At 58.2% G+C, this 55,297-nt stretch carries 59 protein-coding genes, 1 tRNA gene and 1 pseudogene (1 of these 61 only partly in view); 21 read left to right on the top strand and 40 right to left on the bottom strand.

Going from position 1 to position 55,297, the window contains the following annotated elements:
* The 4 genes from L53_RS10570 to L53_RS10555 all read right to left on the bottom strand — a co-directional run.
* A protein-coding gene (locus L53_RS10570) for an HWE histidine kinase domain-containing protein (protein WP_051607823.1) crosses the window boundary here: on the bottom strand, nucleotides 1-1,439 show its 5' portion. 1,120 nt of this gene lie to the left of the window's left edge; 1,439 of the gene's 2,559 nt are visible here — the first part of the coding sequence; it begins with the start codon at nucleotides 1,437-1,439; the stop codon falls past the left edge of the window.
* Nucleotides 1,414-1,992 carry a biliverdin-producing heme oxygenase gene (locus tag L53_RS10565; RefSeq protein WP_034814960.1) on the bottom strand — a complete coding sequence of 193 codons (579 nt, stop codon included), beginning with the start codon at nucleotides 1,990-1,992 and terminating at the stop codon, nucleotides 1,414-1,416. The genes L53_RS10570 and L53_RS10565 overlap by 26 nt, the downstream gene beginning before the upstream one ends.
* A gap of 33 nt (nucleotides 1,993-2,025) precedes the next feature.
* Entirely contained in the window at nucleotides 2,026-2,847 is an 822-nt protein-coding gene (locus L53_RS10560; RefSeq protein WP_034814957.1) for a TIGR00282 family metallophosphoesterase, read from the bottom strand.
* Nucleotides 2,848-2,936: 89 nt separating this feature from the next.
* Nucleotides 2,937-4,568: a hypothetical protein gene (locus tag L53_RS10555; protein ID WP_034814954.1), complete on the bottom strand. Its 1,632-nt coding sequence runs from the start codon at nucleotides 4,566-4,568 to the stop codon at nucleotides 2,937-2,939.
* 68 nt (nucleotides 4,569-4,636) lie between these two features.
* On the opposite strand from L53_RS10555, the gene L53_RS10550 reads away from it, so the two are divergent.
* Complete coding sequence (locus L53_RS10550; protein WP_034814951.1) at nucleotides 4,637-5,356, top strand: M48 family metallopeptidase; 720 nt, start codon at nucleotides 4,637-4,639, stop codon at nucleotides 5,354-5,356.
* A gap of 6 nt (nucleotides 5,357-5,362) precedes the next feature.
* On the opposite strand, the gene L53_RS10545 is transcribed toward L53_RS10550, so the two are convergent.
* The 6 genes from L53_RS10545 to L53_RS10520 all read right to left on the bottom strand — a co-directional run bounded on the left by L53_RS10545 (nucleotide 5,363) and on the right by L53_RS10520 (nucleotide 12,587).
* A complete protein-coding gene (locus tag L53_RS10545) occupies nucleotides 5,363-7,279 on the bottom strand; it encodes a sodium:proton antiporter (RefSeq protein ID WP_051607822.1) in 1,917 nt (638 codons plus the stop codon).
* A gap of 47 nt (nucleotides 7,280-7,326) precedes the next feature.
* The gene (locus L53_RS10540) at nucleotides 7,327-7,851 is read right to left on the bottom strand and encodes a hypothetical protein (RefSeq protein WP_034814949.1); all 525 of its coding nucleotides are present in this window, start codon (nucleotides 7,849-7,851) and stop codon (nucleotides 7,327-7,329) included.
* 38 nt (nucleotides 7,852-7,889) lie between these two features.
* Nucleotides 7,890-8,900, bottom strand: coding sequence for an endonuclease/exonuclease/phosphatase family protein (locus tag L53_RS10535; protein ID WP_034814946.1), 1,011 nt, complete (start codon nucleotides 8,898-8,900; stop codon nucleotides 7,890-7,892).
* A 53-nt stretch (nucleotides 8,901-8,953) separates the two neighbouring features.
* Nucleotides 8,954-9,829, bottom strand: coding sequence for a flagellar motor stator protein MotA (motA, locus tag L53_RS10530; protein WP_034814944.1), 876 nt, complete (start codon nucleotides 9,827-9,829; stop codon nucleotides 8,954-8,956).
* A 92-nt stretch (nucleotides 9,830-9,921) separates the two neighbouring features.
* Complete coding sequence (locus L53_RS10525) at nucleotides 9,922-11,757, bottom strand: dipeptide ABC transporter ATP-binding protein (protein ID WP_034814933.1); 1,836 nt, start codon at nucleotides 11,755-11,757, stop codon at nucleotides 9,922-9,924.
* Between the two features lie 149 nt (nucleotides 11,758-11,906).
* Nucleotides 11,907-12,587 (bottom strand): OmpW family protein, encoded by a 681-nt coding sequence (locus L53_RS10520; protein ID WP_034815255.1) that lies wholly within the window; start codon nucleotides 12,585-12,587, stop codon nucleotides 11,907-11,909.
* Nucleotides 12,588-12,898: 311 nt separating this feature from the next.
* On the opposite strand from L53_RS10520, the gene L53_RS10515 reads away from it, so the two are divergent.
* Nucleotides 12,899-14,029: an iron-containing alcohol dehydrogenase gene (locus L53_RS10515; RefSeq protein WP_034814931.1), complete on the top strand. Its 1,131-nt coding sequence runs from the start codon at nucleotides 12,899-12,901 to the stop codon at nucleotides 14,027-14,029.
* A 47-nt stretch (nucleotides 14,030-14,076) separates the two neighbouring features.
* On the opposite strand, the gene L53_RS10510 is transcribed toward L53_RS10515, so the two are convergent.
* Complete coding sequence (locus L53_RS10510; RefSeq protein WP_034814929.1) at nucleotides 14,077-15,504, bottom strand: carotenoid oxygenase family protein; 1,428 nt, start codon at nucleotides 15,502-15,504, stop codon at nucleotides 14,077-14,079.
* Here L53_RS10510 and L53_RS17015 point away from each other — a divergent pair.
* Both L53_RS17015 and L53_RS10500 read left to right on the top strand, forming a co-directional pair.
* Nucleotides 15,479-16,156, top strand: coding sequence for a TetR/AcrR family transcriptional regulator (locus tag L53_RS17015; RefSeq protein WP_198019792.1), 678 nt, complete (start codon nucleotides 15,479-15,481; stop codon nucleotides 16,154-16,156). The two genes, L53_RS10510 and L53_RS17015, sit on opposite strands and share 26 nt — an antisense overlap.
* A 33-nt stretch (nucleotides 16,157-16,189) precedes the next feature.
* Nucleotides 16,190-16,606: a hypothetical protein gene (locus L53_RS10500; RefSeq protein WP_034814926.1), complete on the top strand. Its 417-nt coding sequence runs from the start codon at nucleotides 16,190-16,192 to the stop codon at nucleotides 16,604-16,606.
* Nucleotides 16,607-16,612: 6 nt separating this feature from the next.
* Here L53_RS10500 and L53_RS10495 read toward each other — a convergent pair whose 3' ends face one another.
* Complete coding sequence (locus L53_RS10495; RefSeq protein WP_034814923.1) at nucleotides 16,613-16,954, bottom strand: hypothetical protein; 342 nt, start codon at nucleotides 16,952-16,954, stop codon at nucleotides 16,613-16,615.
* Between the two features lie 230 nt (nucleotides 16,955-17,184).
* On the opposite strand from L53_RS10495, the gene L53_RS10490 reads away from it, so the two are divergent.
* Nucleotides 17,185-18,486 carry a polyhydroxyalkanoate depolymerase gene (locus L53_RS10490; protein ID WP_034814920.1) on the top strand — a complete coding sequence of 434 codons (1,302 nt, stop codon included), beginning with the start codon at nucleotides 17,185-17,187 and terminating at the stop codon, nucleotides 18,484-18,486.
* Nucleotides 18,487-18,506: 20 nt separating this feature from the next.
* On the opposite strand, the gene L53_RS10485 is transcribed toward L53_RS10490, so the two are convergent.
* From L53_RS10485 to L53_RS10475, 3 genes are read right to left on the bottom strand one after another with little or no spacing between them, the layout of a single operon-like run.
* A complete protein-coding gene (locus tag L53_RS10485) occupies nucleotides 18,507-19,151 on the bottom strand; it encodes a hypothetical protein (RefSeq protein WP_034814917.1) in 645 nt (214 codons plus the stop codon).
* 40 nt (nucleotides 19,152-19,191) lie between these two features.
* Nucleotides 19,192-20,001 (bottom strand): HupE/UreJ family protein, encoded by an 810-nt coding sequence (locus tag L53_RS10480; protein WP_084333326.1) that lies wholly within the window; start codon nucleotides 19,999-20,001, stop codon nucleotides 19,192-19,194.
* A complete protein-coding gene (locus L53_RS10475; protein WP_051607819.1) occupies nucleotides 20,001-20,798 on the bottom strand; it encodes a ZIP family metal transporter in 798 nt (265 codons plus the stop codon). The genes L53_RS10480 and L53_RS10475 overlap by 1 nt, the downstream gene beginning before the upstream one ends.
* Before the next feature lie 154 nt (nucleotides 20,799-20,952).
* On the opposite strand from L53_RS10475, the gene L53_RS10470 reads away from it, so the two are divergent.
* From L53_RS10470 to L53_RS10455, 4 genes are read left to right on the top strand one after another with little or no spacing between them, the layout of a single operon-like run.
* Entirely contained in the window at nucleotides 20,953-21,588 is a 636-nt protein-coding gene (locus tag L53_RS10470) for a DUF2796 domain-containing protein (protein ID WP_156947884.1), read from the top strand.
* Nucleotide 21,589: 1 nt separating this feature from the next.
* Nucleotides 21,590-22,285, top strand: coding sequence for an ABC transporter ATP-binding protein (locus tag L53_RS10465; protein WP_034814901.1), 696 nt, complete (start codon nucleotides 21,590-21,592; stop codon nucleotides 22,283-22,285).
* Nucleotides 22,282-23,550 (top strand): ABC transporter permease, encoded by a 1,269-nt coding sequence (locus L53_RS10460; RefSeq protein WP_034814899.1) that lies wholly within the window; start codon nucleotides 22,282-22,284, stop codon nucleotides 23,548-23,550. The genes L53_RS10465 and L53_RS10460 overlap by 4 nt, the downstream gene beginning before the upstream one ends.
* Nucleotides 23,551-23,599: 49 nt before the next feature.
* Complete coding sequence (locus L53_RS10455) at nucleotides 23,600-24,295, top strand: DUF3299 domain-containing protein (RefSeq protein ID WP_034814897.1); 696 nt, start codon at nucleotides 23,600-23,602, stop codon at nucleotides 24,293-24,295.
* 13 nt (nucleotides 24,296-24,308) lie between these two features.
* Here the strand turns inward: L53_RS10455 and L53_RS10450 are convergent.
* Nucleotides 24,309-24,395: transfer RNA gene (locus tag L53_RS10450), tRNA-Leu, on the bottom strand.
* 89 nt (nucleotides 24,396-24,484) lie between these two features.
* On the opposite strand from L53_RS10450, the gene L53_RS10445 reads away from it, so the two are divergent.
* Both L53_RS10445 and L53_RS16815 read left to right on the top strand, forming a co-directional pair.
* The gene (locus L53_RS10445; protein WP_051607817.1) at nucleotides 24,485-25,090 is read left to right on the top strand and encodes an exopolysaccharide biosynthesis protein; all 606 of its coding nucleotides are present in this window, start codon (nucleotides 24,485-24,487) and stop codon (nucleotides 25,088-25,090) included.
* A gap of 65 nt (nucleotides 25,091-25,155) precedes the next feature.
* Nucleotides 25,156-25,623 (top strand): annotated as a pseudogene (locus L53_RS16815) (disulfide bond formation protein B); the annotation flags it as partial.
* Between the two features lie 45 nt (nucleotides 25,624-25,668).
* Here the strand turns inward: L53_RS16815 and L53_RS10440 are convergent.
* From L53_RS10440 to ykgO, 9 genes are all read right to left on the bottom strand, one after another.
* Nucleotides 25,669-26,595, bottom strand: coding sequence for a DMT family transporter (locus tag L53_RS10440; RefSeq protein ID WP_034814895.1), 927 nt, complete (start codon nucleotides 26,593-26,595; stop codon nucleotides 25,669-25,671).
* A gap of 301 nt (nucleotides 26,596-26,896) precedes the next feature.
* On the bottom strand, nucleotides 26,897-27,769 hold the full coding sequence (locus tag L53_RS10430) for an SDR family NAD(P)-dependent oxidoreductase (RefSeq protein WP_034814892.1): 873 nt from the start codon (nucleotides 27,767-27,769) through the stop codon (nucleotides 26,897-26,899).
* Between the two features lie 78 nt (nucleotides 27,770-27,847).
* Nucleotides 27,848-28,708, bottom strand: coding sequence for an SDR family oxidoreductase (locus tag L53_RS10425; protein WP_034814891.1), 861 nt, complete (start codon nucleotides 28,706-28,708; stop codon nucleotides 27,848-27,850).
* Nucleotides 28,709-28,769: 61 nt separating this feature from the next.
* A complete protein-coding gene (locus L53_RS17145) occupies nucleotides 28,770-29,288 on the bottom strand; it encodes a hypothetical protein (RefSeq protein ID WP_034814890.1) in 519 nt (172 codons plus the stop codon).
* Between the two features lie 42 nt (nucleotides 29,289-29,330).
* Complete coding sequence (locus L53_RS10415; protein ID WP_034814889.1) at nucleotides 29,331-29,594, bottom strand: DUF2312 domain-containing protein; 264 nt, start codon at nucleotides 29,592-29,594, stop codon at nucleotides 29,331-29,333.
* A gap of 54 nt (nucleotides 29,595-29,648) precedes the next feature.
* Nucleotides 29,649-30,578, bottom strand: coding sequence for an alpha/beta fold hydrolase (locus L53_RS10410; protein WP_084333324.1), 930 nt, complete (start codon nucleotides 30,576-30,578; stop codon nucleotides 29,649-29,651).
* A gap of 5 nt (nucleotides 30,579-30,583) precedes the next feature.
* Nucleotides 30,584-31,114 (bottom strand): tetratricopeptide repeat protein, encoded by a 531-nt coding sequence (locus tag L53_RS10405; protein ID WP_034815243.1) that lies wholly within the window; start codon nucleotides 31,112-31,114, stop codon nucleotides 30,584-30,586.
* 48 nt (nucleotides 31,115-31,162) lie between these two features.
* Nucleotides 31,163-31,771 carry an HAD family phosphatase gene (locus L53_RS10400; protein WP_034814887.1) on the bottom strand — a complete coding sequence of 203 codons (609 nt, stop codon included), beginning with the start codon at nucleotides 31,769-31,771 and terminating at the stop codon, nucleotides 31,163-31,165.
* Between the two features lie 31 nt (nucleotides 31,772-31,802).
* A complete protein-coding gene (gene ykgO / locus L53_RS10395; protein WP_011648318.1) occupies nucleotides 31,803-31,928 on the bottom strand; it encodes a type B 50S ribosomal protein L36 in 126 nt (41 codons plus the stop codon).
* A 111-nt stretch (nucleotides 31,929-32,039) separates the two neighbouring features.
* Between ykgO and L53_RS10390 the strand changes: the two genes are divergently transcribed.
* Nucleotides 32,040-33,389, top strand: coding sequence for a lytic murein transglycosylase (locus L53_RS10390; protein ID WP_233347743.1), 1,350 nt, complete (start codon nucleotides 32,040-32,042; stop codon nucleotides 33,387-33,389).
* Here L53_RS10390 and L53_RS10385 read toward each other — a convergent pair whose 3' ends face one another.
* Nucleotides 33,390-34,670, bottom strand: coding sequence for an MFS transporter (locus L53_RS10385; protein ID WP_034814886.1), 1,281 nt, complete (start codon nucleotides 34,668-34,670; stop codon nucleotides 33,390-33,392). It abuts the gene before it with no gap.
* A gap of 204 nt (nucleotides 34,671-34,874) precedes the next feature.
* Here L53_RS10385 and L53_RS16420 point away from each other — a divergent pair, with 204 nt between their 5' ends.
* The 4 genes from L53_RS16420 to L53_RS16415 are packed head-to-tail and all read left to right on the top strand — an operon-like array spanning nucleotide 34,875 to nucleotide 39,659.
* Complete coding sequence (locus tag L53_RS16420; protein ID WP_051607816.1) at nucleotides 34,875-37,169, top strand: S8 family peptidase; 2,295 nt, start codon at nucleotides 34,875-34,877, stop codon at nucleotides 37,167-37,169.
* Nucleotides 37,169-37,735 carry a hypothetical protein gene (locus tag L53_RS10375; protein ID WP_034814885.1) on the top strand — a complete coding sequence of 189 codons (567 nt, stop codon included), beginning with the start codon at nucleotides 37,169-37,171 and terminating at the stop codon, nucleotides 37,733-37,735. Before L53_RS16420 ends, L53_RS10375 begins: the two co-directional genes overlap by 1 nt.
* Complete coding sequence (locus tag L53_RS10370; RefSeq protein WP_051607814.1) at nucleotides 37,732-38,376, top strand: hypothetical protein; 645 nt, start codon at nucleotides 37,732-37,734, stop codon at nucleotides 38,374-38,376. The genes L53_RS10375 and L53_RS10370 overlap by 4 nt, the downstream gene beginning before the upstream one ends.
* Nucleotides 38,376-39,659: a M23 family metallopeptidase gene (locus L53_RS16415; protein ID WP_051607810.1), complete on the top strand. Its 1,284-nt coding sequence runs from the start codon at nucleotides 38,376-38,378 to the stop codon at nucleotides 39,657-39,659. Before L53_RS10370 ends, L53_RS16415 begins: the two co-directional genes overlap by 1 nt.
* Nucleotides 39,660-39,666: 7 nt before the next feature.
* Here L53_RS16415 and msrB read toward each other — a convergent pair whose 3' ends face one another.
* Genes msrB through L53_RS10350 form a run of 3 tightly spaced genes read right to left on the bottom strand, consistent with a single transcriptional unit; the run spans nucleotide 39,667 to nucleotide 41,433 of the window.
* A complete protein-coding gene (gene msrB / locus L53_RS10360) occupies nucleotides 39,667-40,200 on the bottom strand; it encodes a peptide-methionine (R)-S-oxide reductase MsrB (protein WP_034815231.1) in 534 nt (177 codons plus the stop codon).
* A gap of 59 nt (nucleotides 40,201-40,259) precedes the next feature.
* Entirely contained in the window at nucleotides 40,260-40,439 is a 180-nt protein-coding gene (locus L53_RS17360; RefSeq protein WP_255342021.1) for a DUF2164 domain-containing protein, read from the bottom strand.
* A gap of 46 nt (nucleotides 40,440-40,485) precedes the next feature.
* Nucleotides 40,486-41,433 (bottom strand): prephenate/arogenate dehydrogenase family protein, encoded by a 948-nt coding sequence (locus L53_RS10350; RefSeq protein ID WP_034814884.1) that lies wholly within the window; start codon nucleotides 41,431-41,433, stop codon nucleotides 40,486-40,488.
* Between the two features lie 177 nt (nucleotides 41,434-41,610).
* On the opposite strand from L53_RS10350, the gene L53_RS10345 reads away from it, so the two are divergent.
* Nucleotides 41,611-41,988, top strand: coding sequence for a DUF983 domain-containing protein (locus L53_RS10345; protein WP_034814882.1), 378 nt, complete (start codon nucleotides 41,611-41,613; stop codon nucleotides 41,986-41,988).
* Here L53_RS10345 and L53_RS10340 read toward each other — a convergent pair.
* The gene (locus tag L53_RS10340) at nucleotides 41,985-42,329 is read right to left on the bottom strand and encodes a P-II family nitrogen regulator (RefSeq protein WP_034814880.1); all 345 of its coding nucleotides are present in this window, start codon (nucleotides 42,327-42,329) and stop codon (nucleotides 41,985-41,987) included. The genes L53_RS10345 and L53_RS10340 overlap by 4 nt on opposite strands.
* Nucleotides 42,330-42,397: 68 nt before the next feature.
* Complete coding sequence (locus tag L53_RS10335) at nucleotides 42,398-43,141, bottom strand: class I SAM-dependent methyltransferase (protein WP_034814878.1); 744 nt, start codon at nucleotides 43,139-43,141, stop codon at nucleotides 42,398-42,400.
* A 38-nt stretch (nucleotides 43,142-43,179) separates the two neighbouring features.
* Here L53_RS10335 and gloB point away from each other — a divergent pair, with 38 nt between their 5' ends.
* Both gloB and L53_RS10325 read left to right on the top strand, forming a co-directional pair.
* Complete coding sequence (gene gloB / locus L53_RS10330) at nucleotides 43,180-43,953, top strand: hydroxyacylglutathione hydrolase (protein WP_034814876.1); 774 nt, start codon at nucleotides 43,180-43,182, stop codon at nucleotides 43,951-43,953.
* Nucleotides 43,953-44,399, top strand: a complete 447-nt coding sequence (locus tag L53_RS10325; RefSeq protein WP_034814874.1) for a cupin domain-containing protein — start codon at nucleotides 43,953-43,955, stop codon at nucleotides 44,397-44,399. Before gloB ends, L53_RS10325 begins: the two co-directional genes overlap by 1 nt.
* Here the strand turns inward: L53_RS10325 and L53_RS10320 are convergent.
* From L53_RS10320 to cysS, 6 genes are all read right to left on the bottom strand, one after another.
* Nucleotides 44,396-45,205: a glycosyltransferase family 2 protein gene (locus tag L53_RS10320; protein WP_051607808.1), complete on the bottom strand. Its 810-nt coding sequence runs from the start codon at nucleotides 45,203-45,205 to the stop codon at nucleotides 44,396-44,398. The two genes, L53_RS10325 and L53_RS10320, sit on opposite strands and share 4 nt — an antisense overlap.
* Entirely contained in the window at nucleotides 45,202-46,449 is a 1,248-nt protein-coding gene (locus tag L53_RS10315; protein WP_198019791.1) for an O-antigen ligase, read from the bottom strand. Before L53_RS10315 ends, L53_RS10320 begins: the two co-directional genes overlap by 4 nt.
* A 49-nt stretch (nucleotides 46,450-46,498) precedes the next feature.
* A complete protein-coding gene (gene thrS, locus L53_RS10310) occupies nucleotides 46,499-48,472 on the bottom strand; it encodes a threonine--tRNA ligase (protein WP_034814870.1) in 1,974 nt (657 codons plus the stop codon).
* A 279-nt stretch (nucleotides 48,473-48,751) separates the two neighbouring features.
* Nucleotides 48,752-49,099 (bottom strand): membrane protein insertion efficiency factor YidD, encoded by a 348-nt coding sequence (gene yidD / locus L53_RS10305; RefSeq protein WP_051607807.1) that lies wholly within the window; start codon nucleotides 49,097-49,099, stop codon nucleotides 48,752-48,754.
* A 1-nt stretch (nucleotide 49,100) separates the two neighbouring features.
* Nucleotides 49,101-49,559, bottom strand: a complete 459-nt coding sequence (locus L53_RS10300; RefSeq protein WP_034815223.1) for an iron-sulfur cluster assembly scaffold protein — start codon at nucleotides 49,557-49,559, stop codon at nucleotides 49,101-49,103.
* Between the two features lie 214 nt (nucleotides 49,560-49,773).
* The gene (gene cysS, locus L53_RS10295) at nucleotides 49,774-51,159 is read right to left on the bottom strand and encodes a cysteine--tRNA ligase (RefSeq protein ID WP_034814868.1); all 1,386 of its coding nucleotides are present in this window, start codon (nucleotides 51,157-51,159) and stop codon (nucleotides 49,774-49,776) included.
* 371 nt (nucleotides 51,160-51,530) lie between these two features.
* On the opposite strand from cysS, the gene folE reads away from it, so the two are divergent.
* Nucleotides 51,531-52,148: a GTP cyclohydrolase I FolE gene (gene folE, locus L53_RS10290; protein ID WP_034815219.1), complete on the top strand. Its 618-nt coding sequence runs from the start codon at nucleotides 51,531-51,533 to the stop codon at nucleotides 52,146-52,148.
* 136 nt (nucleotides 52,149-52,284) lie between these two features.
* Nucleotides 52,285-52,605, top strand: coding sequence for a hypothetical protein (locus L53_RS10285; protein ID WP_034814866.1), 321 nt, complete (start codon nucleotides 52,285-52,287; stop codon nucleotides 52,603-52,605).
* Nucleotides 52,606-52,673: 68 nt separating this feature from the next.
* On the opposite strand, the gene L53_RS10280 is transcribed toward L53_RS10285, so the two are convergent.
* From L53_RS10280 to L53_RS16410, 3 genes are read right to left on the bottom strand one after another with little or no spacing between them, the layout of a single operon-like run.
* Complete coding sequence (locus L53_RS10280) at nucleotides 52,674-53,444, bottom strand: alpha/beta hydrolase (protein WP_034814864.1); 771 nt, start codon at nucleotides 53,442-53,444, stop codon at nucleotides 52,674-52,676.
* A 29-nt stretch (nucleotides 53,445-53,473) separates the two neighbouring features.
* Nucleotides 53,474-53,983, bottom strand: a complete 510-nt coding sequence (locus tag L53_RS10275) for an RNA pyrophosphohydrolase (RefSeq protein ID WP_034815217.1) — start codon at nucleotides 53,981-53,983, stop codon at nucleotides 53,474-53,476.
* A 2-nt stretch (nucleotides 53,984-53,985) separates the two neighbouring features.
* Nucleotides 53,986-55,284, bottom strand: coding sequence for a divergent polysaccharide deacetylase family protein (locus tag L53_RS16410; RefSeq protein WP_051607805.1), 1,299 nt, complete (start codon nucleotides 55,282-55,284; stop codon nucleotides 53,986-53,988).
* Nucleotides 55,285-55,297 lie beyond the last annotated feature (13 nt).

Here is a 55,297-nt window from a genome sequence, read left to right as displayed (position 1 = left end):
ACAATCTGCTGCCATGCCTCGAAACTCTTGCGCGGGGTGAGACGGTCACCATTCGGACCAGAAACAACGGGTTTATCCGGATTCCCGGCCCATGTGACAGATTTTGCAAGCTCCCTGCGGAACAGCACAATATAGTCTCTCGGCGCCCGAGACACGGGCAATACGAGCATACCGGCAGCGCGATCCACAAACTCAGCAGCAGCGGGATAGGCTTTAACAACACTGTCCGTGTGATAAATCCGGCTGACGGCCGTCGTATTCAGGAAACTCACCAAGCCAAGAAATTCCTCCTTGCTCGGCGTATGCCCGATCGATTCGAATTCTCCGTTAACCCACCCCACGGCTCCGTCGTAAGGAATGACCGAGGCGATACCGCTGATGATGGTATCAAAATTGTCAGATATCGACGCATCTTCGGCAAGCTGAGCCATGAGTTGGTCATGCAGGGACTGGGCGCGCTCCTGCTCATCCCTGCCCTCGTCAGATTCTTTCTGGTCCAATACAAATGAGAAAAGCTGCCCAAACAGTTCCGCTGCCGTACGAACTTCATAGCCGAGCACTCGCGGGCTCTCATGATGGCAGGCGAAAAGCCCCCAGAGCTTGCCCCGCTTCAGGATGGAAATGGAGAGCGATGCCTGAACGCCCATATTTGCCAGATATTCCAGATGAATGGGCGAGACGGACCGCAAACCACTCATAGACAAGTCGAGCGGCACGCCCTCAGGATTGATGGCAGGAATGATCTCCGCGCCCGAATCCGATACATCCGCGATGATACGCAGAAGGTTACGCTTGTAGAGTGCTCGCGCTTGCCTTGGAATGTCAGACGCCGGATAATGTAAACCCTTGAAACTATCCATTCCCGGCTTGACGGATTCAGATACGACAACGCCGGAATCATCCTCTGCAAAGCGGTAAACCATGATCCGATCAAACCCAATCAGGTTGCGCAACTGGCGCGCCGCCTCATCGCACAATTGTTGCGAAGAATCGGCGCGAGATATACGCTCCACCATGGGACGAACATAGTTCACATAGTTGGTATCGCGCGTATCGTCCCGAGGCTCGAACTCCATCACGATCGAGCGCCCCGACAGGTGCATGGAGAGGTCGAACAAGCGCTCATCCCCGGTCAATGCCACACCGAATACGCGCTCAACAGCATCTGGCGACGCCAACATAGGCATGCGAGATCGAATCAACAGCAAGGCCTGTTCCGAGAAACAGTCTCTCAGGGGCTTGCCTATCAGCTCTTCCGCTGCGGCTCCGATGAACTCTTTGACGTTTACCGAAGCATGGTTCACGATCCAGTCTGACGACATGGAGATCAGGCCACCAAAGGACTGTACACGCCCGATGACGTGAATGGGTTCACGGTCGCAATTCGTCAGGTCAACATCGCTCGCGGGCCCGTCAGTTTCGGGGCTGTGGCGGATCATAGGCAAACTTTCGTGTCACATCATGGCAAGCCGCCTCAAAAATTGAGAAACAGCATTTCGCAGATTCTACTATATCAATAAATTCTGATTGGCTAATTCGCGCGTTTGAAACCTGTAAGAGAAAATCTGTCCAGCAGGACCGGTCTGTCATCTGGCTCAAAAAGCGACCCGCAAGCCGGACATTCGAATCATCGGTCTGCTGCCATCGTGCATGCAGCACCGTACCACCGAGGCGGCTACCCGCGATAACATAAATTATTCCAATTGGATGCGCCGTTTCCATGTCGGGCTCCGCATGCCAGGTCGGTAGTCCGGCGCCGAGTGAGGCAAGGTCGGCCTCTATTTCATCAAGGGACAAGCGCGGCAATGTGAACCCGCTATGCGGCCGCAAATGACGCGAAATGGATGTATAGGCGAGATGATTGATCGCCAGAAAGGCGGCAAGCCCTTCCGGTCGAGTGAGGTCATGGCGGCTGATCAACTCGTCCACGCGCCCATGATTATCGGCCGTTTTGACGCGTAAATCCTGCCTGATCGTGTCCACAATATCCATTTATGAAAATCTCTCGGTGCGTTCAGGCAGCGCTCAGGCCGGAATAGAATCGCTCAAACGACCGCCGATGCGAATGGCTTCAATCCTTGTCGCCAGTCCTGTTGCGTCATCGGTCTCTATATAGGTTCCGCACAGCGTCCCCTCCCCCAAAGCGGGCTGGTAACGCTCTCCAGGCAATTGGGTCTGGAACCGATACAGGGAAATCTGCTTCTGCATGCCGATGACGCTGTCATAGTCCCCGCACATTCCGGCGTCCGTCTGATAGGCTGTGCCGCCCTCAAGAATCATCGTGTCGGCCGTGGGGACATGGGTGTGACTTCCAACCACGAGACTTGCCCGCCCATCGCAGTGATGGCCCATAGCCATTTTTTCACTGGTCGCTTCGCAATGCATGTCCACAATGATGGCATCCGCCACAGCGCCCAGCGGCATGGAATCCAATGCCGCATCCACGGCCGCAAAGGGACACGGCAGCGTTTGCCGCATAAACACATTCCCCTGCACCTGGACGACCCCAACACGACGCCCATCCGGCAAGCTGAACAGATTGGCTCCCTTGCCAGGTGCGCCGGCAGCCGATGGGTAATTTATGGGGCGCAACAAACGGGGTTCGCGTTCGATATAGGTCAAAGCCTCGCGTTGATCCCAAGCATGATCACCGAGAGTCAGGCAATCAGCACCTGCGGCAAAGAATTCCTCCGCGATGACGCTCGTCAGGCCGAAGCCTCCCGCCGAATTCTCGGCGTTTACCACAGCAAAATCCAGGCGCATGCGCGCCTTCAGGCCCGGCAAATGATCCAGGACAGCCTGCCGGCCGGGCTTTCCGACCACATCTCCAAAAAAGGCAATTTTCATGGCGGAAAGTCTATGCCCCGGCCTGAGAACAAAGAAAAGCGCGCGCGCCCAGTCGGCACGCGCGCGCTTAGAACGGATTCCAGAAGATCCTATTCGTTGCTAGCCGAGAAGCCGAGCGACGACTTGGTCAGCGTAGACGGGTCTTCCATCTCTGCAAATGTCGACATCTTGATCGGTGTAGCAGGGTTCAACGAAATGGTCAGCGTCTTCGGATCCGTGATGAAGCTGGACAGGGCCGTGGAAGCCTCAGTTGCCAACTCCATGTCGATCCCCGATCCTGACGCCATCATAGGGGCCATGGCCAGCAGACCAGCCGTTTGGTTGCGCAGCTGCTGCGGGTCTTCACCGCTCTGCGCAGCGTAGGCATTGAACGCACGGTCTACGATGCCATCATCATCCAAGGACAGGTCGATGGAGTGCAGCGTAAGCTTCTCCATGACTTCGCCGAGCATTGCCGATGGATCTGCAGAGTCCATATCCTGTTCAGCCTGAGCCGCCGCCATCGCGCTGGCACCTTCATACTTCGCGCCGAAATTCAGGCGGAAGCCATCTTTCAGCTCCCAGTAATTCTTGCCTTTTTCCAGCGTCACCACGTCTGCATCAGGATCGTAAGCCTGTTCACTGGCCATGGTCAGCTCAAGCTTTTCGTATCCGAGCGTCGCAAGCTGGGTGCCCAACTGCTGGCCAAGTTCACCATCACCAGCGTTCAGAACCATTTTGACAGGCTCAGTGATCACTTTTACGGCACGGCCCTGCTTGTCATGGCTGACATTGGATACAAGCGAAGGCATGTCGAAATTGACGCCTGAAACATCGAAGTTCAGATTTTTCAGATTGATCGACTTGTAACCGGGATTGGCCGGATCTTTCGGGTTCATGCCGGCCATGAAGCCAGACTCAAAGCTGTCTTCCAGAGAGTCGCCCTCAGCTGGTGCAAACACCGACCAGTCAAACCCGCGAATATCCACATTGCTGAGATTGGCCTTGACGGTCATGTCGTCTTCAGGATCGAACATGTCGAACTTCAGGCCCTTCAGCATCATCTGAGCAGCCTTCTGATTCTTCATCCCAGAGACCGAAATCGTGTCCACGAGGAAGGTACCACTTTCGCCATCGTCTTCATCGATCTGCATGTTCATGTCGTTCATGGTCCACAGATCGAAAGAGAGCGCCTCCCCTGTAGGCATGTCAGCAGGTTCTGCGTCCGCAAACACGCTCGCGACCCATGCTGCCAGCGCAGGTGAAGGATTGACCAGTTCGATGGAGCCAATGGACGCGCTGCCATCTTCTGCTTCTTCGGGATCAGTCGGAACCAGCGAAATGTCGGACATGACCATGCGCGAGAAGCTCGCTTTGCCGTCAATCATGGCAAGACCGTCGAATTCCAGCTTTTTCGCTTTTACATCAGCACCATCCAGGTGCGTGCCGTCTTCATCGTCGTCGGACCCGTCATCGTCGCCTGCCAGAAGCGTCACGTCAGTGAATACGGCCTTGTCCCCGTTCAGCGTGCTGCTGCCGAAGGAAATGCGGCTGTCGTCGGCTTCATCCAAAGCAAAAGCCGCAAGCGCCTGTGGCGCGGTTGCTGGATCACCTTTGCGGGCCTTGACGTCCTTTGCGGCATCTGTGGCGTATTCAGAGCCAGCGCCATCAACCGGCTTGTCTTTGTCTCCGCAAGCCGTAAGCATGGCGATGGCGGCAACGCCTGTGAGCAGATATTTCATGTTTGGTCCCTTTAATGATTGATGCCAGCGTTTCATTTGCGCCCGTCACCTAGAGTGAGATTATTAACATGGCATACAACAATGGCCAGACCGTGACATTCAATGGCCCCGACGGGGACGAAATTCGTGTTCGCCTTGAAGTGAATTCGAAGGCACGCCGGTTGATTTTGAGATTGGATGAACGCCGCCGGGAAGCGGTCGCGATCGCGCCATCGCGGCGGCAGATCAAGGACGCCGCCGCCTTCGCAGCCGAACGTATCGACTGGATTTCAACGCGACTCCGTCACCTTCCAGAAGTCGTTCGTTTTGAGGAAAACAACCTGATTTCGTATCGGGGTGCCCCCTGCCGACTGACCGCAGAAGGCTCTGGCCGCGTGGCCCGCATGATCGTCGGTCAACCGAACACACTTTGCGCGCCGGGTGACCCGGAAACACTGCATTTGCGAGTCACCCGCTACCTGAAGAAACAGGCGCGTGCAGATATCACCCGCGCCGTAAACCGTCATGCCGCGACGCTGGGCGTCTCCTACAATGGCATCTCGGTGAAAGACACTCGCTCGCGTTGGGGCTCGTGCACGGCCGATGGCAAATTGTCTTTCTCGTGGCGCCTGATCATGGCGCCCTCTGAAGTGCTCGACTACGTAGCGGCCCATGAATGCGCACATTTGCTGGAAATGAACCACTCCCCGCGGTTCTGGGCGCATGTTGCAGCCTGTTGCAGCGACTGGAAGCGACAGCGCTCATGGCTGCGGGAGCATGGCGCTGGCCTTCAGGCAGCCGGCGAATAATCCGGCCTAGCTGGCAGCAACCTCTTCAGGTTCAGTTGCGACTTCAACATCGCGGGCCGGACCAAAGCTGATCAATGTAACCCCTTCGCCCCCCTTGGCCTCACGATTTGGCCCGAGGAAGATCAGCGTGCCGTCGGCACGAATTTCAGCGATCAGGTCCACTTTCGGTCGATCCTTGCGATAGTCTTCAAGGTCGTATTCGTCCGTCAGCTTCGTCTTGCCAAAGGTCCAACCGCGATAGTGGTCGCGGATCAGGCTGTCATAGCCCCTGCCCCGACGGATCAGCGTTCGCCCGCGGGTACCCATTCCGATGGCCCGGGGATCTTCTTCCTCGGTGTCCTGTGCCGACAATTGATAGACCTTGTGGCGGCCGAGTTCGGGGGCAAAATGTCCGGAAACGAGCGCGTTGTACGGCTCATTGGCAGACAAGCCAACGACCTGGTCAAAGGCGGCATGATCCAGCCGAACCTCCGCTTCCTCTGACAGGACTTCGCCGAAGAAGGTGTTGAGCCCGGCCTCGCGTGCAGGTCGCAAGCGCCTCCAGTTATTGTCTGCAAGGATCGGTTCGATGCCGACATCCTTCAGCACTTTGGCCAGATCGATACTCCATGGGTTCACACCTACCAGCAAGACGCCGGGTCGCTCCTTGCGGGCGAGTCCCAATCGCCGGGCCATTGGCCCGATCGTAAAGCCGTGGAGGACTACGGTCACGAACACCATGGCAAAGGCGAGCGGGGTGATCTGTTCTGCACCAGAGAAATAGAACCGGGAATCTCCGCGCCGCCCGAGATCCTCCAGCAGGGTTGCAAAAAGGCTGGAAACGGCAACCGCCACGATCCCGCGGGGCGCAATCCAGCCAAGCAGGATTGCTTCATTGCGTTTCAACGTACCGAATGTGGCGATCCACACTGAAAGCGGCCGCACGATAAACAGCATCGCCAGCAGGAAGGCGAGCGTATTCCAGGTCAGTGCGCGCCGAATGACATCTGGCGTAAGGTTCGCCGTCAGGATGACAAATACGCCTGAAACCAGCAAGACGGCGATATCCTCCTTGAATTTTCGGAGTTCCGCGAGCCCGGCAAGGCGCGAATTGGCCAGCGTCATGCCATAGGCCGTGACAGCAACGAGGCCGATTTCCTTTTCGATCATTTCTGCCAGCGCATAACAGAGAATGATGGACGCGAAGATGATCGGCGCCTTGAGGTATTCCGGAGTCCATCCCTGACGGAAGGCGCGCACGATGGCCCAGCCGAAGGCGAAGCCCAGCCCGACACCCAGTGCAGCAGCCACAATGATCATGGCGCCCTTACCGAGAATGGACTCCCCGGTGGCGGCCACGCGAATGATTTCGAATGCAGCCACGGCAAACAGGGCGCCAACCGGATCGTTGACGATGCCTTCCCATTTCAGGAACTGGCCGGTTCGCCCGCCGAGTTTGGACTGACGCAACAATGGCATAATCACAGTAGGCCCGGTAACCACCAGCACGCCCGCAAACACAACCGAACTGCCCCAATCGAGACCCGCGGCATAATGGGCTGCGAAAGTACCCAGCGCCCACGCCAGCGGGCCACCAAGGAATACCATGCGCCGAACGGCTGCACCGGCATCACGCAGGTTCTCGAATTTCAGGACGAGTCCGCCCTCGAACAGGATGACGGCAACGGCCAGCGACACGATGGGACGCAACAATTCGCTGCTGCCACTGTTGAACACCTTCTCAGGATTGAGCAGAGGCTCGCCGAAAACCACAGTCCACAGCGGACCGACCGCCAAACCTGCCAACGCCATCAGCACAATGGCGGGTGCCTGTATACGCCAAGCGACCCATTGCGCACCAATTCCCAGCGCCCCGATCAGGGCGCAGGCGAAGATCAGCTCGCTGGATCCGGCGGATGCCAGTGCAAAGTTGAATTGGTCCATAAAAGCCCCGTTTCGTGGTGCATTCTGCCCGTCGGGCGATCAGAAAACTAGGCTTGAGCCGCGTTTATGTCATCAGCAAAGTCAAATCCGATCTCGCGGGTACCATAATCGCCTTCTTTGTAGCGTTCGATATGGTCGGAGAACCAGAGCAGGATATGCTGGTAAAGATATTCATAGAATGGTTCAGGGTCAGCATCTTTCAGCGGCAGGCTGAATTCGTATACCGAACCGTCCTCAATCTGAATTTTGAATTTGTCGCCGATCTTGCGGCACTGCATCACTAGCCTCAGCCAGTCCGTATCGCGCGTGACACGCACGGCAAGTCCGAAGGATATTGGCCCCAGGAGCCGGAACCCCCGTGGCGGGATCGAAAAGGCTGCATCCCCATGGGCCTTTGGTTTATAGGCCCCTGCCGGCGGAACGAGGTGGACACAAACACCATCGGTTGAGCCAAGGAAGTCGCAAAACCCACTGCGAATTTCTTCCGCCAGTGTGCGGATTCGGTCGTAATTCTCGGCAGCGAGGGCCTGATAGGCCTCCACAGTCTCGATCAGATTATCAAAACGTGACACAGCCTGACGGCCCCCTTCATTACCAAAGCCAACATAAATTAGGGTGTCGCAGGGCGACCTTCAAATTTTAAAGTCGCCACCATCGGACAATGATCAGAAGCTTTGGGCGTAATCCAGCCGACGCCGGGAAAGCGAGCCCCATCATATCTGGCGGCTCTATATGGCGATCCTGCCCGTACAATCTCAACTGTGGCAGCAGGATTCAGGGCCGCGAGTTTGGGTGACAGGAAGATGTGATCCAGCGCGCCATAGGTGTCGTCGCCGCTGTAATGGTGAGTCCAGCGGTCATATGGGTCTGCAATGGCGCGGCTAGCCAGATCGATGGCGAACCCGTCGCCTACCATCGCGCCCAGACCATGCGGCCGGGCCGGACGACCATCTACTTCCCAATAATCATTGAAATCACCCAAAATAACCCATTCCGCCCTAGCCGGGTCATCAAATCGCTGGCTTACAATCCGGCGCACAGCCTGAGCTTCAGCCTCACGCATCGCAACCGTCCTCTTGCGTCCACCATGCATGGATTTGAAGTGGCAGACAAAAAGCGTCAAAAGGCGCCCGTCTTTTTCCACATCAACTTCCAGACAATCCCGGCGAAAGACGTAGTCATTGATGGAAGCCCCTTCTGGGGGGTGAATGCCCAACCGTCCGAAGGTCGCCCGCGCATGGCTGCGCTGGAATGCAACCGTAAGCGACGACAACAGACCCACATCAATCCCGCGGCTGTCATTCCCCTCGTGCAGCACACGTTCGCCAAACGGCTTTCCGGCCCAGCGCCCGACATAGCGATTGTCAAAAGCGGTCAAGGTGACGAGGTTTTCGACCTCCTGCAGTGCGCACACTTCGGCTTTGGTCGCGACCAATGCCTGCGCGGTCAGGGTGCGGTCATCCTCCGACAGGACATCGAAAACCGCGTCAACCTGCTCGGCGACCAAGGCATCATCGACATCGGTCAGCTTGCGACGCGCATTGGCGAGACCTGACCGCGCGAAATCGCAGCGCATCATCAGGTTTTCGCAATTGAACGTGGCCAAACGAATATCGGGCATATACCGGTGATGCGGCCTCATGCCTGTTGGGTCAACGCAGAATGGCGGCTATCTCAGGCGACGGCGCGCTCAGCAAAACGGGCGCTCGTATGGGCCCGTTCAACCGATTCCGCATCGGGGCGCTGATCTACAGGAATAGCCGTGCGACCGAGTTCAACGGCAATGCCTGGCTGAACTCCGCCGCCAAATGCCGACAATACCGTGCGGATCACATCAAGAGGCTGAGCCTCATCTTCGACAATCTGTCCGAAGCGGGCGGCCACAGGCCCAACAACGCCATAAGCCAGAAATACACCGAGAAAGGTGCCCAGCAGGGCTGACCCAATCATCATTCCAAGCACTGCAGGCGACTGATCAATCGACCCCATGGTCTTGATGATGCCCAGCACAGCCGCCACGATACCGAGCGCTGGCAAGGCATCGGCTACAGTATTGAGTGCATTCACTGCTTTCATGCGCTGGTCGACATGCAGGGCCACAGACTGCTCCATATGCGCCTCAGCCCGTGCCGGGTCTGACAGGTCGAGCGCCATCAGGCGAAAGGAATCGCAGATCATGTCACGCGCAGCAGGATCGGAAAGCACCGCAGGGGACAAAGCAAACAAGGGGGACGCATCCGGGTCTTCGATATCCGATTCAATCGCGACAAACCCACCTTGGCGTACCTTGCGCATCAAGTTGGACAGCAGAACCAGCAATTCGCGGTGTTGGGCACGCTGCCAACGGCTGCCCTGAAACGAGCGAACGAACCCACCCAAAGCCTCCTTGGCAACTTTCGGCGAATTACCGATCAGAATGGTGCCGACCGCGGCACCACCAATCAGGGCCAGTTCGAACGGCAGCGCCTGCATGGCACCGTGTCCGCCCGTGAGGACGAGGCCGCCCATCACGAGGACGACCACAAGGACAAGACCAATCAATTGGGGCAAGACGCGCGGGCTCCGGCATTAACTCAGCTTGCACCATGACACATTCGTCTTAAGCCAAGCTTACAGCGCACACCCTGCCCTGCCTGCAGCGCTTAACTGGCTCGCAATCCTGCGCCGCCCATCACGGGGTCATGCTCTGCCACAAGGTGGCCTGGAGCAATCTCGACCAGTTTCGGTTGGTACTGTTCCGCGTCCCCATCATCGATGAGTTTGGACTTCATGAAGCGCAGCGATGCACGGCTGTCGAGCGGACTCGGAAGATCGCCCGTCAGGCGCAAGCGTTCCCGCGTGCGCTCCCCGGTCGGATCGGCGTTTGGCACAGCCGCAATCAGCGCTTTCGTGTAGGGGTGGCGCGCTTCGGTGTAGATGGCATTGCGACCGGCAAGTTCCACTACGCGGCCAAGATACAACACCATTACCCGGTGGCTGATCTGCCGCACGACGGCGAGATCGTGGCTGATGAAGATCATGGCGAGGCCGAACTCTTTCTGCAGCTCGATCAGCAAATCCACGACTTGCGCCTGGACAGACACATCAAGCGCCGAAACCGCTTCATCACAGATCACCAGTTTCGGCTGAAGGATCATGGCACGGGCAATGCCAACCCGCTGGTTCTGGCCACCAGACAATTCGTGCGGGTACCGGTTGATCAAATTGGGATCGAGGCCGACCCGGGGAAGAATCTCGCGTACTTTTGCTTCCCGGTCAGCACGGGACAGGCGCGGTTGGTGAACTTGCAACGGTTCGGCAATGGATGCGCCGATGGTCATGCGCGGGTCCAGGCTGGCAAGGGGATCCTGAAACACGATCTGGAGATCGTCGCGCAGGCCGTTCATTTCCTTGCGGCTCGCCTTGGATATGTCGCGCCCCAGCCAGGCAACCGTGCCATCGGTGGGAGGGATGAGGTTCAACACGCCGCGCGCGAGCGTGGACTTGCCACACCCGGATTCTCCGACAACTCCCAACGTCTCACCCGGTTTCAAATCGAAAGAAACACCATCCACCGCTTTCAACGGCTTCGTCTTGCCAAACAGACCGCCCTTCACCGCAATCGGGAAATGGATTTTCATGTCCTCTACCTTGAGAACCGGCTCAGTTTCAGGCGCCGGCGGCGCCGACAGGACGGGTCGACCGGGGCGATCTGGTTCGTCGATGCGCGGAACAGCATTGAGCAGCATCTTCGTATAGTCGGCCTGAGGCTTGTAGAAGATATCGTCGACGCTCCCCTGCTCGACGATCTCGCCATGACGCATGACGATGACACGGTCGCACATGCGGGCGACCACACCCATATTGTGAGTGATCAGCGCGATACCGGTACCCGTCTCGCGTTTCAGCTCGTCCATTAGTTCCAGAACCTGCGCCTGCACCGTCACATCCAGCGCTGTGGTGGGCTCATCCGCGAGCAACAGTTCAGGATTGCAAAGCATGGCGATGGCGATCATGACCCGTTGGCGCATGCCGCCTGAAAGCTCATGCGGAAATTGATTCATGCGCCGGGCTGCTTCCGGAATACGCACATTCTCCAGCCAGTCGACGCATATGCGATCCGCTTCTTCACCCTTGAGGCCCTTATGGAGCGCCAGCACTTCGCGCATCTGCGCGCCAACTGTCATGTGCGGCGTCAAACTGGTCAGGGGGTCTTGGAAAATCATGGACATCCGCGCGCCACGGATATTGCGAAGCGTTGCGTCCGAAGCCTCCAGCATATTGGTGCCATCGAAATCAATCCGGCCGGTTGCAGTGCCATTGCCTGCCAACAGACCCAGAGCCGAGAGCGCAGACTGGCTCTTCCCAGAGCCGCTTTCACCGACAATGCCAAGGCACTCGCCCTTGGCGACGTCGAAACTTATACCTTTGACAGCCTCAACCACACCGTCAGGTGTGTCGAAGGAAACACGAAGATCTTTGACAGAAAGAATAGCCATGCTGGCATTCTGTATACGCGCGGGCGGGGCGTGCAACGACCGCTCTGCAGAAAGCGGAAAAAAGGCCGCGCTGTCGGGAAATAGCACGGCCCAAGAGAGAGTGAGGACAGGGCGCAATGGGTCAAAGCCCTGCCCTCATGATATGGCGCTCAGAATTTATACCCGAGCCCCAGTCCCACCACGAGTGGATTGATGTCCACGTCAGCATCCACTGTTGCGCCAAGCGCCGTGGTGAAATCCACAGTCACATCCGGATTTATCCAGATCTTCTTGATGTCTGCATTGACGGCCCAGCCACCTGGCTCGCCATCAAGATCGTAATCTACGCCCGCCTGAAGCGCGAGGCCCACACTGGTATCGTAATCTATGCCGTCTGCGACAGGGCCTTCATCCTCGTTGAAGAAGAAAGTCGCATTGATGCCGGCGCCGACATAGGGCTTCCACTGGCTGTCATTCACAAAGTGGTATTGCACCGTCAGAGTGGGTGGCAGCAGCGTGACATCGCCCAGATCGATCGTTGCATTATCGAGTGCACCTGGAACGGTCACGCCCGTGGCTTTCACGTCATGTGGCGTCACGCCAAGGATCAGCTCGGCAGCGATATTCTTCGTGAAGAAATAGGTGATGTCCAATTCGGGCACGTACTGGTCAGAAATGTCCACATCCCCTGCAAGGCGCGCACCTGCGACAGAGAGATCGCCGGACTCATCCGGCAGGACCCCGATGACGCGTCCGCGGACCATCCAGGGATTCTCATCTGCCGAGGCAGCAGGTGCTGTCCCGACCCAAGTTGCCCCGGCAACCAGAGTAGCAACGAGAAGCTGTTTCATGTCGTTTAACTCCTGTTTTGGCGCACCAATTCGCGCCGGATGCCGAAGGACTACTCCCATGATTTGATAAGGATAATTGTCCGTTTTGACGCGCGGGCGCGTGTCGCGCGTCATGGCATCGCGACTAGGTATTCTTCCCAATTGCGCCGGTGAGCACTTCCTGAGATCTTGGTTCGGTGCGCTTCCGTCCGAGCTATATCCATCCGCCTGCTGCGGCGTACCATCCTGGTTCTCCCACGGTCAGGCTTGAACTGTGCGCTTCCGCTGGGGCACATGGAGGGTGAGGAAACAATCCCAACGAGGACCACGCCATGCCCGTCATAAATTATCTCACCACTTGCATCTTTGACTCGGGTGCCCTGAAGCAGCTCGCCGGTACGGCGAAGAAGCTCGGCATGACCCGCCCTTTCATTGTGACGGACCCCGGCATCAAGGCGGCCGGCATTCTGGCGAAGGTCGAGGATGCGTTGGGCGTTGCAGCGGCAGGCGTGTTCGCGGAAACCGTGCCGAACCCGACCGAGAAGCAGACGAAGGAAGCGGCAGCCGCCTACAAGGCATGCGGCGCCGACGGCCTGATCGCACTCGGCGGTGGCTCGTCCATGGACCATGCGAAGGGCATCGGCTTGCTGGTCAGTCATGATGAACCGCTCGAGAATTATGCCGCCATCACCGGCGGTGCCAAGAAGATCGGCAAGATCCCACCGCTGATCGCCATCCCGACCACATCCGGCACGGGGTCAGAAGTCTCAGTCGGCCTGGTCCTTGTATTGGAGAATGGCCGCAAGGAAACCATCGTCTCTCCAAACCTGATCCCTGCCACAGCCATTTGCGACCCGGACCTGACGCTTGGCCTTCCTGCCGGACTGACGGCCGCCACCGGGATGGACGCCGTTACACACTGCATTGAATCAGTCCTGTCCCCAACCGTGAACCCGCCTGCGGAAGGCATTGCGTATGAAGGCGTGTTCCGCGCCGTCGGCAATGGCTGGCTGAAGAAGGCGGTCAAGGATGGTTCGGACGCCGACGCCCGCTGGCACATGATGATGGCAAGTTATGAAGGCGCTCTGGCATTCGTGAAAGGCCTGGGCGGGGTCCACGCCCTGTCACACGCGGCGGGTCGTCTGCACGACAAGCGACTGCACCACGGCACGCTCAACGCGATCTTCCTGCCACATATTCTGCGGTTTCATGAAGGCTCAGCCGATGAGAAATATGTACGTCTTCGCCAGGCCATGGGCCTGAAACCCGGCGCGGATCTTGGCGACGCAATTGCAGAGCTGAATGCCGATATCGGCATCCCAGCCACCCTGTCCGCCATCGGATTGTCTACAGACGACGCCCCCGGCGTGGTTGAGTACGCACTTAAAGACCTCGCCCATTTCGGCAATCCAAAGCCGATGAGTGCGGATGATTATGCGAAGGTCTACGAGGCCGCCCTTTAAGGATACGTGGAAGGGGGCCGTCATCGACGGCCCCCTCGTCCCCCCACTCAGCCAACTGGAATGAAATTACCGTGGAACCCCTGCGGAATGCGTTGCGGAATGTGCACGGTTGCAACCGCCGGTGCGGTAAAATTTGCGGCATCGAGAATGACCAGTTCGGATAGGCCCGCATTCGTGTCGACCACATAGCCCATCAGCCAGCCCTCATCCTCTGAGGCCGTTTCACTGGCTGGGATAAAAATGAACTCGCCCGGCACCCGTCCTGACCCAAAATCGCGAACTTCACAGCTGCCATTTGTCAGGTCATGCTTGAAGATGCGGGTTTCGGTGAGGAAGCCGTCTGCCGCTACAGCCGTCGTGTAAACATAGCGATAGGGCTTTCCGGTCAGCCGCTCATCATAGCGCGGAAACTCATGGGCGCGTTCATCTATCACACGCCGTGACACGGTTTGCGTTGCCGGATCGATCGTCAGGGATTCAAATTTCGGCACGCCGTCCGGGCCCGTATTGTCCGGGGCAAACATGTGGTCATAAACACATGCGTCCATCACGACTTTTCCGTCCTCGGTTTCGTAGGCGTTCGCAGGATGGAAGATGTAACAGGGATCAACATCACACCAGATGATATCATCTGCACTCCCCTCTCGCGGCAACAGACCTATACGCGCCTTGTGGTTCTCATTCCACCGATACGGAAAGCTCATGCCACTGATGATAGCGCTCATGGAGAACGTCACCGGAAGGTCCATCACGATCACGTATTTTGGGGTGATCATGCAGTCATGAACCATTGGGCCATGCTGGACAGGGATTGGCTCATCCCGGCGCACGCGGCCATCAGCGCCCAGCACCTTGTGCCAAAGCAGATTGGTTTGCTGCGACTCGTAACAGATGGCGTGCATCTCGCCTGTGTCGGGGTCATAATGCGGATGTGCGGAAAAGGACTGACCCAATGTCCCGTCAAAGTCCGAATGCGTACGAGTCTCCAGATCCTCGGACACTTCGACGGGATATCCGCCAGCTTCGACAATCGCCCAGATCTTTCCTGCGTGACCGACAATATTCGTGTTTGCCACATCAATTCTGGCGTGACGCGGACCGGGCGCACGCGGCTCGCCAAGGGCATCACTCACACTGTTGGACCTCACCCAGCGATTGCGGTACCAAAGCGCCTTGCCATCCTGCAGGCGGACACCGTGCAACATGCCATCCCCTACAAACCAATGATGTGCAGCTGGATTGACCGGCGAAACGGGGTTCGGGCCATTGCGGACGTAAAGGCCATTCAGACCAGCGGGAATCGCCCCAGTCGCCTTTGGATCAATTTCGGTGATCTCTTCCGTCAGCGGGGTGTGAACGCCTTCAAGAAAAATGTTGGGTTGTGTTGCCTTGCGTCGACTGCGGTTGAATCCGGCCACCGCCATGACGCCTTTTGTCACGACGCCCCGAATGGCTGTTTCCACAGGGCTGGGCATGGAGATCATCCTCGCGGCTTGTTGTCTGCGCCACAATGTTTACACTGATAACATGCCGATGAATGATAACAGTGTCAACATGAACGCTCAGGGGGGCAGCTACCACCATGGTGACTTGAGGGCCGCCCTGATCGAAGAAGGATTGGCGCAGATCAGCAACAGCCGAGTCGAGAAAGTAAGCCTCAGACAAATTGCCCGGAATGTCGGTGTTTCAGCGACGGCAGTTTATCGACACTTTCCCAATAAGGCCGCACTCCTTGGCGCTTTGTGCGAAGTCGGGAGCGTGAAACTGTCTGATACGTTCAGGGGGGCCCTCTCCGACACTCCCGCGGGCATCGATGCGTTCGAAGTCATGGGACGAGCCTATGTCCGATTTGCGATAGACAATCCGTCTCTGTTCCGCCTGATGATGACCAAAGCGCCTCGCGCCGAAGTTCTTCAGCCCGATCAGGAGAAAGAGGTGGGCGCGTTTGCCATGCTGTCCAACACATTGGGTGAAGTGTTGCCGAAGGATACCCCGCCCGAATTGCAGATGGTCAAACGCCTTCAGGCCTGGTCGATCGTGCATGGACTGTCGATGCTGATACTGGATGGCCAGCTGCCCGACGACGAAAAGATGATCGCTGCCGTCGTCTCCCGAAGCTTTCTCTAGGCCAGCCCGCGAATCCGGCGCATATTGCACCGCATGTTCGAAGGAATCTCCACTACCGCAACTCATCTTGGTCTACTCGCTGGTGCGATGGCCGTGGGCGCGTCCTGGGTCGCGGCCATTGCGTCGCCCAATTGCAGCTTCGACAAGCTGGACGGATCGCGCGCCGATCGACACGTCCGGGAATTGCTGCTCCAGACGTCTACGCCGATCGCCGGCATGATGCTCGCTTCCGGCGCGTTCTTCCTGCTGGCCTCAAGCTGGGCAGCCGCCGTCACTGCCTTGTTGGCTGCTTTCGGATTCTTCTCCAATCGCTGGATGCTGACACCCGGGAAGAAGCAAAAGGGCGAACGCACGAGCCGCAAGGGCCAGCGCGCCATTTCGGTCAGCCTATCCCTGATGTTTACATTGGTGGCGATTGTGTCCGCCGTGCTCGGCATGATCCGCATCTAGCGGAGATCAGGCAAACACGAGCCAGAGACAGCCCATTTCGTGCAGTTTTCTGAAATTGTCTGCCGATTTTCGGGCAGCTCGCAGTGCAATCTCGCCGGCGGCCTTCCTATTGACCGCAAGCATCATCGCGCAAATTGCAACGCCCGGCAGGAACATCCACCAGACAAAGGCCAGCGATGCCAATACACCCGCAAGGCAGATGAAATAGGCCAACGCGTCCAGAATACGAAAGCGGGTATGCATGTAGCTGCCGAAATCATTGAGCAATTCCGGCTGTTTGTGCAGAATTTCCGCATCGATCGCGAAATGCTGGCCAGGAGCCTGCTCATAGACGATAGCCCGCGTCATGCGTCCCCCACGGTGGGGGTTGGGTTGGCATTTGAGGAACATGGCAATCACTCCAATTCGGGAGGAATTTACCCTGTCCCGGTTAAGCTGAAGCTTGCTGAAATCGATCAATTTTGCAGAAAAATGAAACCATGATGTTCCCGTCCCGACGCACGCCTGTCTGGCGAATCTGTTTGCCCTGATAGGGATTGCCATCTATGCTGCACCGCAACATGAAAGGTGTGTAGCTGATGCTGTACTCACTTGTCGAAATGAACCGGGCGGCAATGGCACCCATGCGCGTCGCCGCGCGGGCCAGCCGCGCAGCGCTGAGTTCGCCGCTGAACCTGATGGGGCAGACCGACTATGGTCGCTCGCTGTCCGCCATGGCAGACGTATTTGAAAGCGCAACGCGCTATTACGGTAAACCGGAATGGCGGATCGATACGGTCCGGATCAACAGCGCACCCATTGATGTGACTCCGGTTGTGGCGTGGCGCTCGCCCTGGTGCAACATGATCCACTTCAAGAAGGATCCAGAAGCGCTTGCTGCCGCTCGAAATACAGAGAAGCTCGGCCCTCAGCCCCGCCTTCTGATAGCTGCCCCGCTCTCTGGCCATTACGCCACCCTGCTGCGCGGGACCGTTGAGGCCTTCCTGCCGACCCATGATGTCTACATCACCGACTGGCAGGACTCTCGCATGGCACCCGTCTGGCTCGGGCGGTTCGATCTGGACGATTATATTGATCACATCCGCTCGATGCTGACTCATCTGGGCGCGGGTGCACATGTACTTGGCGTCTGTCAGCCAGGCCCCCCTGTGCTTGCTGCCGTTGCCATGATGGCCGAGGATGATGACCCGGCCCGGCCTGCTTCCATGACGTTCATGGGGTCGCCGATCGACACACGGCTTAGCCCGACCGTTCCGAACGTGCTGGCCGAGGAAAAACCGCTATCGTGGTTTGAAGAGAACATGATCCACACGGTGCCGGGCCCCTACCCGGGCATGTTCCGGCGAGTCTATCCAGGCTTTGTCCAGCTCGCTTCCTTCATGAACATGAACTGGTCCCGCCATGTCGATGCGCACTGGAACTTCTTCAATCATCTGGTTGAAGGGGACGGCGACAATGTCGGCAAGCATCGGGAATTCTACGATGAATACCTGTCGGTGCTCGACCTGACAGAAGAATTCTACTTGCAAACAATCGTGCGTGTGTTTCAGGAGCACCAGCTGGCCCGCGGCATATATCGCTATCGCGGAACACATCTCGTCAAACCGGAACTGATCCGCGATGTCGCGCTGATGACGGTTGAAGGTGAGAAGGATGATATTTCCGGCATCGGTCAGACACAGGCTGCACACGACCTATGTGTGAAGCTGCCAGAAGACATGCAGACCGACTATATCCAGCCGGGCGTTGGCCATTACGGTGTATTCAATGGCAGACGCTTTCAGACAGAGATCGCACCGCGCGTAACTGAATTTACGAAACGCTTCACGATGCGGGATGCCGACGAAGCCGCCACGGAGCGGCTCAGAAAAACGTCTTGAGCAGACTTGAGTTTTTGGGGTTATTTCTCAGGTGTGGGCAAGACCCGCGCGATCTGGCGACAAATGTCTCGTGCTTCGCTCAACACCGTGATGGGCATCGGATCAGGTGTATCGAGATAGGCGCTAAGCTGAGAGACCGCACGGGCCTCAGCCTGCTCCGTCAGTAAGGTATCATCGGACACTTGCAGTGTCCGACGGGAGGTACACGATTGCAGTTCCAGAATGGTCAGGTCAGCCGTGCCGCGATGAGGTGTCCTTAGCAGGACCGACGACGGCAAATCCGGACCATCCGGCACCGCAACCCAAAGCGCATGGATATCATCCTCGACAAGTGGGTTCCGGAAACGGATTGCATAGATCAGGCCCTTGTCCAGATGGCGCACTGAATAGTCCGCCAAACCAGCATCGTTCAGTCCACCAAGCCAGGCAGCGATCATGGCATTGCGCGCCTGCTTTGCTTCGGCACCGCGCCATGCGGCTGCCTCAGCATAGACCTGCCTCAGGGCGAGACCTGGCTCTTCCAGCAGTGATCGCGGCGAGGTCGTTTCAGCGTTCGCAGGAGGGGGCACATACGCCGATGCGTACTCAGTAAAACCAACCCAACCCGTCAGTGCCGAAGCCAGCAGAGCCGAGCTGAGATGTCTGATCCAGTCGCGAGAGGCCATTGAGCGCGTTCCATTCCGAGTCGAAGCGCACTTTGTCAGGCTAAGGGTTAAGGAAGGCCCGCTCGATTGCCCACCAGAGCCCGATTGCTCCGATGGCCGCCGATACCGGCCATACCAGAACTGGCCGGTAGAGGTCTGGCCGGCCGGCCTGCTTCAGGGCGCCCCTGATGATAGTGGCCACTGCAAGCGCCATGCCGATAACGGCAAGTTGGCCAATCTCAACTCCGACATTGAATCCGATCAAAGCTGGCCAGAAGATCCCCGGTGGCAGGCCAAGATCCCCAAACGCACCGGCGAAACCCATGCCGTGGATCAGGCCAAAGCCGAATACGAGTGCCGGACGCCAGGCGCTTGGTTCCTTGAACAGGATGTTCTCAAGCGCGGCCCAGGCGATTGTCAGCGCAATCAGCGGCTCGACGATATTCGCCGGAGGCGCGATCACCCCCGCAGCAGCAAGGCCGAGCGTGGAAGTGTGCGCCACTGTGAAGGCGGAGATTTGCCAGAGCAGCGGCTTTATCCGCCGACTGGACAGGAAGAGCGCCAGCACGAACAGGATATGGTCCACTCCCATGGGCAGGATATGCTCGAAGCCGATGCGGACATAGAAGATCGCCGTCTCGATCCAGGATCTGTCGAGTTCAACCTCCCTGCCTGAGACGCCGTCACCCGCTTCAGTCGCGTCGCCAGCCCGGTCCAGTTCCTGGAGCTCCCGGCACAAAGCGGGGTCCATCCCTCCCCCCGGCAGGCAAAGCTCGTCTTCCGGGTGGGCGAACGCCGCTTGCGGCGAAGATGTGACAGCAAGGCAGGCTATCAGACAGCATGCCAGAAAGGCGATGAGCCGATGCCGCATCAAATCTCGTCCGGCAGCGGATGCGGCGCTTCCATGCGGATGGCCTCGTGATGGTCATCATCATGGTCATGCACCGGCAGAAAGGACAGCACGAGCGCTATGGCGACACCGACCGACAGAGCCAACAGGCTGCGCAGCGGCGGCTCCTCCTTCATCGGAGCCATCAAGGGGCCGGTCGCAACGTAGAGGAGCAGGCCGGCAGAGGCCGCGAACAGAGCGCCCACCGCCTCGCTTCCCAGGAAATACATGAAGGGCGACGACATGATCACGCCCAGCGGGGTCGTGGCGGACGCAGCGAGGAAGGCCCACACGAAGGACTGCCGGTTCGAAAAATTGTGTCGGCGCAGGATTGCGAACGCGATCACACCTTCCGGAAACTCATGCAGGATCAGCGAGACCGCCGCATAGACACCTGCGGAAAAGCTCGCGGCAAAGGTCACCGAATAGATGACGCCGTCGATAAAGGAATGGATGGCAATCGCGATTATGGGGGTGACAGCCGCCATCCGGCCGCCATTCACGCTTTCCGGGAAGAATGTGTTGAGGCCGTAATTAAGTATCAGCCCGCCAAGGAATCCGCCCAGCATAAAGTATGGCGCCTGAGAACTTTCGGCAAAGGCTTCCGGCGCAATGTGCAACAGGCTGAGCGTGACGAGCATGCCCGCAGCCGCGAGGCCCATGACGGCAGAGAACCGCGCACTCCAATCGCCCCGCATCGCCACAGCGATGAGGCCGACCGTGGTCACAAAGGCCGCGATCAAGCCGAAAAACAAAGGGGCCTGCATGGATTCAAACATGGAAAGCGGTAAGCCGGTCCGTTAACAGTCAGGTGCGGTCTATAACCGCGTCCTGCGGCCTTGCGAAGAAGTGTTATATGGTATCATTATTCAGCTTGCGAGCAGATTTTCCGAATTCACTGAATTCCCCAATCGGGGCGATGGGAGCGATATGATGGACCGATCATGGGGCCGTGGCGCAAAAATGCTTCTGGCGTGTGCCGGTTTGACGCTGTGCGTCGCCTGTAGCGCGGAAGTGCCATATGAACCTGAACCGGCCGCGGTGGAGCCTCCACCGACGGTCGAAGCCACCCCTGCTGTGACAGATATGGATCACTCGGCTCATACGGCGGAGCATCGTGAAGACGATCATGACGAGGACCATGGTGAACATGCTGGTGGCGAAGCCCATGTACATGGTGCTGCAGAATTGGCCGTTACGCTCGACACCAATTTCGTCACCATTACGGTGGACGCCCCGCTCGCAAATTACGGCTTGTCGGAAAAAGCGAAGAAGAAATCCACCGAGCTTGAAAAATATGCCGAGGGCCTGACAGAACTCATGGGCAATGCGCGCTGCGATCTTGTCGAGCGCTCTGCAGAAGTGCGCCGATCGGGCGATCACGCTGCGCTCACCCTGTCCATAGTCTGGGATTGCAAACGCCCCAGCCAGCTGGATGGCCTCATGTTCACCGGCTTTGAACACTATCCCGCCTTTGAGGAAGTCGACGCCATCTATCTCGGTGAAGATGGGGAATCCAATTCTGCATCGCTCACACCGGACAGCCCCTTCCTGCCCTTCGGATCCTGACATGGCAGAACCGGTCGTCTCTGTTTCGAATCTCCGCTTTGCCTGGATGCCGGGCAATGAGGTCCTCGACATTTCAGACTTCCAATTGAGGGCGGGCGAACGCTTGTTTCTGCGCGGCGCATCCGGCTCTGGTAAATCCACCCTTCTCGGCATCATCGCTGGTGTGCTGGAGGCGGACTCTGGTGAAGTCATCGTTCTTGGACAGGATCTGGCGACCTTGAAACCTGCAGTGCGCGACCGGCTGAGGGCTGACCATCTCGGTGTGATTTTCCAGATGTTCAATCTCGTGCCTTATCTTTCCGTCATCGGAAATGTCACGCTGCCTCTACGTTTCTCTCCCAAGCGCCGCGCAGCAATCAGCGGTAGCGAAGACGACGAAGCCCGGCGGTTGCTTTCACGGCTGGGCCTGACGGACGAGACACTGCTGGCACGCCGCGTCTCTGACCTTTCTGTTGGCCAGCAGCAACGTGTTGCTGCCGCACGCGCCCTGATCGGCGGCCCCGAAATCGTGATCGCTGACGAACCGACTTCAGCGCTTGATGCCGATGCCCGTGATCAATTCATTGATCTGCTGAGCGAGGAAGCGCGGCGCACAGGCGCAGCACTTCTCTTCGTCAGCCACGATGCCGGGCTCGCCACACATTTCGACCGGGCGGTAGACCTCGGCGAGATAAATCGCGCGGGAGTGTCAGCATGAGCGCTATCCTGTCTCTCGCCTGGCAGAGCCTCATGAACCGCAAGGGATCTGTTTTGCTCACCCTGTTGGCAGTTGCCTTGTCGGTGGCACTTTTTCTGGGCGTAGACAAAGCCCGCACAGGCGCCCGCGAAGGCTTCGGTAACACTATCTCTGGCACCGAACTGATTGTCGGCGCACCTACCGGCAGCGTGAACTTGCTGCTTTATTCGGTCTTTCGAATGGGCAGCGCGACAGCAGAAATTTCGTGGCCGACCTATCAGGAGATCGCCACGCGGCCGGATATAGACTGGGCTGTTCCGATCTCCCTCGGAGACAGCCATCGCGGATTCCGCGTCATGGGTACAACGCCCGAATATTTTGATCGCTACAAGTTTGGCCGCAATCAGGACCTGGTGATCGCGCAGGGCGAACCGTTTGACGATCTGTTCGATGCGGTCATCGGCGCCGATGTGGCTCGCGAACTGGGGTATTCTATCAATAGCCCCATGGTTCTGTCGCATGGGCTGGGCCAAGCCGACTTCGGCTCAAGTCATGAAAACCGCCCGTTCCGGGTTGTTGGCATTCTTGCCCCGACTGGTACGCCGGTGGACCAGACGGTACATGTCTCACTGGAAGCCATCACCGCCATCCATGTCGGCTGGGAAACCGGCGCAAAAAATCCTCTCGCCGACAGTATTTCCGAAGAGACCGTGCGGTCCTTCGATCTCACACCCAAGACTGTCACGGCGATCTTGGTCGGCTTGAAACGCAAGGGCACCATCCTGACCACACGCCGCGAGATCAACACCAACAAGGGCGAGCCATTGATGGCGATCATTCCATCACAGGCGCTCGCGGAGCTATGGAGCGTGACCGCAATTGCCGAGCGGGCACTGCTGGCCGTCTCGATATTCGTCATCGCCGTGGGCGTGGTTTCAATCCTGACGTCCATCCTGACGAGCCTCAACGAGCGGCGACGCGAAATGTCGATCCTGCGTGCGGTCGGTGCTCGACGCTCACACATCTTCACGCTGTTGGTGCTTGAAGCAGGGCTGGTAGGCCTCCTTGGCGCACTGTTAGGCGTTCTTCTCATCCACGTCCTGCTGGCAGTGATCGGCCCGCTTGTTTCGGCGCATTACGGCATATCTCTAATTGGCACCGGGCCTGGCCTGATCGACCTGTATACACTGTTGGCAGTTACAGGCGCCGCCCTGGTCGCCGGGGCGATACCCGCCTGGATGGCATTCCGCAGGTCACTGGCCGATGGATTATCTCTTCGACTCTAACCGCTCACACCCACTGGCGGGGCCACCCCGCGCATCCTAGATTGGCATCATGAAAAAACTCTCTCCCGTCCTGACCGCCGCCCTGATGACGGGCTTACTGGCAGCCTGCAGTGAAGCAGATACGCCAGCCGAACCCGCGCCTGCTGAAGCGGTACCAGATGCCGCGGCCCCACAAGTTGGCGACAAGATTGGCGAAAGCGAAGCCGAGCGCAAAGCCAAACGCGAAGCGACTATTGCCGCGCGCGCCGCAGATCAGGCCCGCAAAAAATCCGAGGCTGAAGCGCGCGGCGTGACCGAGATCGGCTGGGAAGACTTGATGCCGGAAGGCGAAGAAGAACGTCTCGCCCAGATGTACCAGAGCCAGATGTCGATGCTCTATGGTGGCGGAGGCGTAGCAGAAGGATCGGCTGCGGACGCGATGGTGCAGATCGGCACGTTCAACACAGTCAAGGAACTCAACGGCAAATCGATCAGGTTACCGGGCTATACCGTGCCGTTTGAGTATGGCGCAAAAGCCGAAGTGACCGAATTCCTTATGGTCCCCTATTTCGGGGCCTGTATTCACGCCCCGCCCCCGCCGCCTAATCAAACGGTATTCGTGACGACGGACGAACCGATCCTGTTGAAGGACCTCGCGCAGGCTGTCTGGGTCGAAGGCATCCTGACCGCCGAAACGCAGGAGAGCGAATTGGCGGATGCCGCCTATACCCTCCAGCTGACTCACATCGAGAAATATGAGTATTGAGGGTTTAACCCTTTGGTACCTCTGGCCGGACTCGAACCGGCACTCTGTCACCAGAAACGGATTTTGAATCCGTCGCGTCTACCAGTTCCGCCACAGAGGCCCTTTGCAGGGAGCGCTTCTCCTGCCGCATAGCTGGGCCTCCTGTCAATCTACTCGACGTAGCGATCAAAGACATCTAACAGCTTAGGCATGTCTTCCACCGAGATTCCGACCGAAAAAACGCTGTTGCAGACCATCGAAGCGCTTGCCGCGGCTGCGCCCGAGAAGGGGTTCTCGCTGCGGGAAATCTTTGATCAGCTGGATGAGAGTGCATTTGGCGCAGGCCTGTTCCTGCTTGCCCTGCCTTGTTGCATTCCGTTTCTCTACGGGGTGCCGCAGGTCGTATCCTTACCCATGATGGCTCTGGCGGCCCAAATGGTGATGGGCCGCGAGCAACCCTGGATGCCAGACAAACTCGCCAACCGCCACATTGATCGCAAGGGCCTTACCCAGATGGCCTCTGGCGGCCGCAAATGGCTCGGCTGGATCGAGCACATTGTACGCCCGCGCCTGACCGTCATTACCGGCAAGCGGTCGGAACGCGTCATTGGCCTGTTTCTATGCATATTCTGCGCGTCAATCCTCGTGCCGTTGCCGATGACCAACACGGTGCCGGGCTTTGCCGTGGCCATAGCGTCTTTTGGTCTCATGCAGAAAGACGGCTTGATGGTGATTGGCGGCCTGATCATAGGAACAGCCTGGGTCAGCGGTCTGATAGGCGCCGTGATGCTCGGTGCGGTCAGCCTGTTTGGATGATAAATAACGGCAAAGTGACCTTGCGCCGCATTGTGGTCACGACGCAGTCCGGTTTTAGCTGAGGCATGGATTTCATGCGATCTCTCCTGAAAGACTGGAAGTGGCCCGCGGTGGCCGTGGCGGTGTCCGCCTTCATGTTGGCAGCCGCCCACGCGTTTGAGACTTTTGGTGGCCTGCCTCCCTGCCCACTCTGCCTGCGGCAGCGGGAAGTCTATTGGGCGCTGATCGCGATGACGCTGACGGGCCTTGTGCTCTGGCGATGGATCCCGAAACGCCGGTTCCTGGTCGCACTCAACATGATGATCGGACTGGTCTTTGTCGTCGGTGTCGTGGTTGCCTTCTACCATTCCGGTGTCGAGTGGGGCCTGCTGCCGCCACCAGATGGTTGTTCCGGTGAAGGGGTGATCGATCCAATGGCGATTCAGGATTTCAGCAAGCCGATGCATGTGCCGTCCTGCACGGATGCGCCTTTCTACATTCTCGGCCTTTCCATGGCGGGCTGGAATGGCGTGGTCTCTGCCATCATGGCGCTGTTCAGCTTCATCGCGGCAGGCGCGACGTTCCGCGGCGCCGTTCATTTACGCGCCCAGCCGGCGCAGGCGCTGTTCCCGGATTGTAATGTACAGGGTGGCTCCAATGATGATTGCAGTGCCCACCCAGGTCCAGAAACCCGGCAGCATGTGGAACAGACCCCAATCGACCAGTGCTGCCATCGGCAGACGCATATAGTCGATCGGCGACAGGAAAGATGCATCACCAATGCTCATGCCGCGAATGTAGAAGTACTGGCCGGTCACACCGCATACGCCCATCAGGCCGATCCAGGACCAGTCGATGACAGAGGGCGCCACGTCCGGCCATGTCAGGATGGCGAGCGGCAATAACAGGATCGACGACAGAAGGTTTGCCCAGATTAACAGGGTCACCGGCCTGTGCAGGCGCGTCAAAGATTTCACAAGTGTGATCGCCCCAGCCAGACAGAACGCCGCCGATACGGCGAGGACCATGCCCAGACTAATACCGAGTTGGGGCTGCATCATGATCATGACCCCGACACATCCGGCGATTGTGGCGCCCCAACGATGCACACCGACCCGTTCCTTCAGGATGAAGGCCGCGAGAAAGGTGACGAACATGGCCCGGGAAAAACTAATCGCATTGAATTCGGAGAGCGGCAGGCCAACCGCGTCCGATACGGCATAGAAGCCGAGGGCAAAGCCAAGCGTCCCGAACAGGCTGCGCAGCAAGATAAGACCCGGCTGGTGAATTTTCATCACACTCCAGCCCTGTTGCAGGATAACCGGAATGACGACGATCAACGCAACGCCAGAGCGCCAGAAGGCGAGGAAACCTGGATCAAAGGTTGCAGACTGGACCTTGGAAAGCGTGAGGAACACCGTGAAAGTGGCCCCTGAGGCCAGCATCCAGAGCGCGCCTTCAATGTTGCGCGGTGCGGGCCCGACCTCTAGGTCTGTCTGCTGAGACTGATCGGGGCGAGAATCCATGGGCTGCTTTACGCCTTCCGAAATTGACGAGATTGATCGCCTTTGGCGGGAACTGCCAGCCGATCACATGTGGACCGGTTGGGCCGCTTCAGGGAGCGAACCTGACCAAGTCTGGATATTCAGGACTCGCGCACATTGGCGCCGGTTCCCGCTCACTAAGTCAAAAACCGGCTTTGTCATAGCCGACGAGCGAGGTCGTCCGGTCGCTCGTGCAAAAACACTCCCCGCCCTACTGAGAAAAGTGGAGCTGATTCCAGGCCTTGAGGCGCTGACGGAAGACCCGTAGCGCCTCACCAACGACCTAGCTGTTCATCTGTTCCCGCATCTGTTCGGCTTGTTCCGGCGTGATGCCAAGCGCATCCAGGAGTGGACCGCCGGCGGCCTCGTCCCAAGAATGACGTGGACCGACCGTCATGCCGCCATCCACGAGGAATTCGCCGCCCGTAATGAAGCTCGCTGCGTCGGAGGCGAGGAAGGCTGCCATTTCGGCAATGTCTTCACCTTTGCCAACCCGGCCAGCTGGCTGCATGCTGCCACCTGCTTCGACCAGCATGGCCGCCATCTGGTCTGCCTGCTCGCGCGGCAAGCCGAGCGACGCGCCGAAGATCGAGGTCGCGATAAAGCCCGGCAGGACCGCATTCACGCGAATGCCATACTTGGAGAGCTCTGCAGCCGCCAATTTGGAGAAATGTGCCACCCCCTTCTTGGCAACAGAGTAGGTGATTGGCGCATATCCGGCGCATACGGCGCTGATTGAAGACGTGTTGATAATAGCGCCGCCATTTTCCTTCATGTGTGGAACAGCAAACTTGGTTCCGGCAAAGACCTGTTTCAGAAGGAGAGACATGGTTTGGTCATAGGCATCAAGATCCAGTTCCTCCACCGAATCCGGCGTGCCACCATGCCCCGCATTATTCCAGAGAATGTCCAACCGTCCGAAATGGTCGACGGCCTTGCCCATGATACCTTCCAGTTCGGCCATGTCCGTCACGTCGCAATGGACAAACAGGACCTTGTCGTCGCCAAAGCGCGTCTGAAGCGCCATGCCCTTTTCGTCCTGAATGTCTCCAGCAACAACTTTCGCGCCAGCCGCAACAAACGTCTCGACTCCCGCAAGACCGATGCCGCTCGCCCCTCCCGTGATGATGGCGACTTTGCCGTCAAGATTGGCCATGTGCGTATTCCTCCCGTTTTCGTTTTTCAGGAGAATGCGCGCCCCTTCCCCGCGGTTCGTCAATGCCCGCAGGAAAATTTACTTGCCGGGCTTCGTCATGCCGAATCGCTTGCGGAAGACCCCATCCAGAACACGCTTGGGCAGCAGCGTCGGAATGTACCAATTCATCAGCTTGTTCGGCACAGGGGAATAGCGCGCCCTGGGAGTGGCGTCCTCCAACGCAATTTCGATGACTTTCGCAATTTGTTCAGGCGGCAAGCCGTCGCGCCCCCCCTTCAGCATCACCTGCTCAAATTGCTTCAACGCGTCCGACCAAGCACTTCCAGAATAGGGGCCATCTGAATTGGCTTCCTCTGCCTTATCCCATATCGGCGTTTTCACTGATCCCGGCCCCACGGCAATGGCATCAATGCCAAAGATCACCAGTTCCCGGCGCAACGTGTCTGTCATCGCTTCAACGGCATGCTTAGTGGCCGTGTAGGCCCCAAGGAAGGGTGCCGAAATGCGACCACCCACGCTGGTAATGTTGACAATCCGACCGGGAGCACCGGTGCGAGTCTTGTCCATCCCAAGCAGTGGCGCGAAGGCTTGAGACGCGCGCAACAGGCCGAAAACATTGACCTCGAAATGGGCCTTGAAATCATCAAGCGGTTGAATCGCGAGCGGCCCCATATTTGCGATACCCGCATTGTTGACCAAACCCGTGAGCGTCTCGCCCTTCAGGGTTTCGGACACAGTCCGCACAGCGGTCTCCAAATGCTCCTGCCTCGTCACATCCAGAATAAGCGGGCGAATATCCCCTTCGGAGCTCGCGGATAGCGCATCGGCATCGGACTGCTTTCTGACCCCGGCATAGACGCGCCACCCATGCTTTGCGAGGTAGAGCGCGGTCGCTTCGCCAATACCGGTCGATGCACCTGTGATTACAACGGTCTTCATGCGGGTCGTCCTTCCAATTCGGGGAATATGGAAACTATACGCATCAAACTCGTGTTCGGGTTTACTCGGTCTGCTTTCCACCTTCAATGACCCGGAAGGCGGGACGTTTCTTCGGCGGTTCATCTTCGGGAGATCCAGGGACAGGAGAGGTGGGCTCCACAGGCGTCAACTCCGACGCACGGACCAATTTTGGCAAGCTCCGGGTGGGCGGCTCAGAATGTCGAGGGGCCGGGTCTTCCGTCAGATCATCATCCAGCTGGCGCACTCGCGGCGTCGGCCGCTTGTTGAAGCCACCGGGCTTCTTCTTTGCGCCGAAGCCAGTCTTGGCCTTTCCACGAGCTTTCTTGTCAATTTCCTTCAGCTTCATCTGCTGCAGGCTGGAAAGGGCTTCGCCGTCGCTCCCTTTCAAAGGATCTGCAAATGCAGACCCATAGGTCTCGATGCGCTCCTCGACCTCTTCAAGGAATTGTTTTTCCCAGTCAGACAAGGGCGGACCAAGCCCCTGCTCAGCCAATGCCGCCGCCTTCCGTAGTTTACGGAGCGCTGCGCGTTTCTTGCGTTCGTCGACATCTCGGCCCATTGGCAAAGAATATGGTGATTATTGTGCCGGAGGCAAACCGGGTCAGGCTTCGCCGAGTGCGAGCAGGTAAGTGTCGAGCACCATTTCCTGTTCTTCACGCTCGGCCCGGTCGACCTTGCGCAGCTTGATCACCTGACGCAGCGCCTTGGTGTCAAAACCGAAGGCCTTGGCCTCGGCGTAGATTTCCTTGATCTGCTCGGCAACTTCTTTCTTCTCCTCTTCCAGACGCTCGATCTTGGCGACGGTCTGACGGAGTTTCTCGCGGGTCGCTTCAGTAAGGTGGGTGATCGAGGCTTCGTCGTCCATGAGAGGCTCCTTGGGATTCGGGATCGGAAAAGAACGCGCGTCTTAGCGGGAGTTTCACTCGCTGGCCAGACGGCGAATGGCGTCAGCAACAGCTGCGCCCTCACCATGGTGTGGCATGTGTCCTTCATGCGGCAGGATCACGAGATCCACTGATACCTGTTTCTTCAGTTCGCCCACATGAAGTTTCGGGGAAATCACAGTGTCACCACTGCCTGAGAAGACGGTGATTGGCACCTCCAGTTCACCATATCGTCCAGACTGCGCGGCCAGCTGATCTTCCAGAGCCTTCACATCACGCGCATTGGCCCGGAAGTTTGGCGGACGGAACAGAAGTCCGATGGCGGAATTTTCAGAGTAATTGTCCGGCACAGGTGCCGGCTCGAAGACCCCGTCAATCCCTTTGCCAAGTTGGCCAGGGCCAACCAATGGCAGGAGCTGGCTGAACACAGGTCCAACGACAGGCGGAGCAGCGAACGAATTGTACCATGCCTGACCGCCTCCGCCCCAATCATGGGTCACCGGCGCGAGCAGGACGAGCCCTTTTACAAGATCAGGCCGGTCGAGCGCCACGCGCAGCGCCACGGCTCCACCAAAGGAGTGGCCAACCAAAACGGCTTTTTCGTCCGGCGCGAGTTGATCCAAAACGCCCGCCATTTGCATCGCCTGAACGCCAAGATCGTGCGCGCCCTCCGGGCGACTGGAATAGCCGTGCCCTGGCCGATCGGCCATCAGAACACGGTAGGCACCTTCCAGCCTGGGCGCGAGCGTCCATGTGAACTCACGAGCATTGGCACTGGCGCCATGAATCATCAGGACCGGAGGACCCGCCTCTCCACGCTGAATGACATGTACGGTTTCGGTTCCCACCGAAACGGATCGACCAATTGGTGGGTGGGCGGCTTCAACCTTGTTCTTGTAGGTTGCACTGGTTACGCAAGCCCCAGTACCGAGAACGCATAAGCCGAGGGCTGTTGCCGTAAGCACGCCCCTCAAAGGCCCTGGCCTTCGGCAAACTTGGACAATCGCTTTTCTGCGGCCAATGCCTGCTGCATGCGCGGATAGATTTCGATGGCCTCGCGATAGGCTTCCAGCGCGTGCTTGGGAGATCCCATGCTTTCGAACATCATGCCCAACCCGGACCATGCGCCAAAATGACGAGGCTCCAACCTCAGCGTCTCATTCAGGTCTCGCAGCGCTTCGGGGTAATTCTCGTCCATCAGGAAGATGGAGGCCCGGCGGTTCCATGCCTCGGCATAATCTGGCTGGATCAGGATAGCGCGGTCATAGAACGCCCGCGCCGTCTCATAGTCGCCAGCCGTCTGGGCATCGACACCACGTTCCATGATAACGTCAATCGTCGGTGAGCCGGACTCCATCCAGGATGCCCAGATATCCATGGCGACGTCATTCGCTTCACTATCGCTGGGCGCATTGCGCAGTTTTTCGAACATTTCGTCCGTCGGTTCGGCATGCGCCGCACCTGCAAGAAACAAGATTGCCAGAAGGAACGCGCGTATCATCACGTTGATATTATGCCGTGTGCCGGACGGGGCAACCACTACTTGCTGTCAGAGCAGACCTTCATGACGAAGTGCTTGTTCCAGGCCTTCTGCATGCTTGAAGTGATGCGTCCGAAAACCAAGCGCATCGGCCGTTTTGACGTTCGGCAGGCTATTGTCGATGAACAGTACGGTTTCGGGCGCCGGGTGGTCCATTCGCTCAAGCGCGACATGATAAATTTCGGCACCAGGCTTTATCAGCCCGACCTGACCTGACACGATCACATCCCGGAATTTGCGCAAGGTCTCGAAAGTCTCGAGCATTTTTTCCCATGGCTCAGCAGGCATATTGGTGAGCGCATAGAGCGGCACCCGGCGCGCTTCCAGCCGCTCTATCAGGTCGGCCGTTCCGTCCATATAGCCGTCGAACATTTCCATCCATCGCCGACCCCAGGCGAGGATTTCAGTTTCGTATTGAGGATATTGCCGGATCAGATCAACGGCATTCTCGGCAAAGCTTGCACCAGCATCATGCCGTGTATGCCACGCCATGTTACAGATATCCGTCAGGAACATTTGACGTTCCTGCGGCGTATCGATGATCTTCGCGTAAAGTCGTGCAGGATCCCAGTCGAGGACCACATGCCCAAGGTCGAACAGGGCAATTTCAGCAGCCATAGTGCCGCCTTATTGCCTGTTCATGTTCACGTCAGCCCTGCTTTGCTTTGAAGCGGGGGTCAGTTTTATTGATGACGTAAACGCGGCCCTTGCGGCGCACGATCTTACAGTCGCGGTGGCGCGACTTGAGCGATTTGAGAGACGAGCGGACTTTCATGGGCCTAGCCTGTGGATCATAAGGAATTGGAAAGCGGAGCGGGTAATGAATCCGGTAAGAAGAGTCAAGGTTGCACGCTGTCATGAACGTGCGGTTTCAGGAGTTGGAAGAATGGCACAGATTGCGCTGCGGCGCTCACATATCATTGCTGCTGCGGCGATGACCGCGTTGGTTGCCTCCTGTGCCCATAGTCCGGGCCAGGCCTCGCCGCCACCGATCGCCGCGCCAGTACCCGCTCCCGAGACAGGCGCGATCACCTACGCCTCCTCCGGCCATGCGGAAATGGACATTTGGCGCGCAGCGTTCTCAGAAAAAGCGCTCGCAGCTGGCCATGATCGCGACGTCGTCAAATCCGTTCTCACCGGCATATCTCCGCTTGAGCTCTGGCTTGGATCGTCTTTCCAACCCGCTCAGACCGGGATCGCAGATCAAGCCGAGTTCGCCAAGCCGATCTGGGACTATCTGCGAGTGCCGATGAGCAATAGCCGCATAAGCACAGGTGCGTCGCGCCTTGCTGAAAACCCGGCACTTTTCGACTCTCTTGAAGCCGCTTACGGCGTCGACCGCGAAGCCATTGTCGCGATCTGGGGCATGGAGACGAGCTTTGGCGCAGTTAAGGGAAATTTCGACGCGCCAAATGTGCTGTCCAATATGGCTGTTGAAGGCCGGCGCAAAAGCCTCGCCGAACGCGAATTGTTGTCCCTGATCAAGATTCTCGAACAAGGTGATGCAGAGCGCGACGACCTGATCGCCGGGTGGGCTGGCGCAATGGGCCATACCCAATTCATGCCATCGACCTTCATCGCCTATGCCGAAGATTTTGACGGCGACGGCAAGAAGGATGTCTGGGAGAGTGAGGCCGATGCCCTCGCCTCAACAGCCAATTATCTCGCAAATTCCGGTTACACACTGAACCAGCCCTGGGGCATTGAAGTGCTTGCCCGCACCGGGTTCGATTTCGGATTGGCAGATGGCAACGAACGCCGGATCGAAACATGGGCAACTGAAGGCCTAGTACCTGCACGCGGCGGCACCTTCGAAACAGGCGGGGCCAATTATGCCGAACTCTGGCTGCCAGCCGGTGCGGAAGGACCGAAATACTTGCTGTTCAACAATTTCAAGGCGTTCAAGACCTACAACAATGCCGACTCCTACGCGTTCGCCGTGGGTCTGTCCGGTGATGCGATGGGAGGCCAGAGTGGGCCCATCGCATCTTGGCCAACACATCTGACACCTCTCACCGTTAGCGAGATCAAGATCCTTCAGGCCGCCCTCAACGCCCAAGGCTTTGATGCAGGCGGCGTTGACGGCATTCCCGGTCGCAAGACCAAGGGTGCGTTGCAAGGATTCCAAAAATCCAAGGGCCTCGTGGCGGATGGCTATCCGACAAAGCAGGCCCTGACATTGGTCACTGGCGAATCGAATGTTGGTGTCGCATCCAGTCCGTCCGGCACCAATTGATCAAACTGCGTCGGCTTCCTCATCCGGTTCGCCGACGCCATCCTTCAACCCGAACCGGGCATACAGGATCATGAAACTCAGCAGGCCCGCGCAGAAAATGAACGGAAGATGCGGGTTCACATACTCATAGACGAACAATCCGAAGAATGGCGTGATGATGAAACCCATTCCGTTTGCCGAGATTACGAGACCTGCGACATTGCCTTGAAGCTGAGGTGAGACGGCCAGCGATGCGCCGCTCGAAAATCCTGGCCGCGCGAGCCCCTGCCCGAGGCCAATGCAGAACTGGGCCAGGATTAGATTTGCATAGTCATTCGCGAAGACCATCAGCAGCGCCCCAGCCAGCAAAGGCAGGCAGCCACCCCACATGAGCGTCTTGTTCTTGAGCTTGAGGCGAGGGATCAACACCAGCTGGGCCAGCAGCACGGCAAGTGCGCCAACGGTAAAGGCCGGCCCGGTAAATTGCGCCGCTTCCTTCCCGGAAACACCCAGCTTATCCATCACTGAAAAGACAAAAACCTGGGTCAAAACACCGGTTGTCAGCGAGAGGCACACCGCAAACACAAGGAAAGGCAATACCGGCCCGGATCGCCAAAGACCCCGCGCACCGGGAATTTCTTCAAACTGGGTCGCATCCGTTACCGGCTCGCGCTCTTCCGGGAGGCGGAACCAGATCAAGGCCGACATGGTAAAGGCAATAACCGCCGTCAGTAGCAAGGGGCTCAGCAGGCCAAGCGTTGCCACCAGCGCCGCGGCAAAAGCGGGGCCAATCACCGTGCCAACGCTGAAACCCGATGTGATGAACGCGATTTCGGACTGCCGCTCGGCCTGACTCGTGCGGTCGGCAACATAGGCTTGCGCAGCCGGGTTTGTGCCAGAGCCCAGTAGCCCAAAAATCGAACGCGACATGGCAAGGCAGGCAAACATCATGAACGTGCCGGTCAGTACGCCAGTCATGGTAAGCCAGCCGGTCAGGAACAGCAGGAGCATGGAGATGCCATATCCTGCCAGTCCCAAGGCGGCGACAGGCCGCCTTCCCCAGCGGTTGGACCGCCCCCCCCAAAACGGCGACATCAACGACCAGCACAGCGCCGACAATCCAAAGATAGCCCCGGCCATCCAGTCCGGAAGACCAATCTCTCGCGTCAGGGGCGGCAATACGGCGGCAATCAGCATCGTATTGCCAGCCCCGATCGCCATCAATGAGAAGAACAACAGGAAGAAAGCGTTGCGCCGGTCCGGTCTGGACACGTCTGGTGGAATCGTCTGTCCCTCGCTCATTCTCATGTCATCGGCCGGTCTTCTGGAAATGTCCAGCAACAAGAAAATGGTGCCGTAAGGGCAGCCGGGCTTCCGATTTCACGTCAACAAGTGTCAGGTTGAAAAGCGTTTGCATTGGACAATGCCCCACCCTCGTCATAATCTTGCTAAAGGGTTAATCTAAGGAGCTGGGAGTATCTTGGGAAACACACGGGGATATCTCACATGCTGCGGAAACTGATATCGACGCCGGGCCGCCTCGCGCTCGGAACTGCTTTGGCCAGCCTGCTCGTGCTGTCCTCATGCGACCAGCAAGACACAAGGCTCGAACACGCTCGTGATCTCGCCGAGGCGACTATGGACCAACTGAGCGGTCGGACCATTGTTGAACCGAACGCTCCGAAACCGCTGGAAGCAGCTGACGTCATGGACCGAGCGATTGCCGGTACGCTGCGCAATGACATGAATTTCGAAACGGCAAGCGCGAGCCCGATGTTTGCGGTCGGATCGATCATTGCCAAACCACGGGACATCCCGCCTGCTGAAGCCATGGCGGTCGTCGAAGACGATGAAGTCTTCCTGGAAAACCCGGAAGCATTTGACGAATTTTCCGACGATCCGGTCGAGGCTGAAAGTGCCCCTGCTGCAGAGTCCGATGCCCCTGCACCGATTACCTCTGCGCCTGCCCCGTCACGCAGCCTGTCGGTTCAGCCCGCGCGCGTCATGCCCAAGGTGAAGCTCGATCCAAAAGCACGTGAAAAAACTCTGCAGGAAATTGACAAGGCATCCAGGCAACTGGAGCAGACCGCCGCGAAAGAGCCTTCGCCAACGGCGCGCACCCGGTCCCTAAATCCCCGTTCTTTGGAATCTGCACCGGTTCAGGAAAAAGCCGCAGCGCGCAAGCTTGCGCGTCGCTCTGTTATCAGCCGTGACGCCATTACAGCGCAACGCGATGCCAATTCCGTAATGCTGGACACATTGTCGAAGTATGGAATGGGCGGCGAAGTGGCCCTGTCTCGCGAGGGGCAGATGGTCATACAAATCGGCGAGGATGGTGGCAGCCCCACTCGGTTCACGCCAGCCGGATCCCCTCGCAACACGATGCAGAATTTCCTCGCCGTCGATGCGAAACTCGAATGCCCAGACAATCCTGATATGGTCACCGTTCAGTCGAGCCCGGTGCTCGCGACAGAATGTATCGTGAAAGACCTGAAAGCGTCTGGTCAGTTCGAGTATGTCGAGAAAGACTATATTTTCGAAAACCAGTTCGCTCGTAAACCACGCCCCGACACACCGGCCACCGGAACCGATGTGACCCCGGACGTCATCACCGACACAACCATCACCCCGAATGACCCGCTTTGGGAACTTCAATGGCATTTCCAGAACAATGGTACAGGCGAAGGCGAGTCCGTAGGGGGCTCAAGCTTCCAGGAATTCTGGACCCGTCAGGGCACAGAAGGATCAGCAGATGTTGTCGTGGCTGTTGTAGACACCGGCCTGCAACTGGAACACCCCGACATCAAGGATTCCCCCAACATCGCACCGGGTTGGGACATGGTCTCCGATCCGCGCATGGGAAATGATGGCGACGGCCGCGACGGCGACCCGAACGATCCGGGTGATCTCTGCGATCCTTCGGTCCCATTTGCAGAAGACACATTCCACGGCACACATGTGGCGGGAACGATTGGCGCAGCCGCGACCAACAATGCCTCAGGTGTCGCGGGCGGCGCGTGGAATGTCAAAATTGTTCCTGTACGAGCGCTCGGCAAATGTGGCGGGCGTCTCTCCGACATCAATGATGCCATCCGCTGGGCAGGTGGCCTGATCCCGGCCGAGGATGCGGAAGGCAACGAGATCTGGAACGACAATCCGGCTGACGTAATCAACCTCTCCATCGGGCTGTTCGAATACTGTCCTGCATCGCTGCAGGATGCGATCGATTCCGTCACCGAGCGTGGTGTGCTGGTCGTCTCGGCAGCTGGCAATGCCCGCGTTGCGACGCAGTATTATGCGCCGGGTGGCTGCGCGAATGTGATCACGGTCGCCGCCGGCGATGCCCGGGGACATATAGCCCCCTATTCCAATTTCGGACCGGAAGTGGACCTCCTCGCCCCTGGCGGAGACCTGACACGGGACGACAATGGAGACGGTCGTCCAGATGGGGTCCTGTCCACCAAAGCCGCGACGAATTGCTATGACCCGGTCACGGGTGAAGCCGTCGAAGACTGCTTCTACGCTTTCGAACAGGGCACATCGATGGCAGCGCCGCACGTCTCAGCAGCACTTGCCCTCCTCAAGGCACGCGATCCTGACGCCACGCCGGAAGAGCTGAAAGCCACCCTGCTCGCTGCATCCAGCCCGCGATCTGCGATGCAATGCTCTGGCTCATGTGCACTCTACCCGGGTACCACACCCATTGAGGGCAGCCCCGACATGTGCACACGTCCATGCGGTCAAGGCTTACTCGACCTCGCCATGGTGCCGGAACGGCCGACCGGCGGCGGCGGAGACTGATGCCAAAACGGCGCCCTTCCCCCGTCCATCTCGGCGGGCCCCTTGGCCTTGCAGGGGTCACCCTGCTGGCCAGCGCGGTGGGGTTGGTTATCGTGGGGAGTGATGACCGCAATAGCTCCCACTCACGCCCTGAACAGGACAGCCCCGCGACACAAGCGGCGACCGACCCACGTCCGCCAATCGGCACCGTGGGTGTAGAACAGGTCAAGCCCGCTGCCGTCAGCGAAGGCAGCTCGACCAGTTCGAGCGGTGCGGAAGTCACCTTTATCGTCCGCCTCAAGGGGCGGTCTGAAGTTGATACGATTGCGCGTAATTTCAAACGCAATCGCGAGACTGCCGATGCGGCATATGCCGATCTCGTCGACGACATCCCCATCCTGAAAGATTTCCGTCTCGTGGGCGCCAGCTATTCCGGCGAAATCAATCTGGTGTACCAACTACCTGCTGGTGTTGAGGCGACACGCGGGCGAATTGAAGAAATCCGCCAACAGATATTGTCAATTGATGGCGTCGCTTATGCAGACCCTGACTTCGTAGCTCATCCCGGAGAGGACAAACGCAAATGACATCTATCCGTACCATCCTGATTGTCGGTGGGTGCGCGCTCTCGCTTACCGCATGCGACTTCCTGATTGCGAGAGACCGCGACGAACCAGCACCGGTTGAAACCCAAGAGCCGGAAATTGCTCCTGCAGAAGAAGCTACGCTCGTTCCAGATCAACCTGACGGTCCGGTGATGGTCGCCAGCACTGCAACAATCGACTGGGACGCTGCACGAGCAGATCTTGCTGCCACACCCAGCGAGCAGCGCGAGACGAGTTTCCAGGTGGAATCCGGCGGCACCGCGCCGCCCGTACCGGTCTTGCTTCCGACGGGTATCGTCGTGCCACAGGGCGCGGAGAGTGGCATCCGCTTTCAACCCATGTCGGACGGCTATTTCGCTGCCTATCCCGGCATAGACTATGACATTGTCGTCAATGGCACGAATGAAGTCATTGGAGTTGATACCACCAATGCCCAAGACGATACGCCCGTCCTGACCTACACGCCAACGATGAGTGGAGCACAAGTCTCGTTCTCTCGTTATGGCGCAGACTACCTCGTGGAATTTGAATGCAAATCCATTAAGGGAGGTGAAGCCGACTGCATCACGGAGCAAGAAGCTCTCGATGTGACCAACAAGCTAGTAATTGCGGGGACGCGTTGATGAAACCAACACGATTGCTGCTGCTGGCGAGCGCAGCCCTGATGCTGTCCGCCTGCGACTTTGTCAGATTTCCGGGAGACGGTGGTCCAAGTCCGACAACGCCGGATGCAGGACCTGCTGTGCCGCCCGGCGCACCCGGTCCTCCGCCGCCATCTGCGCCGGTCGACAACCCCTATGGGGCAGACGGTGAGGACACACCAGCCACCCCCGTGGATGATGCGGAAGACTCGGTTGATTTTCCTGGCACGGATGATGTTGAGGACGGACGTGATCCGATAGATGCGGATACCCCCGCCACCGATCCGACTGACGTTGATACCCCCACCGACGAAGTTCCCGACGCCGATACACCAGAGACCGATCCCGTTACACCTCCAGAGGATGATAACGCTCCGGACCAGGATACCGATCCTGAAACGGATGCTGACACCAATATGGACACGGATACCGAAACACCTGGCGACACGCTTGATGACACGGACATTCCGGTTGAAGATGTCAGTGATGATGGTGACGGCGCTGACAGCCTGCCCGACCCGGTTGCGCCGGTCGAACCGACCTTCAGCTATTTTGAAGCGGGAGCGCTTCTGCCTGGCTCAGGCCAAGGTGCACCGGAGCAGATTGCATACGCACCTGACCTTGTATTTCCTATCGCGGATGCACCAACCTATCTGCAGTCTCAAGTGTTCAGCTTTGGCGGTGGTGTAGCGGGGGGCGACCAGTGCGATTCCCGTAACTACGCCTATCCATGGCGGGACAATTTTTGCGAAGTACGCAGCGCCAATCGGACCTCTCCCTACTGCCCCCAACCCAAGGTCCACCAAGGCCAGGATATTCGGGTCGGCACGCCCCAAGAATGCAACACGCTGCGCAGAACTGCTGCCACTGATCGCACCCTCCACAAGGTTGTCGCGGTATCTGATGGTGTCATCTCGCACGTTGGCACCTACAGCGTGAACCTGCGCGCAGGCGGACGTATCTTCAAATACATGCACATGAACATGGACAAGCTGCAGGTGAAGGCGGGTGACCCAGTCGAGGCCGGACAGCATATCGGGTATGTCTCGAATGATTTCGGCGGCACGCCCACAACGTTCCACCTTCATTTCGAGATCACGCAAAATGATGGTGGTGCAGGCTGGGTTCACGTCCCGCCATATCTCTCGCTGGCTCAGGCTTATGAGCGCCGGGAAGGTGGCCCCGGTGAGGTAGTTGAAGCCGGAAATGTCGGCGTCGCCACCACGCCATTCGTTATCCCCGAAGGCATGGAAATCATCGAGTGATCCGCGATCAGGCCGGCTTGAAGGTCAGCGCAACGCCATTGTTGCAATACCGCAAGCCGGTCGGATTCGGCCCATCCTCGAATACATGCCCCTGATGGCCAAGGCATTGGGCGCAGTGATATTCCGTGCGCACATAAATCAGCTTGCGATCGGGTTTGGTTCCCATGGCACCCGGCAAAACATCATAGAAGCTCGGCCAGCCTGTGCCGGAATCGAATTTGGTGTCCGATGAAAACAGGGCGAGGTCACACCCGGCGCAATGATAGGTACCTGTGCGGGCCTCCTTGTTCAGGTCCGATGTAAAGGGACGCTCGGTACCCTCTTCCCGCATAACGCCGTAGGCGGCCGCGCTCAGGCGCGCGCGCCAGTCATCATCGGTGAGCTGGCGCCATTCGGAATCAGCATATTGCTCCTCATTATCGGCGTTTTCAGCGTCTGCTGCTTCCGATGTCGAATTGATGGAACAGGCGGCAAGGCCCAGTGAAGCGGCGCCGGACAGGAGCAGCGAGCGTCGGGAAATTGTGTGGGTCATGCGGTTCATACGCGGGACCATACCGAAAGGTTCAGTCTCGTACGACACACAAGCGCGTGAGCATCATGTCAGCCAGCATCCTCGACCCAGACTTCACCGTCTAGGTCCTCAAGTTTGCCCTGCAGGTGAGCGCGGACATCCGCGACAGCCTGATTGTAGACGGCCGGGCCGAGTGTCTTAAGCATCAAGTCGACGATGTCATCTGCCCGAAAGTCGCTGAGGCGCTCGTCAAATTCGGTTGCAAACAGCGTCTACAAATGGCCACGCAGCGTCGCGCGGCGCTCCTCGGTCAGTTCAAGCGCCTTCATCCTCATCTCCCTTGGGCAAGTTCCGCCCGAAGTTAATCGCCCCAGAATCCTGGCCCGCATCAATGATGGCTTTGCGGATTGAACGGGCGCGATTGAACTCGTTGAAAAGCATCTCGCCGTCGCCCCAGCGGATGGCTCGTTGCAGCGCGGCAAGATCCTCGGAAAACCGGCCAAGGCACTCAAGCACGGCGTCCTTGTTGTTCAGAAAAACATCGCGCCACATGACAGGGTCAGAGGCGGCGATACGGGTGAAATCCCTGAAACCACCAGCAGAATACTTCACGACCTCGCCCTGCTCGACAGTCTCCATGTCGAACGCGGTTGCAACAATATTGAACGCAATCAGGTGTGGCAGGTGCGAAGTGATCGCGAGTACGCGGTCGTGTCGCGCTGCGTCCATCGTTTCAACCGTTGCGCCAAGTTGCGTCCAGAACGCCTCCAGCATCGATACAGCGGCGCCGTAATTGTCATCCCCGTCTGCCAGGGGTGTCAGAATGTGCCAGGCATTCTGGAACAGGGTCGGAAAGCCCGCCTCCGGACCGGATTGCTCCGTACCGGCAATGGGGTGGCCCGGGATAATGTGCACGCGGCCATCGGCGGCGGCCGCAAGCGCTTCGGTGGCTTGGCCTTTCACTGAGCCCACATCAGTCAGAACGGCTCCCGCCTTCATCAGCGGTACAGCGTCCGCAGCAACGGCCTGCAAAGCGCCGACGGGGACACACAGGAACACGCAATCTGCCTCTGCCACGGCAGTAGCAAGATTGTCCGCGACGTCACCTAGCGCAATTCCGGCGGCGCGCTGGCGCACATCTTCACTGGAATCATAAAGGCTCACAGTCCCAGCCGCGCCATACTCCACAGCCGCCCTCGCAATGGACGCGCCGATGAGGCCAGCGCCAATGATGGCGATCTTGTTGAAGACGGGTTCGGTCATAGTATTCCTGCAGTCAGATTTCGCCCGTTCTGGTGCGGAATACGGCGACCAACGTCAAGGCCTTCATGCCCCTGCAACCATCTACCGCAGATGACACCAGCCGAGCGGTCCTTACATAGGGGTGGAAAGTGCCGGTGAAGGTCTGACCAAGCATCCGGCTCAACGAGGTCCAGAATCATGAGCCACCCCTCCCCCATCATTTCCGGCATCCGTCAGCGATGCGGCCAGTGCGGCGAAGGCAAATTGTACAGCTCCTACCTGAAGCTGAACGAGTCCTGCCCGGTCTGCGGGCGTGACATGACGGCGGCCGATACAGCAGACGGCCCAGCCTTTTTCGTAGGTTTCGGTGTACTGCTATTGCTAGCGCCGTTTCTGTTCCTGTTGCCGATGAGTCCGCTACCCTTGGTGCCGATGGTCATTGCCTTCATCGCGCTATGCGCAGCCGTGATCGGACTGTGCTTGTGGTTGTTACCGGTTGCGAAGGGCGTGCTGCTGAACCTTCAGCTCCACCATGGCGCTGAACAGGCAAGCTTCAACTCCGAAGACCAGAACTAACCGGACACAGCCTGTTCGTCGCGCTCACCGGTGCGAATCCGGATAATGCTGTCGAGATCATAGATGAAGATCTTGCCGTCGCCGATCGTGCCCGTATTGGCGGCCTGCGTGATGGCTTCGGCGTAGCGCTCAGCCGAGGCGTCAGGGCATGCGACTTCCACTTTGACCTTGGGCAGGAGGCGCACTTCATATTCTGCGCCGCGATAAACTTCGGTTTTGCCAAGCTGGCGACCATAGCCGCGCACTTCCGACACGGTCAGTCCTGTCGCGCCAGCTTCGGACAGCGCGTCAATCACCGCGTCCAATCGGCTCGGCTTGAAGATGGCTGTTACGAGTTTCATGGCGCGCAATCCTTTGATCTGTAATGCGAATTAGGAGTTTCTAAACTACCGAGGCGCGCGTAGCGGCGTCAATGGCTTTCGCGGCCATTGCTTGTCGCAGGTCGCGCCAGGCGCACTTTTTCGGTCACTGGTGCTGTAGCGCCGCCTCCAGGAGAGGCATAAAGGCGTTTCACTGCCTCCACTAGCACCACACCACCAAGCCCCGGCGCGAGCATTCGGCCCATCACTTCCCAGCCCTCGGCCGCCGAACTCACCAACGGTGTCGCCATTGGCGGCATGTAAAGCGCACTACTGGACGCTGTCACCTGAAACAGCCCGATCGAGAGCAAATTCATTAGCTGGGCGCGTGTCCAGGGGCGGCCTTGGCCAAACGGCGTCTTGGTCGCGCGCGACCACAAGCCAGACCGGTTGGACGCTGCCAAAACAATACGACCCTCTGGAGCCGTTATCCGCCAAATTTCCCGCAAATAGGCCCGCGGATTTCCCGATTCCTCGATCCCATGCAACACGATCACACGATCAAACATACCATCTGGAAAGGGCAGTCGAACATCGCCTATGGCGACCGCTGCATTGCCTCGACCAAACGGATCCCATGAGACGGGCCCATGATCGAGCGGGATGCCTGCAACACTGCGGCTCGGCGCAGCACCGAAGGCCTCGAGCACAGGAATGGCATATCCAAGACCCAGCAGAGAGAGACCGCGCGCATCTCCCCAGAGATCCGTCAGCTTGCCGGACAGGATGCGCGTCGCTGCCTGCCCCAAAGGCGAGGCATAGAAACGTTGCAAGGTGACGGCATCCTGACGCATGAAGTGGCCTGTGCTAGTCTGGTCTGCAGGAGACGCTAATGAAGAAAATTACCCTCGACATACACAAATTTCCCTGCCTGAACGATAATTACGGCTATCTGGTTCGTGAACCTGTCTCAGGAAAGACTGCGGCAATCGATACGCCGGATGCCGAGAAATACCTTGCCGAGGCCGATCGTAAAGGCTGGACCATTACGCACATCCTGAACACGCACTGGCATCCCGACCATGCGGGCGGGAACTTGCGGATCAAGGAAGTCACGGACTGCACCATTTATGGACCAGCTGGCGAAGCGGAAAAAATTCCCGGCATTGATGTGAAACTATCCGAAGGCGACATCGTCGAATTTGGGCGCACGAGCGCGCACGTGATGGATGTGCCCGGGCATACGTTAGGCCACATCGCCTATCATTTCTCAGATCAAGACGTCGCATTTGTCGGAGATGCTGTCTTTGCACTTGGTTGCGGCCGTGTTTTTGAAGGCACGATGGAGATGATGTGGCGCAGCCTGTCCAAGCTGAAAGCTCTGCCGCCAGAAACCCTGCTCTACTGCGCGCACGAATATACACAGGCCAACGCACGGTTTGCCGTCACGGTCGACCCGGAGAATAAAGCACTTGCGGATTACGCGCTATGGATTGACGAGCGTCGTGCAGAGGGCCTTCCAACTGTTCCAACACGGTTGGACAGAGAACTTGCCACGAACCCATTCTTGCGTGCCGACGATCCCGTACTCCAAGCGGCTATGGGCTATCCTGGAAACGCCGTCGAAACCTTCGCCGAAATCCGTGGACGCAAGGACCGCTTCTGATGCGAGGTATCTCCGGAGATCTCGGCGCCCGAGAGATCATCCGCATGCTGGATCTGACCCCTCACCCAGAGGGAGGACACTTCCGGGAAACGTATCGCGCGCCGACACCGGACGGAAACCGCGCCAATTCCACGATGATCTATTATCTGCTGCAAGCTGACGAAGTCTCGGCATGGCATAGGGTCGATGCCGACGAATTCTGGCTATGGCATGCGGGCGGCCCTCTTTCCCTCACGCTATCATCGCCCGCCGGCCAAGGGGCAATTGCAGTAATGCTAGGCCCTGACCTGCGGGCTGGGCATCGCCCGCAACTTCTGGTCCCATCGCAGTACTGGCAGACAGCGGAGACACTGGGCGCATGGACCCTGGTCAGTTGTATTGTTGCCCCGGGCTTCGAATTTGGCGGATTTGAAATGGCCCCCGATGATTGGCGTCCAACCGTCTAGCGACGGGCCTTGAGGGCGCGCACCATAACTGGTGAAATCAGCGTCACAACCAGACGTTCTAGCGGGCCGTTCGTAAATTTTTTGAAATACTTCACAAGGCTACGCGCCTTGTGTTCGACCACAGCCTCAGAGGGAACATCCGACGTCGACCCATAATGCAATGCGCCCGCATGAGGTTGATAGACTACGCTGCCGCCAGACTTCAGGACCCGGCGACAAAGATCGACATCTTCGACGTGCAGAAAATAGCCCTCGTCGAACCCTCCCATCTTGCGAAAGGCCTGACGATCCATCATGAAAAAAGCACCTGACACTGCACCGACTTCGATGGAGTTGCGAGGCGGCGGCTCATTTTCCAGCGTCCACTTACCGAACCCCATCGCTCGCAAGAGCGTCAGCGTGTTGCGCCGCGCGCCTCGCTCCTCACGTCCGTGGATATCAAAAATCTTGCCGCCGACCAGGACGGGTTCTGCGCGCTTGTCCATTGCCGCCACCAGTCTCGCAAGTGACCCGCGACGCAGAACCGCATCCGGATTGATGACAAGAAGCAGCTTGCCGAGCGCCCCCGCCGCACCTTTGTTTACACCAGCCCCAAATCCAGGATTTGTTCCATCACGGACGATATGGATTTTATCGGAACCTGCCTCGAAATTATCGATCCAGGACTGTTCTTCTGGTCGGTTTCCATTATCGACAATAACAATTTCAGAAATATCCGGATCGGACTTCAAGGCGTAGAGACATTCATGCAAGCGCGGGCCGGTATGATAGGTCACAACGACTGCCGTAATTGTCGGGAGAGTCATCCAAGCGATCCTCTCACACGGCGAGACAGCACAATCAGCGCAACGACAGCGAGCGCCAATGTCGACCAGAAAGCTTCATTCCAGACACTATAGGAAAAGCTGAACAGGCAGAACGCTGCCGCCAGCATGCCGCCAATCGCGTAGCGAACATCCGCGCGTAAATTGTGTCCAATTGGCAGTCGCCACCCAATCAGCAAAATGGTGAGTGCCGCAACCAATGCACCAACTGCGCCCGTCTCGGCCCATATCTGCAAGGCCATATTGTGCGGATGCCCCGGAACGACCGGATAGCGCGCCCAAAAATCCGGCAATTGCGCCATCCATTCCGGATAGGCTGCATAGGTGTCCTGCCAAGACTTTGATGCTTCGATACCATGCCCCATCAGCGGTGCCTCCCGGATTTTTCCAATCACGACTTCCCACGACCAAGCGCGAGATTGGAAAGATCCCGGCAAGTTCATGCCACTTCGCCCCAACATATAGAGCACCCCACTCATCACGATCGGCGCTAGCGCGATATAGGCGGCGACAGCTGTGAACAGCCCGCGCAGGCCAAACTTTGGAAAGACCCGAACAATGACGAAAGCGACGAGCATCAAAATCGCGCCAAACATGGCGGCTGACGAACCTAGAACGCCGAAGCTGACAAGGCTGGCCAGCGCGATCATCAGTGCGAGCCCCTTCCATGCCAAGCCTGGCCGAGCACCCACATATGCAACCAGTACAGGCAGTACGAGCGCAAAAGCGTTCGCACCCCGGTCAAGGTTCTGGAAGCCCGAGGAATGATTGAGCGGATCATCCCCGTAGAAGACGGGCATCACTGAAGTCGCGAAGACCGGGCTGAGCAGGATCAGCAGACCATGTATGGAGAGACTTCCCAATATCAGGCGGGACGAGATCTGCGCGCGCCCGGGCGCAGTTCGCAATGCACCGGCTATCAAGAGCGTGGTGAAGAAAAGCGTCAATATGATGCGCAGCCCGGCGGACCGAATGGCAAAGTCGCCGCCCATCAATGTCCCACTGATGATTCCCCGCGAGACCGGAGACCAGGACTCACTCGCAACGGCCCAGACCAGAAAGGCCATGCCCGCCAGCAGGTAGTGGGCGGGACGGATACCGGGCCGTGCAACAAATAATGCAGGAATCGCAGCCAGCGCGAGCAGCAGGACGTTACCTTGCGTCCCTGCCATGGAGGTCAAAGGCCACAACAGGAAGGCCGCGGCGAGAAAAGGTGCGTAGCTCATGCCGCGCATCTTTTCGTGTTCCGCAGTACCTGTCACCTGTTGATCCGGACTAGTCGGACTTCAGGTCTGGTGCGAGGGCTTCTTGGGCGAGATCGCGGCAGGCATCCTCCAGCAAGATCATTTGCTGACCATTGCTGCCAAGCCGACGCAACGCCAGTGTACGGTCCTCAGCCTCACGACCACCAACCACCGCAATGATTGGCACTTTCTGAACCGAATGCTCGCGAACCTTGTAGTTAATCTTCTCATTGCGAAGATCGGTCTCGACGCGCAGTCCGGCCTTGCGCAAAGCAGCCGCTGCTTCCTCAGCGTACTCGTTCGCTGCGTCTGTGATCGCCGCAACGACAACTTGCACCGGTGACAGCCACATAGGGAAAGCGCCGGAAAACTCCTCGATCAAGATACCGATAAAGCGCTCCATCGAGCCCAGGATGGCGCGGTGCAACATGACCGGGCGCTGCTTTGAACCGTCCGACGCCGTATATTCAGCGCCGAGACGCTCTGGCAGAACATAGTCCAGCTGCAACGTACCACATTGCCAAACCCGGCCGATCGCGTCCGTGAGTTGGAATTCAAGCTTGGGTCCGTAGAAGGCCCCTTCCCCGGGCATGATCTCACAGGGCAGGCCCGCTGCATCAACGGCGTCCTGCAGGCCTTTCTCGGCCCGGTCCCAGGTTGCGTCATCCCCGGCCCGGACATCCGGACGTGTGGAGAGTTTCACGGCGATATTCTCAAAGCCGAAATCCTGGTACACGTTTTCGAGCAGGCGACAGAAGCGGATAGACTCTTCGACGATCTGGTCTTCACGGCAGAAGATGTGCGCATCGTCCTGTGTGAACTGACGGACCCGCATGATGCCGTGCAGCGCGCCATGCGGCTCGTTGCGATGGCAACAGCCGAATTCCGCAAGGCGCAGCGGCAAGTCGCGATACGATTTCTGTCCCTGTTTGAAGACTTCGACATGCGCCGGACAGTTCATGGGTTTCAACGCCATCAGTTTGGCATCTTCAGGCACCGAAATATCCACGCCTTCGTCACCCTCGGGGATGAAGTCCGGAACGATGAACATGTTCTCGCGATACTTGCCCCAGTGACCGGATTTCTCCCACTGAACCGAATCCATCAATTGCGGCGTCTTGATCTCTTCATAGCCGGCCGCGTCGAGACGCCGGCGCATATAGGATTCGATCTGCAGCCAGATCTGATAACCTTTTGGATGCCAGAAGATGGACCCGGCAGCCGCAAGGCCGTCGAGATGGAACAGGTCGAGTTGCGTCGCGAGTTTGCGATGGTCACGCTTTTCGGCCTCTTCGAGGCGCAGCAGATGCGCCTTGAGGTCTTTCTCATTGGCCCAAGCCGTGCCGTACATGCGCTGGAGCATTTCGTTCTTGGAGTCGCCACGCCAATAGGCGCCCGCCAGCTTCATCAGCTTGAAGGCCTTCGGCAACTTGCCCGTGCTGGGCAGGTGCGGGCCGCGACAAAGGTCGAACCAGTCGCCTTGCTTGTAGACTGTGATTGCTTCGCCCGACGGAATGATGTCGTCGATGATCCGCGCCTTGTAGTCTTCGCCGATCTTCTTGAACGTCTCGATGGCCTGGTCCTTGTCCCAGACCTCGCGGACAATCGGATAGTCCGCGTCGACAATCTCGCGCATTTTCTTTTCGATCTTCTCGAAATCTTCCGTCGAGAACGGCTCTTCGCGGGCAAAGTCGTAATAGAAGCCATCATCAATGACTGGGCCAATCGTGACCTGCGCGTCGGGATAGAGTTCCTGTACCGCCTGGGCGAGCACGTGGGCCGCATCATGGCGGATCAGTTCGAGGCCTTCGGCATCATTCGCCGTGACGAGTTCCACCTTTGCGTCGCCATCGAGCGGGCGCATTAAATCTCTCAACTCGCCGTCAACCCGGGCGGCGAGCGCCTTCTTGGCGAGGGAATTGGAAATCGATTTGGCGACGTCAAAGGGCGACGCGCCCTCTTCATATTCGCGGACGGAGCCGTCTGGCAGGGATACTTTGATCATGGTCTAATCTTTTCGTGCATTCTTGCGCTCTGTACAGCGCGGCAAATTCGGTTCCGGTCGGGCCCTTTATCCGGCGTCTGCTTAACGCGACTTCACCAGATTTCCCACCCCATACGCATTTCTCGCGCAGTGGCGGGGTTTTCGGACCCTATCCGGGCTTCTTTTGGGCTGTTTATGGGTACATGAAGCGGGCGCGCACAAAGGCGCAGCCAAGGGGCGCGTCAGGCACCCCGGCGAGTTCGTGTGGTCAGGCCAACAGGGCCAAGAAGGCAACGAATATCACTCATCGGGTTTCATATGGCATGAGGACGGGCGGTTTTCAATTCGTTCCATGGCCTTGCGCGCCGACCATTCGCCATACCGCCAAGGCTGCCAGACCGGCACATCAGGCAGGGTTTCCGGCACCGGGTCCTTGCCGAGACTGCCGCCCGGTCGGCACCGGATGAACCGTGCCAGTCCCATCCATATGCCTGGCCACCATCCAAACCGCGCAACACATTCGGCGCCATATTCACTGCAGGTGGGCGTGTGCTGGCAGCGCGCGCCGAACGCGTAAAACACCTGGCTTGGGCCATGCTTGTAGACCCAAAGCAGACCATTCGCTGATCGACGCCGCAACCCGGCCATCTCAGCCTGCCGTCTTGCGGGCGAGACCGCGGCTTGCCAATGCCTCCTCGATGGCAGCAACCGCCGCCTCAAAAGCCAGCAGCGTGGACGTATGGCGAGGGGGATAATCGGCCACGGGTTCCAGATGGCGCAGCTCCCAGAAGCGGCCTTCCGGCGGAGGTCCATTGTCTTTCAGCATGTCTTTCAAAGCGTCTCGCGCCGCGATCACCTCTTCAGTCGTTGCACCGATAGCGTGTTCTGTAAGGATCGAGGTAGCCGCCTGCCCGAGAGCGCAAGCCTTTGGATCCACTGCGATGGCCATGATGCGCGCGCCCGCTTCGTCCAATTTCAGATCAACCTTCACGGTCGAACCGCACACACGCGATACCTTCAGGACAGACCCGTCAGGATCTGTCAGATCACCCACATGCTGGATGTCTGCTGCGAGTTCGAGAACACGATTGTGGTACAGTTCGCTCATCGCCTGAAACATGGCCTTCGCAGGCGCACGGCGCAAGGCTGAGGCACGGTGACAAAAAATGCCGCCTGACTCAGGCGCGAACGCGAGGCAGGCGGCAAAGGCGTGTCGTGCATTGAAAACGGGGCGCTCAGGCCGTGGCCCGAACACACAGGAGCGGCCTGTTAAGGTCAATTAAAGCTTCCGTCATCGGGGCAATTGCAGTCCGCCTGAAAAATCAAATACGTCGCCAAGTCGAGCCACCGGCCCCATCCATGATCTCAATACCTTCGGCAGCAAGTTGATCACGAATTCGGTCAGCTTCAGCCCAGTCCTTGGCTGCGCGCGCATCGATACGCGCCTGAACAAGTCCATTGATGCGGTCATTGCCATCATCATCCCCGCCCTGTTCCCAGGCTTTGGGAGTCAGGGTCAAAAGCCCAAGCATTTCGCCGGCATCGAGCAAATTTGCGCGGGCCGTCGCCATAGCATCCGTATCTCCCTTGTCCGCCGCCATGTTCGCTTCGCCGGCAATGCGCGAGAGCGAAGCGAGCGCTTCGGGTGTATTCAGATCATCACAAAGTGCGTCGAAGACGCCCCGGTCATCGACTTCACCGCCTTCAGCGTCCCACACACGGCGCAACGCGCCATAAATCCGGTCGAGCGTTGTCTTGGCCTGTTTCAGCAAGTCTTCCGTCCAGTCGAGCGGCGCGCGGTAATGCCCGCTCAGCATGGCAAAGCGCAGCACTTCACCGTGCCATTGCTTCAATAGCTCGTGCACCAGAACTACATTGCCGAGCGATTTCGACATCTTCTCGCCGCCCATATCCAGGAAACCATTGTGCATCCAATAGTTCGCCATGATCTCGCCATGCGCGCATTCGGACTGGGCAATTTCGTTTTCATGATGCGGAAACTGAAGATCAATCCCGCCACCATGAATGTCGATCGTCTTGCCGAGATGCTTTGCGGCCATGGCCGAGCATTCGATATGCCAGCCGGGACGTCCCCTGCCCCACGGGCTGTCCCAGATCGCATCTTCTGGTTCACCTTCCTTGGCGAATTTCCAGAGCGCGAAGTCGGCTGGGTCGCGTTTGTCTTCGTCGACAGCAACGCGTGCGCCGGCTTCATTGTCTTCGAGCTTGCGACCAGACAGCTTTCCATAATCCGGCATGGAATTGACCGAAAACCAGACGCCTTCCTTGCCGACATAGGCGTAGCGCTTGCGGACGAGTTTCTCGATCATCTCGATCATCTCGCCGACATGATCGGTCGCCCAGGGCTCAATGCTCGGCGCGAGCACGTTCAGCGCGGTCGTGTCGGAGTTGTAGATTTGGGCGAATTTCTTCGTAATCGCCTCAATCGGTTCGCCGGTCTCGACGCTGGCCTTGATGATCTTGTCTTCAATATCGGTGATGTTGCGCGCGTAGATCACCGCATCCTCACCATACACCCTCATCAGCAGGCGCCGCAGCACATCGAACACAATGGGCGGACGCGCATTGCCGATATGGGCGTAATTGTAGACAGTCGGGCCGCAGACATACATCGTCACGCGCGCCGGATTCTGCGGATGGAAAACGCGCTTTTTGCGCGCGGCGGTGTCGTAGATGCGGATTGTCATGGTTTTTGGGCTCGATTTCGGAAGTCTGGACGTATCGCTGGCGCTACGGGTAGCTGGCCAGCTCTAATGGCGTGTTGATGCGTTAACAGCAACACCGGCAGGCAGGACGACAACAAAATCGAACACGTTCCATGTCGACGGCGATATCATCGGCGCGTAGAAAAGCCAAGAATGGAGTCATCCAGTCGCGCGACGTCAGCGTAGAAAGGGCTGGAAACAAGGCCATCGCACCCTTATGTTCCTCATATCGCCCTGAGGGTATCAACTCCGGGCGGGCGTTAAGTCCGGGCAGGGGAGCATTTTTACGCTTTCCCAGACCAAGCCTCGGCTCGACCCTCGTCCCTCAGTCGAAGGAAACTTCAATCATGGCCATGGACGCCATCACTCCCAATAAAGACAAGGCACGCGCAGAGCCCATCAAGCGCCCTACCGTTCAAGAGGCCGAAGAAGCCGTGCGCACGCTCATCGCGTGGGCTGGCGACGATCCGCGTCGCGAAGGCCTGCTCGACACGCCAAAGCGCGTCGTCAACGCCTACAAGGAATGGTTTTCCGGCTATGAGGAAGATCCCGTCAAGTACCTGTCGCGTACCTTTGAGGACGTGCAGGGCTATGATGACATCGTCATGCTGCGCAACATCGACGTGGAGAGCCATTGCGAGCACCACATGGCGCCCTTCCTTGGCAAGGCCTATGTCGCCTACATGCCGTCGGCAGCCGTTGTTGGTATTTCCAAGCTGGCACGCGTCGTAGAGATCTTCTCGAAGCGCCTGCAAACGCAGGAAACCATGACCGCGCAAATCTGTGATGCGATTACCGACAGCCTTGCCCCGATGGGCACGGCGGTCCTGATCGATGCCGTGCATGAATGCATGTCGACACGGGGCGTCCACCACAAGGATGTCAGCACGATCACCACGCAGTTTACTGGCGTGTTCAAATCGGATGCCGATTTGCGCAATCGCTTCCTGCGTATGGCCGGCAAGGGTTGAGCCGACTTTCTCTCAGAATTGATCAACCCCGGCCCTCAATGCCGGGGTTTTTTTATGGACTCCGTCCCCAGCATTGATAGCCTCGAAACCGAGGTAGAGTGCAAAAGAACAATCCCGAAAGACGGAGGAGACTTCCATGAAACTCTTTTTAGCGGCGAGTGCGGCAATTACGCTGTTCGCCCTGCCTGCGATGGCACAATCCACCACGGTCGAATTCGCAAGCAGCGATGGCAGGACCGCGCTTGTTGTATTCTATGAAAACGGCACGGCCTCCATGGATGGAGGCGATCCCATTCCGTACACGATGGATGAAGAATCCAAGACAATCTGTGGCCAGACACCCGAAGGTGACATTTGTGCAACCTTCGACGAACTGGGCGAAGACGTCGGCTTCTCGACTGGCTTTACCAATACTGCGGGCCAATCCGGCACGGCAACGATCACAGCTGCCGACTGATCGGCTGGAAGGACTGAACGGGTTTAGAGGCATTCGCCAATCGGCGGGTGCCTCTTTTCATGACCGCCTCAAGCAGCAGCTCTCGTCTTTGCAAGCCAGGCAACAATGTCCGAAACCACCTTGTCAGTGCCCGGCTCATCCACGATCCAATGGGCATTGTTCGGATATTCCATAAAGTCACCCGCTACTGGGCTTTTTGCGTATTTTTGCCCCACCTTCCGGACGGCCTTGGCAGGCGTCGCACGGTCTGCACCAGCAGCGATCGTCAGTGTTGGAATTGTAAACAAGGTCTCGTCGATCTCGATTCCATCTGCGATGTCGCCGTAAACCTTCCCGGAATCGTACAGCGCATCAGCGTAGATCTCTGCATGACGACGTCGCGGCACCCTGTTAAGTACGCCATAGCGAAATCCTGACTCCCAAACCTTATAGGCTTTCGAACGGTTCCGACCGATCAGGATGTTGAGGAAAGTATAGGCAACTGACAGGGTCACCGCGCTGCAATCCTTGGGTTGAGCCGGCGTCAGGAAGACCGCCTGGCTCACGAGCCCCTGCTCGACCAGACATTGGGCAATCAAGCCACCCATCGAATGACCAATCACCGCGGGCGGGCTGCCCGTCTCACGCTCAATCCGGCGAACGGTGTCCGCCATGGATTTCACATAGTCATCAAGGCCCAGATCAGACAGCGAAGCTGGGGGAGAGGCAGGCACTCGCTGGTCTGGAAACAGTGTTGGAGCTTCGCAGCTCCAGCCAGCGGCTTCGAATCCCACGCGCATCCGATCCCAGACCTCACCGCCACACCCGATCCCATGGATCATCAGCAAGGATTTCGTCATCGGTTCGCGCCTCTATAGCCTGCAGGGTTTCAACCCTGAACTTCCTTGTGACCGGGCACCGGTTCGGCCCAACTGATGAACCGCTGGGAAACTTCAGAGTACACCATGCGTTTGAACGGGACGACCAGCGAAGGAACTTCTTCGAGCCGCGCCCAGCGCCACGCATCGAATTCCGGCGTATGCCGGTCAAGGCGAACATCGCTGTCGGCCCCCTTGAACCGGAAAGCGAACCATTTCTGTCTCTGACCAATATAAGGTCCGGGCAAACGCTTCTTCAAATCCGGGGGGAAATCGTAGAACAACCAGTCCGACGTTTCCTCGAGAACATCGACCAGCTTTTCCGGTACGCCGACTTCTTCTTCGAGTTCGCGGAGAGCGCCGACCAACGGCGTCTCGCCCTTGTCGATGCCGCCTTGCGGCATCTGCCACTGGAACGCGCCCCGACCATTGATGCGCCGCCCAATGAAAACGTGGCCTGCTTTAGAAAAGAGGGCGAGACCAACATTGGGTCTGTAGAGGTCGGGATCGGGCGCGTGTATCGTCACCCTTCCGGGTTTACCGGAGCCTGAGACAAGCTTCCAGTCTGGACACGCTTCGGTTGGGAAGTTTTTGCAGGCACCGAAATCAGGGCAGATGCCGGCGCCAGAACGACCCCACGTTTCTGCATGTCCTTCGTCCAGTCCTTAGCGATTTCGATTGTCAGCGGGAAGGCGTACCCAGTTCCCATAGACGCACCGTTTTCCTTTGCGAGCGTTTCGAGACCCAACAACTCAGTCCGGATGTCATCTGCGGTCAGCTTTGCGTCAATTGTGGCCGCGGCGCGTGCGAATTTCATCTGTGTGCGCTCGGCGGCACGGTCGAAGGCGCCTGTTTGGAAGCTGCCATCCTCGACGAGAGCAATGCCGCGATCGTGAAGGGCTTGAAGGACGGGGCCGACAGCGCCGGGATCTTCGGCGAATTTGGCGCCCTGATAATTGATGATCCCAAAATATCCGCTTGCCCGGCTGAGCAGCTTTTCGAGACGCGGCAGGTTGCGGTCACCGGTGTCGCCAGCCAACAGGGTTTGCGGATGCATCTTCATGCGACCGTACTCGAAGGATTCCATTGGCACTTCGATCAGGACTTCGTGTCCTTTTTCGCGAGCCTTGTTGACCCAATACTGTAAATTGCCAGCGTCTGGCGCGAAGGACAGTGTCACTTCAGGCGGCAACTCTTCGATAGCCGCCTTGGTGTGGGTCGCATTGATGCCAAGTCCGCCAATGACGACCGCCACAATCGGCTGGTTGCCGGGATTGGCGAAGGGGCGAGCATACACATCGGACGGTGCCTGGCCGTCAGCAGAAATGCGCGGAAGAGACAGTCCATTGATCCGCTCCGTCAGACCCGGAACAGGCGCTGTATCAAGCGACGCTACACGCGTGACCTCGCCATAGGACTCCCCGGGGCGCACCAGCTTCCCATTGATCCGAATGCCCTCACCTGAGGAATCTTCATCCCCCTGCCCGGTCGGAACTTCCGACGGACGCGGAGCAGAAGATTCAGCATATTCCACGCCCAGGCTTGGCTGCTCGGAAACCACATCATCTTCTGCCAGAACAACACGCGCGCCCAGATCCTGGAGCGTCTCCGCCTTCAGCCGGGATTTGAGTGCGGCGGTAGACCCCTGGCTGGTCTCAAACAAGGCCAGCACTTCGCTCGGCCCGGAATCTGCGGGGTTGCCAGAATAATGGATCGCGGCACCAAGACTCGCACCCACTCCACCAAATACGAGCAGGCTCATAGCAGCATGGGTCAGACCCGTGCGCAAAGGAGATGGGTCGGCATCCCTGCGGCTAGCCATCGATGGACCTCGT

The sequence above is a fragment of the Hyphomonas sp. L-53-1-40 genome, assembly GCF_000682775.1.
Taxonomy (GTDB): Bacteria; Pseudomonadota; Alphaproteobacteria; order Caulobacterales; family Hyphomonadaceae; genus Hyphomonas.
This window is presented reverse-complemented; position numbering and strand designations above follow the sequence as displayed.

Excerpts from the sequence above, each read along its gene's own strand:
- L53_RS10565 (WP_034814960.1), bottom strand. The coding sequence starts at position 1,992 with ATGGATATTGTGGACACGATCAGGCAGGATTTACGCGTCAAAACGGCC.
- L53_RS10560 (WP_034814957.1), bottom strand. The coding sequence starts at position 2,847 with ATGAAAATTGCCTTTTTTGGAGATGTGGTCGGAAAGCCCGGCCGGCAG.
- L53_RS10555 (WP_034814954.1), bottom strand. The coding sequence starts at position 4,568 with ATGAAATATCTGCTCACAGGCGTTGCCGCCATCGCCATGCTTACGGCT.
- L53_RS10550 (WP_034814951.1), top strand. The coding sequence starts at position 4,637 with ATGGCATACAACAATGGCCAGACCGTGACATTCAATGGCCCCGACGGG.
- L53_RS10545 (WP_051607822.1), bottom strand. The coding sequence starts at position 7,279 with ATGGACCAATTCAACTTTGCACTGGCATCCGCCGGATCCAGCGAGCTG.
- L53_RS10535 (WP_034814946.1), bottom strand. The coding sequence starts at position 8,900 with ATGCCCGATATTCGTTTGGCCACGTTCAATTGCGAAAACCTGATGATG.
- L53_RS10525 (WP_034814933.1), bottom strand. The coding sequence starts at position 11,757 with ATGGCTATTCTTTCTGTCAAAGATCTTCGTGTTTCCTTCGACACACCT.
- L53_RS10520 (WP_034815255.1), bottom strand. The coding sequence starts at position 12,587 with ATGAAACAGCTTCTCGTTGCTACTCTGGTTGCCGGGGCAACTTGGGTC.
- L53_RS10515 (WP_034814931.1), top strand. The coding sequence starts at position 12,899 with ATGCCCGTCATAAATTATCTCACCACTTGCATCTTTGACTCGGGTGCC.
- L53_RS17015 (WP_198019792.1), top strand. The coding sequence starts at position 15,479 with ATGGCTGTTTCCACAGGGCTGGGCATGGAGATCATCCTCGCGGCTTGT.
- L53_RS10510 (WP_034814929.1), bottom strand. The coding sequence starts at position 15,504 with ATGCCCAGCCCTGTGGAAACAGCCATTCGGGGCGTCGTGACAAAAGGC.
- L53_RS10500 (WP_034814926.1), top strand. The coding sequence starts at position 16,190 with ATGTTCGAAGGAATCTCCACTACCGCAACTCATCTTGGTCTACTCGCT.
- L53_RS10495 (WP_034814923.1), bottom strand. The coding sequence starts at position 16,954 with ATGACGCGGGCTATCGTCTATGAGCAGGCTCCTGGCCAGCATTTCGCG.
- L53_RS10490 (WP_034814920.1), top strand. The coding sequence starts at position 17,185 with ATGCTGTACTCACTTGTCGAAATGAACCGGGCGGCAATGGCACCCATG.
- L53_RS10485 (WP_034814917.1), bottom strand. The coding sequence starts at position 19,151 with ATGGCCTCTCGCGACTGGATCAGACATCTCAGCTCGGCTCTGCTGGCT.
- L53_RS10480 (WP_084333326.1), bottom strand. The coding sequence starts at position 20,001 with ATGCGGCATCGGCTCATCGCCTTTCTGGCATGCTGTCTGATAGCCTGC.
- L53_RS10475 (WP_051607819.1), bottom strand. The coding sequence starts at position 20,798 with ATGTTTGAATCCATGCAGGCCCCTTTGTTTTTCGGCTTGATCGCGGCC.
- L53_RS10470 (WP_156947884.1), top strand. The coding sequence starts at position 20,953 with ATGGACCGATCATGGGGCCGTGGCGCAAAAATGCTTCTGGCGTGTGCC.
- L53_RS10465 (WP_034814901.1), top strand. The coding sequence starts at position 21,590 with ATGGCAGAACCGGTCGTCTCTGTTTCGAATCTCCGCTTTGCCTGGATG.
- L53_RS10460 (WP_034814899.1), top strand. The coding sequence starts at position 22,282 with ATGAGCGCTATCCTGTCTCTCGCCTGGCAGAGCCTCATGAACCGCAAG.
- L53_RS10455 (WP_034814897.1), top strand. The coding sequence starts at position 23,600 with ATGAAAAAACTCTCTCCCGTCCTGACCGCCGCCCTGATGACGGGCTTA.
- L53_RS10445 (WP_051607817.1), top strand. The coding sequence starts at position 24,485 with ATGTCTTCCACCGAGATTCCGACCGAAAAAACGCTGTTGCAGACCATC.
- L53_RS10440 (WP_034814895.1), bottom strand. The coding sequence starts at position 26,595 with ATGGATTCTCGCCCCGATCAGTCTCAGCAGACAGACCTAGAGGTCGGG.
- L53_RS10430 (WP_034814892.1), bottom strand. The coding sequence starts at position 27,769 with ATGGCCAATCTTGACGGCAAAGTCGCCATCATCACGGGAGGGGCGAGC.
- L53_RS10425 (WP_034814891.1), bottom strand. The coding sequence starts at position 28,708 with ATGAAGACCGTTGTAATCACAGGTGCATCGACCGGTATTGGCGAAGCG.
- L53_RS17145 (WP_034814890.1), bottom strand. The coding sequence starts at position 29,288 with ATGGGCCGAGATGTCGACGAACGCAAGAAACGCGCAGCGCTCCGTAAA.
- L53_RS10415 (WP_034814889.1), bottom strand. The coding sequence starts at position 29,594 with ATGGACGACGAAGCCTCGATCACCCACCTTACTGAAGCGACCCGCGAG.
- L53_RS10405 (WP_034815243.1), bottom strand. The coding sequence starts at position 31,114 with ATGATACGCGCGTTCCTTCTGGCAATCTTGTTTCTTGCAGGTGCGGCG.
- L53_RS10400 (WP_034814887.1), bottom strand. The coding sequence starts at position 31,771 with ATGGCTGCTGAAATTGCCCTGTTCGACCTTGGGCATGTGGTCCTCGAC.
- ykgO (WP_011648318.1), bottom strand. The coding sequence starts at position 31,928 with ATGAAAGTCCGCTCGTCTCTCAAATCGCTCAAGTCGCGCCACCGCGAC.
- L53_RS10390 (WP_233347743.1), top strand. The coding sequence starts at position 32,040 with ATGGCACAGATTGCGCTGCGGCGCTCACATATCATTGCTGCTGCGGCG.
- L53_RS10385 (WP_034814886.1), bottom strand. The coding sequence starts at position 34,670 with ATGAGCGAGGGACAGACGATTCCACCAGACGTGTCCAGACCGGACCGG.
- L53_RS16420 (WP_051607816.1), top strand. The coding sequence starts at position 34,875 with ATGCTGCGGAAACTGATATCGACGCCGGGCCGCCTCGCGCTCGGAACT.
- L53_RS10375 (WP_034814885.1), top strand. The coding sequence starts at position 37,169 with ATGCCAAAACGGCGCCCTTCCCCCGTCCATCTCGGCGGGCCCCTTGGC.
- L53_RS10370 (WP_051607814.1), top strand. The coding sequence starts at position 37,732 with ATGACATCTATCCGTACCATCCTGATTGTCGGTGGGTGCGCGCTCTCG.
- L53_RS16415 (WP_051607810.1), top strand. The coding sequence starts at position 38,376 with ATGAAACCAACACGATTGCTGCTGCTGGCGAGCGCAGCCCTGATGCTG.
- msrB (WP_034815231.1), bottom strand. The coding sequence starts at position 40,200 with ATGAACCGCATGACCCACACAATTTCCCGACGCTCGCTGCTCCTGTCC.
- L53_RS10350 (WP_034814884.1), bottom strand. The coding sequence starts at position 41,433 with ATGACCGAACCCGTCTTCAACAAGATCGCCATCATTGGCGCTGGCCTC.
- L53_RS10345 (WP_034814882.1), top strand. The coding sequence starts at position 41,611 with ATGAGCCACCCCTCCCCCATCATTTCCGGCATCCGTCAGCGATGCGGC.
- L53_RS10340 (WP_034814880.1), bottom strand. The coding sequence starts at position 42,329 with ATGAAACTCGTAACAGCCATCTTCAAGCCGAGCCGATTGGACGCGGTG.
- L53_RS10335 (WP_034814878.1), bottom strand. The coding sequence starts at position 43,141 with ATGCGTCAGGATGCCGTCACCTTGCAACGTTTCTATGCCTCGCCTTTG.
- gloB (WP_034814876.1), top strand. The coding sequence starts at position 43,180 with ATGAAGAAAATTACCCTCGACATACACAAATTTCCCTGCCTGAACGAT.
- L53_RS10325 (WP_034814874.1), top strand. The coding sequence starts at position 43,953 with ATGCGAGGTATCTCCGGAGATCTCGGCGCCCGAGAGATCATCCGCATG.
- L53_RS10320 (WP_051607808.1), bottom strand. The coding sequence starts at position 45,205 with ATGACTCTCCCGACAATTACGGCAGTCGTTGTGACCTATCATACCGGC.
- L53_RS10315 (WP_198019791.1), bottom strand. The coding sequence starts at position 46,449 with ATGAGCTACGCACCTTTTCTCGCCGCGGCCTTCCTGTTGTGGCCTTTG.
- thrS (WP_034814870.1), bottom strand. The coding sequence starts at position 48,472 with ATGATCAAAGTATCCCTGCCAGACGGCTCCGTCCGCGAATATGAAGAG.
- yidD (WP_051607807.1), bottom strand. The coding sequence starts at position 49,099 with ATGGCCGGGTTGCGGCGTCGATCAGCGAATGGTCTGCTTTGGGTCTAC.
- L53_RS10300 (WP_034815223.1), bottom strand. The coding sequence starts at position 49,559 with ATGAGCGAACTGTACCACAATCGTGTTCTCGAACTCGCAGCAGACATC.
- cysS (WP_034814868.1), bottom strand. The coding sequence starts at position 51,159 with ATGACAATCCGCATCTACGACACCGCCGCGCGCAAAAAGCGCGTTTTC.
- folE (WP_034815219.1), top strand. The coding sequence starts at position 51,531 with ATGGACGCCATCACTCCCAATAAAGACAAGGCACGCGCAGAGCCCATC.
- L53_RS10285 (WP_034814866.1), top strand. The coding sequence starts at position 52,285 with ATGAAACTCTTTTTAGCGGCGAGTGCGGCAATTACGCTGTTCGCCCTG.
- L53_RS10280 (WP_034814864.1), bottom strand. The coding sequence starts at position 53,444 with ATGACGAAATCCTTGCTGATGATCCATGGGATCGGGTGTGGCGGTGAG.
- L53_RS16410 (WP_051607805.1), bottom strand. The coding sequence starts at position 55,284 with ATGGCTAGCCGCAGGGATGCCGACCCATCTCCTTTGCGCACGGGTCTG.